Origin of the sequence: Kluyvera genomosp. 1 (genome assembly GCF_001266615.1) — a bacterium.
Classification (GTDB): domain Bacteria; phylum Pseudomonadota; class Gammaproteobacteria; order Enterobacterales; family Enterobacteriaceae; genus Kluyvera; species Kluyvera cryocrescens_A.
Map to the genome: position 1 here is coordinate 1 of NZ_LGHZ01000025.1, position 57,671 is coordinate 57,671.

50 protein-coding genes, 2 tRNA genes and 1 other annotated feature (1 of these 53 running past the window's edge) are annotated in these 57,671 nt (G+C 52.7%); of the genes, 35 read left to right on the forward strand and 17 right to left on the reverse strand.

Annotated features, from left to right (window positions below; translation table 11 throughout):
- Positions 1–76 precede the first annotated feature (76 nt).
- Positions 77–1,177 carry a sodium-potassium/proton antiporter ChaA gene (chaA, locus tag KP80_RS14600; protein WP_052284383.1) on the reverse strand — a complete coding sequence of 367 codons (1,101 nt, stop codon included), beginning with the start codon at positions 1,175–1,177 and terminating at the stop codon, positions 77–79.
- A gap of 364 nt (positions 1,178–1,541) precedes the next feature.
- On the opposite strand from chaA, the gene KP80_RS14605 reads away from it, so the two are divergent.
- Positions 1,542–2,222 (forward strand): gamma-glutamylcyclotransferase, encoded by a 681-nt coding sequence (locus KP80_RS14605; RefSeq protein ID WP_052284384.1) that lies wholly within the window; start codon positions 1,542–1,544, stop codon positions 2,220–2,222.
- 46 nt (positions 2,223–2,268) lie between these two features.
- On the opposite strand, the gene KP80_RS14610 is transcribed toward KP80_RS14605, so the two are convergent.
- Positions 2,269–2,514 (reverse strand): DUF1883 domain-containing protein, encoded by a 246-nt coding sequence (locus KP80_RS14610; protein WP_052284385.1) that lies wholly within the window; start codon positions 2,512–2,514, stop codon positions 2,269–2,271.
- A gap of 273 nt (positions 2,515–2,787) precedes the next feature.
- The gene (locus tag KP80_RS14615) at positions 2,788–3,141 is read right to left on the reverse strand and encodes a DsrE/DsrF/TusD sulfur relay family protein (RefSeq protein ID WP_052284386.1); all 354 of its coding nucleotides are present in this window, start codon (positions 3,139–3,141) and stop codon (positions 2,788–2,790) included.
- A gap of 74 nt (positions 3,142–3,215) precedes the next feature.
- Here KP80_RS14615 and nasR point away from each other — a divergent pair, with 74 nt between their 5' ends.
- The 7 genes from nasR to KP80_RS14650 all read left to right on the forward strand — a co-directional run bounded on the left by nasR (position 3,216) and on the right by KP80_RS14650 (position 15,746).
- Positions 3,216–4,433 carry a nitrate regulatory protein NasR gene (gene nasR / locus KP80_RS14620; protein ID WP_052284387.1) on the forward strand — a complete coding sequence of 406 codons (1,218 nt, stop codon included), beginning with the start codon at positions 3,216–3,218 and terminating at the stop codon, positions 4,431–4,433.
- Positions 4,434–4,625: 192 nt separating this feature from the next.
- On the forward strand, positions 4,626–5,882 hold the full coding sequence (locus KP80_RS14625; RefSeq protein ID WP_052284388.1) for a CmpA/NrtA family ABC transporter substrate-binding protein: 1,257 nt from the start codon (positions 4,626–4,628) through the stop codon (positions 5,880–5,882).
- Position 5,883: 1 nt separating this feature from the next.
- Positions 5,884–6,759, forward strand: a complete 876-nt coding sequence (gene ntrB / locus KP80_RS14630) for a nitrate ABC transporter permease (protein ID WP_052284389.1) — start codon at positions 5,884–5,886, stop codon at positions 6,757–6,759.
- Positions 6,760–6,769: 10 nt separating this feature from the next.
- Complete coding sequence (locus KP80_RS14635) at positions 6,770–7,558, forward strand: ABC transporter ATP-binding protein (protein ID WP_052284390.1); 789 nt, start codon at positions 6,770–6,772, stop codon at positions 7,556–7,558.
- A gap of 11 nt (positions 7,559–7,569) precedes the next feature.
- Positions 7,570–11,634 (forward strand): nitrite reductase large subunit NirB, encoded by a 4,065-nt coding sequence (nirB, locus tag KP80_RS14640; protein WP_072129128.1) that lies wholly within the window; start codon positions 7,570–7,572, stop codon positions 11,632–11,634.
- Entirely contained in the window at positions 11,631–14,237 is a 2,607-nt protein-coding gene (locus KP80_RS14645) for a nitrate reductase (RefSeq protein ID WP_052284391.1), read from the forward strand. Before nirB ends, KP80_RS14645 begins: the two co-directional genes overlap by 4 nt.
- Positions 14,238–14,360: 123 nt before the next feature.
- Positions 14,361–15,746, forward strand: coding sequence for a YchO/YchP family invasin (locus KP80_RS14650; protein WP_419772958.1), 1,386 nt, complete (start codon positions 14,361–14,363; stop codon positions 15,744–15,746).
- A 46-nt stretch (positions 15,747–15,792) separates the two neighbouring features.
- Here the strand turns inward: KP80_RS14650 and narL are convergent, their stop codons facing one another.
- On the reverse strand, positions 15,793–16,443 hold the full coding sequence (gene narL, locus KP80_RS14655; RefSeq protein ID WP_052284392.1) for a two-component system response regulator NarL: 651 nt from the start codon (positions 16,441–16,443) through the stop codon (positions 15,793–15,795).
- Complete coding sequence (narX, locus tag KP80_RS14660; protein WP_052284393.1) at positions 16,436–18,235, reverse strand: nitrate/nitrite two-component system sensor histidine kinase NarX; 1,800 nt, start codon at positions 18,233–18,235, stop codon at positions 16,436–16,438. The genes narL and narX overlap by 8 nt, the downstream gene beginning before the upstream one ends.
- A 311-nt stretch (positions 18,236–18,546) precedes the next feature.
- On the opposite strand from narX, the gene KP80_RS14665 reads away from it, so the two are divergent.
- The 6 genes from KP80_RS14665 to KP80_RS14690 all read left to right on the forward strand — a co-directional run bounded on the left by KP80_RS14665 (position 18,547) and on the right by KP80_RS14690 (position 27,427).
- Positions 18,547–19,938 carry a NarK family nitrate/nitrite MFS transporter gene (locus KP80_RS14665; RefSeq protein WP_052284394.1) on the forward strand — a complete coding sequence of 464 codons (1,392 nt, stop codon included), beginning with the start codon at positions 18,547–18,549 and terminating at the stop codon, positions 19,936–19,938.
- A 393-nt stretch (positions 19,939–20,331) separates the two neighbouring features.
- Complete coding sequence (locus tag KP80_RS14670; RefSeq protein ID WP_052284395.1) at positions 20,332–24,075, forward strand: nitrate reductase subunit alpha; 3,744 nt, start codon at positions 20,332–20,334, stop codon at positions 24,073–24,075.
- Entirely contained in the window at positions 24,072–25,610 is a 1,539-nt protein-coding gene (gene narH / locus KP80_RS14675; protein WP_052284396.1) for a nitrate reductase subunit beta, read from the forward strand. Before KP80_RS14670 ends, narH begins: the two co-directional genes overlap by 4 nt.
- On the forward strand, positions 25,607–26,317 hold the full coding sequence (gene narJ, locus KP80_RS14680) for a nitrate reductase molybdenum cofactor assembly chaperone (RefSeq protein WP_052284397.1): 711 nt from the start codon (positions 25,607–25,609) through the stop codon (positions 26,315–26,317). Before narH ends, narJ begins: the two co-directional genes overlap by 4 nt.
- Positions 26,317–26,994 carry a respiratory nitrate reductase subunit gamma gene (gene narI / locus KP80_RS14685; RefSeq protein WP_052284398.1) on the forward strand — a complete coding sequence of 226 codons (678 nt, stop codon included), beginning with the start codon at positions 26,317–26,319 and terminating at the stop codon, positions 26,992–26,994. Before narJ ends, narI begins: the two co-directional genes overlap by 1 nt.
- Before the next feature lie 163 nt (positions 26,995–27,157).
- Complete coding sequence (locus tag KP80_RS14690; protein ID WP_052284399.1) at positions 27,158–27,427, forward strand: hypothetical protein; 270 nt, start codon at positions 27,158–27,160, stop codon at positions 27,425–27,427.
- 85 nt (positions 27,428–27,512) lie between these two features.
- Here the strand turns inward: KP80_RS14690 and KP80_RS14695 are convergent.
- From KP80_RS14695 to KP80_RS14710, 4 genes are all read right to left on the reverse strand, one after another.
- Positions 27,513–27,597, reverse strand: a tRNA-Tyr gene (locus tag KP80_RS14695).
- Between the two features lie 33 nt (positions 27,598–27,630).
- Positions 27,631–27,715: transfer RNA gene (locus KP80_RS14700), tRNA-Tyr, on the reverse strand.
- Positions 27,716–27,878: 163 nt separating this feature from the next.
- The gene (gene purU, locus KP80_RS14705) at positions 27,879–28,721 is read right to left on the reverse strand and encodes a formyltetrahydrofolate deformylase (protein WP_052284400.1); all 843 of its coding nucleotides are present in this window, start codon (positions 28,719–28,721) and stop codon (positions 27,879–27,881) included.
- A gap of 46 nt (positions 28,722–28,767) precedes the next feature.
- Positions 28,768–29,226 carry a YchJ family protein gene (locus tag KP80_RS14710; RefSeq protein ID WP_052284401.1) on the reverse strand — a complete coding sequence of 153 codons (459 nt, stop codon included), beginning with the start codon at positions 29,224–29,226 and terminating at the stop codon, positions 28,768–28,770.
- 113 nt (positions 29,227–29,339) lie between these two features.
- On the opposite strand from KP80_RS14710, the gene rssA reads away from it, so the two are divergent.
- The 3 genes from rssA (at position 29,340) to galU (ending at position 32,586) form a co-directional block, all read left to right on the forward strand.
- Positions 29,340–30,251: a patatin-like phospholipase RssA gene (gene rssA / locus KP80_RS14715; protein WP_052284402.1), complete on the forward strand. Its 912-nt coding sequence runs from the start codon at positions 29,340–29,342 to the stop codon at positions 30,249–30,251.
- A gap of 89 nt (positions 30,252–30,340) precedes the next feature.
- On the forward strand, positions 30,341–31,354 hold the full coding sequence (gene rssB / locus KP80_RS14720; protein ID WP_052284403.1) for a two-component system response regulator RssB: 1,014 nt from the start codon (positions 30,341–30,343) through the stop codon (positions 31,352–31,354).
- Positions 31,355–31,677: 323 nt separating this feature from the next.
- Positions 31,678–32,586 carry a UTP--glucose-1-phosphate uridylyltransferase GalU gene (gene galU, locus KP80_RS14725; protein WP_052284404.1) on the forward strand — a complete coding sequence of 303 codons (909 nt, stop codon included), beginning with the start codon at positions 31,678–31,680 and terminating at the stop codon, positions 32,584–32,586.
- A gap of 162 nt (positions 32,587–32,748) precedes the next feature.
- Here galU and hns read toward each other — a convergent pair whose 3' ends face one another.
- Positions 32,749–33,162 carry a histone-like nucleoid-structuring protein H-NS gene (gene hns, locus KP80_RS14730; protein ID WP_052284405.1) on the reverse strand — a complete coding sequence of 138 codons (414 nt, stop codon included), beginning with the start codon at positions 33,160–33,162 and terminating at the stop codon, positions 32,749–32,751.
- Between the two features lie 909 nt (positions 33,163–34,071).
- Between hns and tdk the strand changes: the two genes are divergently transcribed.
- A complete protein-coding gene (gene tdk / locus KP80_RS14735; protein WP_052284406.1) occupies positions 34,072–34,701 on the forward strand; it encodes a thymidine kinase in 630 nt (209 codons plus the stop codon).
- A 173-nt stretch (positions 34,702–34,874) separates the two neighbouring features.
- Here the strand turns inward: tdk and adhE are convergent, their stop codons facing one another.
- A complete protein-coding gene (adhE, locus tag KP80_RS14740) occupies positions 34,875–37,544 on the reverse strand; it encodes a bifunctional acetaldehyde-CoA/alcohol dehydrogenase (protein ID WP_052284407.1) in 2,670 nt (889 codons plus the stop codon).
- A gap of 496 nt (positions 37,545–38,040) precedes the next feature.
- Between adhE and KP80_RS14745 the strand changes: the two genes are divergently transcribed.
- From KP80_RS14745 to KP80_RS14775, 7 genes are all read left to right on the forward strand, one after another.
- On the forward strand, positions 38,041–38,688 hold the full coding sequence (locus KP80_RS14745) for a YchE family NAAT transporter (RefSeq protein ID WP_052284408.1): 648 nt from the start codon (positions 38,041–38,043) through the stop codon (positions 38,686–38,688).
- A gap of 762 nt (positions 38,689–39,450) precedes the next feature.
- Entirely contained in the window at positions 39,451–41,082 is a 1,632-nt protein-coding gene (oppA, locus tag KP80_RS14750; protein WP_052284409.1) for an oligopeptide ABC transporter substrate-binding protein OppA, read from the forward strand.
- A gap of 121 nt (positions 41,083–41,203) precedes the next feature.
- Positions 41,204–42,124: an oligopeptide ABC transporter permease OppB gene (oppB, locus tag KP80_RS14755; protein WP_052284410.1), complete on the forward strand. Its 921-nt coding sequence runs from the start codon at positions 41,204–41,206 to the stop codon at positions 42,122–42,124.
- Between the two features lie 14 nt (positions 42,125–42,138).
- Complete coding sequence (gene oppC, locus KP80_RS14760) at positions 42,139–43,047, forward strand: oligopeptide ABC transporter permease OppC (protein ID WP_052284411.1); 909 nt, start codon at positions 42,139–42,141, stop codon at positions 43,045–43,047.
- Positions 43,048–43,058: 11 nt separating this feature from the next.
- The gene (locus KP80_RS14765; RefSeq protein WP_052284412.1) at positions 43,059–44,069 is read left to right on the forward strand and encodes an ABC transporter ATP-binding protein; all 1,011 of its coding nucleotides are present in this window, start codon (positions 43,059–43,061) and stop codon (positions 44,067–44,069) included.
- The gene (gene oppF / locus KP80_RS14770; protein ID WP_052284413.1) at positions 44,066–45,070 is read left to right on the forward strand and encodes a murein tripeptide/oligopeptide ABC transporter ATP-binding protein OppF; all 1,005 of its coding nucleotides are present in this window, start codon (positions 44,066–44,068) and stop codon (positions 45,068–45,070) included. The genes KP80_RS14765 and oppF overlap by 4 nt, the downstream gene beginning before the upstream one ends.
- Before the next feature lie 51 nt (positions 45,071–45,121).
- A complete protein-coding gene (locus tag KP80_RS14775) occupies positions 45,122–45,958 on the forward strand; it encodes an ion transporter (RefSeq protein ID WP_052284414.1) in 837 nt (278 codons plus the stop codon).
- A 48-nt stretch (positions 45,959–46,006) separates the two neighbouring features.
- Here KP80_RS14775 and KP80_RS14780 read toward each other — a convergent pair whose 3' ends face one another.
- Both KP80_RS14780 and cls read right to left on the reverse strand, forming a co-directional pair.
- Positions 46,007–46,336, reverse strand: coding sequence for an HI1450 family dsDNA-mimic protein (locus tag KP80_RS14780; protein ID WP_052284415.1), 330 nt, complete (start codon positions 46,334–46,336; stop codon positions 46,007–46,009).
- Positions 46,337–46,369: 33 nt separating this feature from the next.
- The gene (gene cls / locus KP80_RS14785; protein WP_052284416.1) at positions 46,370–47,830 is read right to left on the reverse strand and encodes a cardiolipin synthase; all 1,461 of its coding nucleotides are present in this window, start codon (positions 47,828–47,830) and stop codon (positions 46,370–46,372) included.
- Positions 47,831–47,973: 143 nt separating this feature from the next.
- Here cls and KP80_RS23110 point away from each other — a divergent pair, with 143 nt between their 5' ends.
- Positions 47,974–48,147: a YciY family protein gene (locus KP80_RS23110; protein ID WP_146751533.1), complete on the forward strand. Its 174-nt coding sequence runs from the start codon at positions 47,974–47,976 to the stop codon at positions 48,145–48,147.
- A gap of 65 nt (positions 48,148–48,212) precedes the next feature.
- Here the strand turns inward: KP80_RS23110 and KP80_RS14790 are convergent, their stop codons facing one another.
- Positions 48,213–48,509: a YciI family protein gene (locus KP80_RS14790; RefSeq protein ID WP_052284417.1), complete on the reverse strand. Its 297-nt coding sequence runs from the start codon at positions 48,507–48,509 to the stop codon at positions 48,213–48,215.
- 220 nt (positions 48,510–48,729) lie between these two features.
- On the opposite strand from KP80_RS14790, the gene tonB reads away from it, so the two are divergent.
- Positions 48,730–49,443, forward strand: a complete 714-nt coding sequence (gene tonB, locus KP80_RS14795) for a TonB system transport protein TonB (protein ID WP_052284443.1) — start codon at positions 48,730–48,732, stop codon at positions 49,441–49,443.
- Positions 49,444–49,472: 29 nt separating this feature from the next.
- On the opposite strand, the gene KP80_RS14800 is transcribed toward tonB, so the two are convergent.
- Positions 49,473–50,333, reverse strand: coding sequence for a fructosamine kinase family protein (locus KP80_RS14800; protein WP_052284418.1), 861 nt, complete (start codon positions 50,331–50,333; stop codon positions 49,473–49,475).
- 273 nt (positions 50,334–50,606) lie between these two features.
- Positions 50,607–51,539 carry a 6-phosphofructokinase II gene (gene pfkB, locus KP80_RS14805; RefSeq protein WP_052284419.1) on the reverse strand — a complete coding sequence of 311 codons (933 nt, stop codon included), beginning with the start codon at positions 51,537–51,539 and terminating at the stop codon, positions 50,607–50,609.
- Positions 51,540–51,854: 315 nt separating this feature from the next.
- Here pfkB and KP80_RS14810 point away from each other — a divergent pair, with 315 nt between their 5' ends.
- Both KP80_RS14810 and KP80_RS14815 read left to right on the forward strand, forming a co-directional pair.
- Complete coding sequence (locus tag KP80_RS14810) at positions 51,855–52,613, forward strand: DUF481 domain-containing protein (RefSeq protein ID WP_052284420.1); 759 nt, start codon at positions 51,855–51,857, stop codon at positions 52,611–52,613.
- 268 nt (positions 52,614–52,881) lie between these two features.
- Positions 52,882–53,130 carry a hypothetical protein gene (locus KP80_RS14815; RefSeq protein ID WP_052284421.1) on the forward strand — a complete coding sequence of 83 codons (249 nt, stop codon included), beginning with the start codon at positions 52,882–52,884 and terminating at the stop codon, positions 53,128–53,130.
- Positions 53,131–53,407: 277 nt separating this feature from the next.
- Here KP80_RS14815 and yniD read toward each other — a convergent pair whose 3' ends face one another.
- A complete protein-coding gene (gene yniD, locus KP80_RS23115) occupies positions 53,408–53,515 on the reverse strand; it encodes a small membrane protein YniD (protein ID WP_112203840.1) in 108 nt (35 codons plus the stop codon).
- A gap of 287 nt (positions 53,516–53,802) precedes the next feature.
- On the opposite strand from yniD, the gene thrS reads away from it, so the two are divergent.
- The 6 genes from thrS to pheS all read left to right on the forward strand — a co-directional run.
- On the forward strand, positions 53,803–55,731 hold the full coding sequence (gene thrS / locus KP80_RS14825) for a threonine--tRNA ligase (RefSeq protein ID WP_052284423.1): 1,929 nt from the start codon (positions 53,803–53,805) through the stop codon (positions 55,729–55,731).
- 3 nt (positions 55,732–55,734) lie between these two features.
- Complete coding sequence (infC, locus tag KP80_RS14830; RefSeq protein WP_071830666.1) at positions 55,735–56,277, forward strand: translation initiation factor IF-3; 543 nt, start codon at positions 55,735–55,737, stop codon at positions 56,275–56,277.
- A 96-nt stretch (positions 56,278–56,373) separates the two neighbouring features.
- Positions 56,374–56,571 carry a 50S ribosomal protein L35 gene (gene rpmI / locus KP80_RS14835; RefSeq protein WP_003030583.1) on the forward strand — a complete coding sequence of 66 codons (198 nt, stop codon included), beginning with the start codon at positions 56,374–56,376 and terminating at the stop codon, positions 56,569–56,571.
- A 53-nt stretch (positions 56,572–56,624) separates the two neighbouring features.
- Entirely contained in the window at positions 56,625–56,981 is a 357-nt protein-coding gene (rplT, locus tag KP80_RS14840) for a 50S ribosomal protein L20 (RefSeq protein ID WP_052284424.1), read from the forward strand.
- A 118-nt stretch (positions 56,982–57,099) separates the two neighbouring features.
- Positions 57,100–57,224, forward strand: a sequence feature (Phe leader region).
- Positions 57,105–57,149, forward strand: coding sequence for a pheST operon leader peptide PheM (pheM, locus tag KP80_RS23120; protein ID WP_001386830.1), 45 nt, complete (start codon positions 57,105–57,107; stop codon positions 57,147–57,149). (Overlaps the previous feature by 45 nt.)
- A 124-nt stretch (positions 57,225–57,348) precedes the next feature.
- Positions 57,349–57,671, forward strand: partial view of a phenylalanine--tRNA ligase subunit alpha gene (pheS, locus tag KP80_RS14845; protein ID WP_052284425.1) — the beginning only. The gene runs 661 nt beyond the window's last position; the window shows 323 of its 984 coding nt (coding positions 1–323); its start codon is at positions 57,349–57,351; the stop codon falls past the right edge of the window.

Sequence of the window (57,671 nt, forward strand, 5' to 3'; positions counted from 1 at the left end):
CAGGCCGGCTTTTTTGTGGCCGTAATCGTAGACCGGAGAAGACGGGAAACGTCGTTATCCGGCCTCTAAGCAGCGCTTAGGCAAAAATCGTCATCAGGTAGGCCGCAAACAACGCCAGATGCGCGGCACCGTTCAGTACGTTAGTACGGCCGGTTGAGAACGAGATATGGCACAGGACCAGCGAGGCCACCATCACAATCATCTCCGGCATGCCGAGACCAAACATCAGATCGTTACCGGTCATATAAGCAATCAGCGTTACCACTGGTACGGTCAGTGAAATGGTCGCCAGCACCGAACCGAAGAACAGGTTCATGGCGCGCTGTACCTGGTTATTCAACACCGCTTTCAGCGCACCCAGACCTTCCGGTGACAGGATAAGCAACGCCACCAGGAAACCGGTAAATGCCACCGGCGCGTTCATGCTGGTAAGCAGCGTCTCCAGCGGGTTAGCGTTCATCTTGGTCACCGCAATAACCGCAATCAGGTGAACAATCAGCCATACCGCATGCCACAGGCTGCTGTGCGCTGAGGGTTTACCGTGATGTGGGTCATCGTCGTCGCTATCGTCTTCATGCTCGTAGATAAACAGGCTCTGGTGCGTTTTAGTCTGAATTAACAAGAATACGCCGTACATAGCGGCAGAAATCAGCGCCACCAACAGAGACTGGCCGATGGTAAAGTTAGCGCCTGGCAAGGCGGTCGGGAAGACCAACACAATAATGGCCAGCGGAAACAGCGCAATTAAATACTGTTTGATACCGAAGAGATTCATATATTGCGTGGCGAATTTACGGCCGCCGAGCAATAACGAGAAACCGACTAAACCGCCGGTGACGATCATAATGATGGAATAAAGCGTATCACGCATCAGGGTAGGGGCGGCGTCGCCCGTTGCCATTAATGCGGATATCAGGCTAACCTCAAGGATAACCACGGAAAGACTTAAAATCAGAGAGCCGTACGGCTCGCCAAGGCGGTGTGCTAATACGTCCGCATGGCGTACAACGCTAAATGCGCTGCAGAGAATACCGACGAGTGCCATGGCGTTAATGGCAATGACCACTGGCAATGACTGATTATTTCCCCAGAATACCAGGATTGCCAGCGCCACTATCGGGAAAATAAGCGACGTCTCCTTATGGCGAGTTTTCACCGCCTCATGCGCGTGGGTCATGTTTGTCTCCATCTGTGCAGGTATTTATAATTATAGAAAAAAGCAGTGGTATAAATTAACAAATTTTTCCACTGGCAATGCGATTTTTTACTAAAGTTTACCCATATGGGCATTTTTTCGCATAGACGTCTATAATATGAAGAATCGGTTAAATATTTATTTAATAACAGCATATTGGTGCGTTGGGATTCGCTGTTTTTGTCGCTAAAACACCGGTGAATTAACGCAGATGTCATAGCAGACAAATTGCATCCTGCAGCATAAAGCTGGATAATATTTCATCAATGACAGCTCCGGAGGTCACCATTCGTTCCCTTATGGGCGTATGTGTTGCAGGGAAGAGTAGTGGTGGTGGAGGTTTAAAGTGTTAACGCGTGATTTCTTGATGAAGGCAGATTGTACAACGGCATTTGGTGCCATTGAGGAATCGCTGTTGTGGTCTGCTGAACAACGTGCGGCATCGCTGGCGGCGACGCTGGCTTGTCGTCCGGATAATGGTCCGGTATGGATTTTTGGCTACGGCTCCCTGATGTGGAACCCGGCGCTTAATTTTAGCGAATCGGTGACGGGTACGCTGGTTGGCTGGCATCGGGCTTTTTGCCTGCGCCTGACGGCCGGTCGTGGTAGCGCCTGCCAGCCAGGGCGGATGTTGGCGCTTAAAGAGGGCGGGCGTACCACCGGCGTCGCCTATCGACTACCGGATGATGAAATCGAAAATGAGCTTTCACTGCTGTGGAAGCGCGAGATGATCACCGGCTGCTATCTGCCAACCTGGTGCAAGCTGTGTCTGGATGATGGACGCACGGTGAATGCGCTGGTGTTTATTATGGATCCGCGTCATCCGCTGTATGAGTCTGACACCAGTGTGCAGGTGATTGCGCCGCTGATTGCGCGCGCCAGCGGGCCGCTGGGCACCAACGCGCAGTATCTGTTCTCGCTGGAGCAAGAGCTGCAAAAACTGGGGATGCCGGACGACGGTCTGAATGAACTGATTGGTAAAGTGCGGACGCTGGTCAGTGGTGTGAATCCACCGGGGCTGGCTTAAACCAGACAATAAAAAACCCGGAAGTGCGTGCTTCCGGGTTGAATCATCAGGCTGCTACGTAGCTGATGGAGTGCTCAAGAGACTGGCTGTGGCTGTCGATCAGCACATTCCAGGTCCCGCTATACGGTACGGTCAGATACGCCTTTTCTTCGTTCTGTACGCTCAAAATATCGGTATTATGGCTGCTGGTATTCTTCTGCGTGCTCATTAAATGAATATGGCAACGCTCTGAACAACGCACCACCACCGTATCCCCACCAAACAATGTCAAACTTGCCTTAACCATCACCAATCTACCCCGCTGCCTATGAGTCAACCCGCGTCCTGCGATCGAATCCTCTAATTTCGCCTGTGATATTGTTCACAAATCACTCATGGCATAACACCAAACACGGGGAGGGCTGATGCTGATTTTGATCAAAAAAATCAGCAACGCTTCAACAAAAATGACAATATCCCTGAATCCTTTCAGCCTTCATGACATTTATACGAGTAATGCCGCAGAGATAATATAAAATCCTTTAAATCGTGAAGGTTTTAGCTTGCCCGGCTAAATCACCGTGAATCAGAAGGTCAGCACCTTGTCTGCCGCCAACGTCCACTGCGCCAGTTCTACCAGCGTGCCAATTTCTACGCCATCAATCAGCGGCAGCGCGCTGATACCACGCCCGTCGGTGCAGGTCTTGCACAGTTTAACCGGCACGCCTTGGGCGGTGAGGATCTCCAGCATCTGCTGAATGTTGTAGCCTTCGGCCGGTTTTTGCCCACGCAGACCCGCGGTCACCGCGTCAGACATTAAAAATAACTGCAGCTGCAGGTCATCTTGCTGTTCGCGCAGGGCGATGGCTAAACGCAGGCTGTTAAATAGGGATTCGCTGCCATAAGCAGCACCGTTGGCGATAATGACGATACGTTGCATCTGAACTCCTTTAAGGCACGGTTATTGCTAGACGTTAGGACTATCGGTAAGAAAATCCTATAACGGGAGAGCGCATGATAAACCGTGAAGATGAGACACCCGGCGCTATCGAGTGGTTTCGTTACGCGCGTCAGGTGCAAAAAGAGCAGCTCCATCAGCTCGCACAGCAGGGTCAACTGGTGAGTCAGTTAAGCCACGTGGTGCATATGTTACAGTGTGAGCGGGGCGCATCCAACATCTGGTTGTGCTCACAGGGGGGATTATACGCCGCAGAGCGCCGTGCCAGCGCGGCGCTGGTGGATGAACAGACGCGTTGCCTGCTTGCCCGATTGGTCCCGCAATATTTACCCTCCGCCAGTGGGCTGTGTCAGCGTATTGCCCGCGCGGTGTGGTCGCTGGAGCAGCTTCCCGCGCTGCGGGAGAAAGTGACCGCCCTGCAGATAAGCCCAGAGACTGCCACCGGGCAGTTCAGCCGAACTATTCGCCATTTGTTGAATATCATTCCGCAACTCAACGACAGCATCGATGATCCGACGCTGGCAGGGCGGCTGGTGGCGCTTTACAGCTTTATGCAAGGCAAAGAGCTTGTCGGCCAGGAACGGGCGTTAGGGGCGCAGGGATTTGCGCTGGGCGATTTCAGCGATGAACTACGCCAGCGGCTGGTGGACAGAATTGACGGCCAACAGCCTTGTTTCGACAGTTTTTTGTCGCTTGCCAGCGCGCCGCTGAAAATGCTGTTTTTTACCGAGTGCCAGGCGGGCATTGCCATCGAACAGCTGCGGCGTATCGCCTGCACCCGTAAACCGACGGCGGATGACGGGCAGAGCGCGCTGCACTGGTTTACGCTGCAAACCCAGCGTCTGGAGCAGATGCGCGGGCTAGAAGAGCTGCTGATTGGCGAGCTAATGGCTGCCGTCGATAACCTTCTGCACGAAGATGAATCGATAACACCGACGTTTGACGACCCCGTCAGCGACAGTCTGGTGCTGCATCTTGACCGCCAGCTGCTGCCGCTGGTTCGTCAGCAGGCGCGCGAGCTGGAACAGCTGTCCAGCCAGCTAGCCTCGCTGAAGGATACGCTGGAAGAGCGGCGGCTCATTGATAAAGCCAAAAGCGTACTGATGACCCATCGGCAAATGAGTGAAGAACAGGCCTGGCACTGCCTGCGAAAAATGGCGATGGATAAGAATCAGCGGATGGTGGAAATTGCCCGTGCGCTGCTGGCAGTGAAATCGCTGTGGCAAAACGATGAGGAAGGTACCGTTGCACAATCACCGGGCATGAATGCCTGAATGCGGTGCAAAAACGTGATAGCGCTAGCCGTTTTACCCTGAAAATGCGCGCTTTCATATCTGGCATCTGATTTGCATTAATTTTGAAACACTCGGTTGTGCGCCAATGGCGGCGCGCTAACCACGAGGATAAAGGCGTCCTGCAATGCGTAAGCATTGCCGGGCGCTTTTTTTTTGCATTCGGGAGCGAGTATGGGCGAGATGTTTTCACTATCACGGCGGCGATTACTACAGGCAGGGGCCGCGCTGGGCGGCGCAATGTTGCTACCCGGCGTGATGCAATCGGCCTGGGCGGCAGGGTCAGATAAGCCGGAGCTGCAAACGGTCAAGGTCGGATTTATTCCGTTGACCGACTGTGCGCCGCTGGCTATCGCGTCGCTAAAAGGGTTCGATAAAAAGTACGGCATCACGCTGGTGCCGAGTAAAGAGGCCAGCTGGGCGGCGGTACGCGACAAACTGGTTAACGGCGAACTGGATGCTGCCCATATTCTTTACGGCCTGCTGTACGGGTTGGAGCTGGGCATTGCCGGTAAACCGCAGGCGATGGCCAACCTCATGACCCTCAACCGCAACGGGCAGGGGATCACCTTATCGACCGATTTGCAGGAAAAGGGCGTCACCGATCTTAGCGGGCTGAAAACGCTTGTCGCTAACAGTGAGCCGGGTACCTATACCTTCGCCCATACCTTCCCCACCGGCACGCATGCCATGTGGCTCTATTACTGGCTGGCGAGTGGCGGCATTAACCCGTTTACCGACGTGCGCACGGTGGTGGTGCCGCCACCGCAGATGGTGATGAACATGCGTATTGGCAACATGGTGGGATTTTGCGTCGGCGAGCCGTGGAATGCGCGCGCCATCAATGACCGCATCGGTTTTACCGCCGCCACCAGCCAGGATATCTGGCCGGATCATCCGGAAAAAGTGCTCGGCACCCGCCGGGACTGGGTAGATCAAAATCCGCATACCAGCCGTGCGTTGGTTGCCGCACTGCTGGATGCCGCACGCTGGATTGACGCCTCCGACGACAACAAACGCGAGACCGCCAGGATCCTCGCCCAGCGCGGCTGGCTCAATACCAAAGAGCAATATCTCACTGGCCGCATGCTTGGTGCCTATGACAACGGCATTGGTCGCCGCTGGCAGGACCCGCATCCGATTCGCTTTTTTGACCACGGCGAAGTGAGCTATCCCTGGCTGTCGGACGGCATGTGGTTCTTAACCCAGTTCCGCCGCTGGGGTCTGCTGAAAAGCGATCCGGATTATCTGGCCGTGGCCCAGCGTATTAACCGTATCGATGTGTGGAAAGAGGCGGCGCTGGCAGTGGGTGGGGTAACCGCGCCAACACAAACCTTGCGCAGCAGCACATTGATCGACGGCTCGGTATGGACCGGAGCCGACACTGCCGGGTACGCCCGGAGTTTTAACGTTCAACGCCTGGGGGCATGAGATGAAGACCAAAACCAAAATTGTCGATGCGCCTGCACCCGCAGGTGAAGTGATTACGCTGCCGCCGCTGCAGGTGCGCCGCCAGCCTCCCGCGTTCAGACGTCATCTGCGTGGGCTTGCCGAACGCACGATCCCGGCATTGCTGGGACTAGGCCTGCTGGTATTGGCCTGGCAGATTGCCGCCGTCAATAGCAAGGGGTTCCCGACACCGCTGAGCACGCTGGATTCGGCGTTAACGCTGTTCTCCGATCCGTTCTATATCAACGGCCCGAACGATGTGGGCGTCGGCTGGAATGTGCTGGCCTCCTTGCAGCGCGTGGCGGTGGGCTTTGGTCTGGCGGCGCTGGTAGGCATTCCGCTCGGCTTCCTGATTGGCCGTTTTACCTTCGCCTCACGCATGTTTACGCCGCTGATTGCGCTGCTGCGCCCGGTTAGCCCACTGGCCTGGCTGCCGATTGGGCTGCTGCTGTTCCAGAAGGCGGAACCCGCGTCGAGCTGGACCATTTTCATCTGCTCAATCTGGCCGATGGTGATTAATACCGCCGAAGGGGTAAAGCGCATTCCGCAGGACTACCTCAACGTCGCGCGGGTGTTGCAGCTTTCCGAATGGACGGTGATGCGCAAAATCCTCTTCCCGGCGGTGTTGCCGTCGGTGCTCACCGGTGTACGCCTGTCGATTGGCATTGCCTGGCTGGTGATTGTGGCGGCGGAAATGCTCACCGGCGGGTTAGGGATTGGCTTCTGGATTTGGAACGAGTGGAACAACCTTAACGTCGAAAACATCCTGATCGCCATCGTGATTATCGGCGTGGTGGGGCTGCTGCTGGAGCAAGGGTTGATGCTGATTGCGCGTCGTTTTAGCTGGCAAGAGAAGTGAGGGTAAAGTGATGAAACCATTAATTCAGGTGCAGGCCGTGAGCCAGCGTTTTCATACCGCCAGCGGCGAGTTTCTGGCGCTGCAAAACGTCTCTTTTGATATCCACGAAGGGGAAACCGTGAGCCTTATCGGCCACTCCGGCTGTGGGAAATCCACGCTGCTCAATTTGATTGCCGGCATTACGCTGCCGACCGAAGGCGGCCTTATCTGCGACAACCGTGAAATCGCCGGCCCCGGCCCGGAGCGCGCGGTGGTGTTTCAAAACCATTCGCTGCTGCCGTGGTTGAGCTGTTTCGATAACGTTGCGCTGGCGGTTGATCATGTCTTCCAGCGCACCATGAGTAAAGCCGAGCGCCGGGAGTGGATTGAGCACAACCTCGACCGGGTACAAATGGGCCACGCGATGCATAAACGTCCCGGCGAAATCTCCGGCGGCATGAAGCAGCGCGTGGGCATTGCCCGGGCGCTGGCCATGAAACCCAAAGTTTTGCTGATGGATGAGCCGTTCGGTGCGCTGGATGCGCTGACTCGCGCGCACCTGCAAGATTCGGTGATGCAAATTCAGCAGGCGCTAAACACCACCATTGTGCTGATCACCCACGATGTGGATGAAGCGGTGCTGCTTTCCGACCGGGTGCTGATGATGACCAACGGCCCGGCGGCCACCGTTGGGGAAATTCTCGACGTCAATTTGCCGCGCCCGCGCAATCGGGTGCAGCTGGCGGACGACGGCCGCTATCACCATCTGCGCCAGCAGATTCTCCACTTCCTCTATGAAAAACAGCCGAAAGCGGCGTAAGGGGAAGGCCTATGCGGCAACTGGTGATTATCGGCAATGGTATGGCGGCAACCCGGCTGGCGGAAACGCTGGTGGCAGCCGACGCCTCGGCGTATGCCATCACCCTTATCGGCGATGAGCCGCATCCGGCCTATAACCGCATACAGCTGTCGCCGGTGCTCGGCGGTGAAAAGGACTTTGCGCAGACGCTGCTGCACCCGGCGCAGTGGTACATCGAACACGGGATCACTCTGTGTTGTGGTGAAACTGCGCTGGCGGTGGATACCACAGCGCGCAGAGTGCGTACGAGTCATCGCGAGCTGGCGTGGGATGAGCTGGTGTTTGCCTGCGGTTCTTCGGCCTTTCTACCGCCGCTGCCGGGTATTGAGCTGTCGCACGTTTTTGCCTTCCGCACCATCAAGGATGTCGACGCCATTCTCGCGCAGTCTGGTGATGCGGTGGTGATTGGTGGCGGCGTATTAGGCGTAGAGGCGGCTGCCGCGCTACGGCGAATCGGTGACAACGTCACGTTAATTCATCGCGGCGATCGGTTGATGGAACAGCAGCTGGACGAACAGGCCGCGGCGTTGCTGGCTCAGCGGCTGGCGGAGCGCGGCATCACGTGTGAACTCAACGCCGCGATTCGCCAGGTTACCCCGCAGGCGGTTGTGCTCAGCGATGGGCGAGAAGTTCCCGCCGCGCGGGTGGTGATGGCCACCGGCGTGCGGCCAAACATAGCGTTGGCGCAAAATGCCGGTATAGCCTGTCAACGCGGGATTATGGTGAACCGCCAGTTGGCTACGGCGGTTGCGGGAGTGAGTGCCATCGGCGAGTGCTGCGAAATAGACGGCCAAACATTCGGCCTGGTGGCGCCCTGCATGCAGCAGGCGGAGGTACTGGCGGCAAGACTGATAGGCCGTGCGGGACACGATTTTCACTGGCAGGACAGCGGCACGCGGCTGAAAGTCACCGGTATCGATCTCTTCAGCGCAGGGCAAATTCAGGCTGCCCCGGAGGATGAAAGCTGGTGTTCGCTGGACCCTCTCACCGGCCACTATCGCCGCTTGCTAATCCGCGATGGACAGCTAAACGGCGTTTTGCTGCTGGGGGACTGCGCCAGCGCGGCCACCTTCACCGATTTACTGCATACCACGCAGCCTGCGCAAGCGGGTTGGATCTTCGACCAATTCACGACGCAGCCGACGGCTGCAGGAACGCAAACCATGACAAAATCAACATTAGCGGTGGTGGGACACGGTATGGTCGGCCACCATTTTCTTGAGCAATGCGTCAGTCGCAACCTGCATTTGCAGTATCAGATTGTGGTCTTTGGCGATGAGCGTTACGCCGCCTACGATCGGGTGCATTTATCCGAGTACTTTGCCGGGCGCAGCGCGGATTCGCTGTCGTTGGTCGCCGGGGATTTCTTTGCTGAGCACGGCATTGAACTGCGTCTGTCGCAGGCGGTAATCGATATCGATGTTGATGCCCACCTGATCCGCGATGCCGAGGGGCACGAACTGCACTGGGACAAACTGGTACTGGCAACCGGCTCCTATCCGTTTGTGCCGCCGATTCCCGGTAACGATCTGCCGGGCTGCTTTGTATACCGTACTCTGGATGATTTAGATGCCATCGCCGCGCGGGCGAAAACGGCCACTCGCGGCGTGGTGATTGGCGGCGGGCTGCTGGGGCTAGAGGCGGCGAATGCGCTACGCCAGTTGGGGCTTGCCACGGAAGTGGTTGAGTTTGCCCCTAATCTGATGGCGGTTCAGCTCGATAACGGCGGAGCGGCGATGCTGCGGGAGAAGATTGTTGATTTAGGCGTCGGCGTACACACCAGCAAAGCCACGACCGCCATTACGCCAACAGCCGAAGGGTTGACGCTGAGCTTTGCCGACGGCAGCACTCTGGACACCGACATGGTGGTGTTCTCCGCGGGCATCCGCCCACAGGACGCGCTGGCCCGCAGCGCCGGTATTCGCCTTGGCGAGCGCGGCGGTATCGCGGTGGATAACCAATGTCAGACTTCCGCTGCGGATATTTTCGCTATCGGTGAATGCGCGGTGTGGGATAACAAAATCTACGGTCTGGTGGCTCCGGGTTACCAGATGGCGCGCGTCGTGGCGGCAACACTTGCTGGTGAAGAGAGCGCGTTTACCGGGGCGGACATGAGTACCAAGCTCAAACTGCTGGGCGTCGATGTGGCCTCCTTTGGCGATGCGCAGGGGCGAACCGTCGGCAGCCAGAGCTATCAGTGGATCCATGGTCCAGAGCAGGTTTATAAAAAAATCGTGGTCAGCGCCGATGGAAAAACGCTATTAGGCGGCGTGCTGGTGGGGGATGCGAGCGACTACGCCACGCTGCTGCAAATGATGCTGAACGAGATGGCGCTGCCGTCACGCCCTGAATCGCTCATTCTGCCGGTGATGGAAGGTAGCGCACCGAAAGCATTGGGCGTTGCCGCCTTGCCGGATAGCGCACAGATTTGCTCATGCCATAACGTCAGTAAAGGGGATATTTGCCAGGCCGTGAGCACCGGTGCAACCAGTATTGGCGCGATTAAAAGCTGCACCAAAGCGGCGACCGGCTGCGGTGGCTGTAGCGCACTGGTGAAACAGGTGATGGAGTATCAGTTGGAACAGCAGGGCGTGGAAGTGAAAAAGGATATTTGCGAACACTTCCCGTACTCACGCCAGGAGATTTACCACCTCGTGCGGGTCAACCGCATTCATACCTTTGAACAGCTGATTCAGCGCTATGGCCACGGTGACGGTTGTGAAATCTGTAAACCGCTGGTCGGTTCGGTGCTGGCATCGTGCTGGAATGAATACCTGCTTAAGCCCGCGCACCTGCCGCTCCAGGACACCAACGACCGCTATTTTGCCAATATCCAGAAAGACGGCACCTACTCGATTGTGCCACGGATGCCGGCGGGAGAAGTGACGCCGGACGGGCTGATTGCGATTGGCCATATTGCCAAACGCTACGCGCTGTACAGCAAAATTACCGGCGGTCAGCGCATCGACCTCTTCGGGGCGCGGCTGGAACAGCTGCCGGATATCTGGCGCGAGCTACTGGCGGCGGGATTTGAAACCGGCCATGCGTATGGCAAATCACTGCGGACGGTAAAATCCTGCGTCGGCTCAACCTGGTGCCGCTACGGCGTGCAGGACTCCACCGGGCTGGCGGTTACCCTTGAACACCGTTACAAAGGGCTGCGCGCGCCGCACAAAATCAAAATGGCGGTCTCGGGTTGTACCCGCGAATGTGCTGAAGCGCAGAGTAAAGACGTTGGGGTTATTGCCACCGACAAGGGGTGGAACCTCTATTTGTGCGGTAACGGTGGCATGAAGCCGCGTCATGGCGATTTGTTTGCTAGCGATCTCGACGACGCGGCCTTGCTGCGCACCATCGACCGCTTCCTGATGTTTTATATCCGTACCGCCGATCGCCTCCAGCGCACCAGCACCTGGATGGATAATCTCGAAGGGGGGCTGGAGTATCTGAGAAGCGTGATCCTCGATGATTCACTGGGGATTGGCGAAGAGCTGGAGCAGGAGATGGCGCGGGTTATCGACAGCTATCAGTGTGAATGGCAGACCACGCTTAATGACCCGCAGCGGTTAGCGTTGTTCCGCTCGTTTGTGAATAGCGACAGCCCGGATGAGGCCGTGGTGCGCCAGCCGGTACGGGGGCAATTGCAGCTTGCGCCAGTGGCTGAGCTGCCTGTGCTTGCCGCAAGCAATAAACCGTGGCAAGTCGTCTGCTCCGTCGAAGCAATCCCGCCGCAGGCCGGCATTGGTGCCCGTCTTGGGGAGATGCAAATCGCGCTGTTTCGCTTGAATGACAAAGTCTATGCGCTGGATAACCAGGAGCCGGGTAGCCAGGCCAATGTGCTGTCGCGTGGGCTTTTGGGTGATGCTGGCGGTGAGCCGATGGTTATCTCGCCGCTGTATAAACAGCGTATTCGTCTGCGCGATGGCCGCTCATGCGAGAGCGGCGAGCCAATGGTACGGGCGTGGCCGGTGAAGATTGAAGACGGCAAAGTGTGGGTGGGCAACCAGGCGCTGGTGATGCGCGCGGAGGCATCATGACGCAAACCCGAACCACTTGCCCGTATTGCGGCGTTGGCTGCGGGGTATTGGCAAGCGTGCGTGACGGCGAGGTCAGCGTGCAGGGCGATGACGCGCATCCGGCCAACGTTGGGCGGCTGTGTGTGAAAGGGGCATCACTTGCTGAAACCATCGGTTTGACCGGACGCCTGCTGCATCCGCAGCTTGATGGCCAACCGGTCAGGTGGCCACAGGCGCTTGGTGCAGCGGGTGACCGCCTGCGAGCAATTATCGCTGAACATGGCCCGCAGGCGGTGGCATTTTACGCCTCCGGCCAGCTATTAACGGAAGATTACTACGCGGCCAACAAGCTGATGAAGGGCTTTATCGGCGCGGGGAACATCGATACCAATTCACGGCTGTGCATGTCATCGGCGGTCATCGGCTACAAGCGGGCGTTTGGCGCGGATGTGGTGCCGTGTAGCTATGAAGATGTTGAATGCAGCGATTTGGTGGTGCTGGTGGGATCGAACGCCGCCTGGGCGCATCCGGTACTGTATCAACGGCTGGTACAGGCAAAACAGCGTAATCCGCAGATGAAAGTGGTGGTGATAGACCCACGGCGTACAGCGACCTGCGATATCGCGGACCGCCATTTGGCGATCGCGCCAGGGACGGATGCGGGGCTATTTGTCGGCCTGCTCCAGACAATAGCGGAAACCGGCAACGTGGACACAGGCTTCACTGATGCTGACGCCGCGCTGGAGCTGGCTGCGGGCTGGACGGTGACAAACGTTGCCGATTTTTGCGGTCTATCGGTCGCTGACGTGCAGGCGTTTTACCTGGATTTCATTACCGCACCACGCGCTATTACGCTCTACACCATGGGCATTAATCAGTCGTCCAGCGGCAGCGACAAATGCAACGCTATTATTAACGTTCATCTGGCGAGCGGGAAATTCGGCCGTGCGGGCTGCGGGCCATTTTCGCTGACCGGACAGCCAAATGCCATGGGGGGCCGTGAGGTCGGTGGCCTGGCGACGATGTTGGCGGCACATATGAATTTTGAGCCTGCGGACCTTGCGCGGGTGGCGCGCTTTTGGGGTACCGAACGGCTGGCGCAGACGCCGGGTCTGATGGCGGTGGATCTGTTTAGCGCCATCGGGCGCGGTGAGGTGAAAGCCGTATGGATTATGGGCACCAATCCGGCGGTATCGTTGCCGGACAGTCACGCAGTGAGCCGGGCACTGGCGGCGTGCCCGCTGGTTATCGTCTCCGAGGTGGCGGCAGATACCGATACCTCGCGCTATGCGCACATTCGGTTTCCGGCGCTGGGGTGGGGGGAGAAAAACGGTACCGTCACTAACTCCGAGCGGCGAATCTCGCGGCAACGGGCGTTTCTCCCGGCCCCTGGGGAGGCAAGGGCTGACTGGTGGATCATCGCCCAGGTGGCAAAACAGCTCGGCTTTGCCGCTGCCTTTGACTGGCAGCATCCGCATGAGGTGTTTAGCGAGCATGCGGCGCTTTCCGGCTATGAGAATGATGGCCAGCGGGCATTTGATATCAGCGGATTGTCTGAACTGACACGTCAACAGTGGGATGCCCTGGAACCGATACGTTGGCCGGTCAGCCGAGGTCACAACAAGTGGGACCTGAATCGCGGCTGGCGCGGCGATGGGCAACTGAGGATGGTGCCGGTTGCCCCGCAGGGAATGCAGGCGCACGCCGAGCCGCTTTATCCTCTTATCCTCAACAGCGGACGTATTCGTGACCAGTGGCATACCATGACCCGCACCGGAGATGTGCCGCGTCTGATGCAGCATATTGCCCAGCCCATCGCTGAGATAGCACCTCAGGACGCCGCCCGTTTTGGTCTGCATAGCGATGCATTGGCGCGGATCAGTTCTCCGCGTGGGGTGATGGTCGCACGGGTTGTGGTGAGTGACAGCCAGCGTCCTGGCTCTCTCTTTACACCGATGCACTGGAATGACTGCTTTGCCCGGCAGGGGAAAATCAATAACCTGGTGGATGCGGTAGTTGATCCGCATTCCGGGCAGCCTGAAAGCAAGCAGACGGCGGTACGCATCGCGGCGTGGCAACCACGCTGGCAGGGCGAGCTTTACTCCCGTACGCCAGTAAACTTACCGACGCATCTGCACTGGTGGCGTAAGGCCGTACCGGGGCTGCATCATCTGACGGTGTGCGGCGACAGCCTTATTCAAACGGAGTTGTTGGCCTTATGTCAGCATCACGGCTGGCAGATTCAGGTTGCCAGCCTCGGAGAGACGTGGCACCTGTTAGCGTGGCATCAGGGACAACTGATGTTGGGCTTCTGGAGTAGCCGGGCGCTGCCGGAGGTTGATGCATCGCTTATCGTGCGCGCGTTTAGCGATGCGCCGCAGACGCTGATGGCGCGTCACGCGCTCCTCGGGGGGCGGGATCTGGCGCGGCCCGCGGTCGGAAAAATTGTTTGCAGCTGTTTCAGCGTGGGTGAAAAAACCATCATTGAAGCGATTGAGAAACAGGGCTGTTCGACGCCGGGAGAGCTCGGCAAAATGCTTAAGTGCGGCACCAACTGCGGTTCGTGTATTCCCGAACTCAAAGCGCTGCTGGTCTGCGCTGAACGGAAGGTGATGATTTCATAACCATTCAGTCTATTCCTGGAATGCGGCGCGAAGGCTGAAGGTGGCGGCCAAAAGGGCTAAACTAAGACCGCTAGGGTTGGCGATTTCCGACCCTCTTTTTTAGTTGGCTATGAGGTTGTGGTGGTGGCTTTACGTTTTTACTCGTCATGTTTGGTGTTGGTGATACTGGCTAGCGGCAGCGCACGTGCGCGATCGTCGTTTATCGAAGAGGCGGAGCATCCCTTTGATACGCTGCCGGATCTCAGCATTGCGCCGGAAAATCATGATGCGGAAAAACAGCTGGCGGAAATGGTGAAATCTTTCGGCGAAGCGAGCATGACCGACAATGGCCTTGATACCGGTGAGCAGGCGCGGCTTTTTGCACTCACTCAGCTACAGGAACGTATCAACGGCCAGATGAACCAGCAGCTGGAAAGCTGGTTATCTCCGTGGGGCAATACCAATATTCAGTTATTAGTTGATGAGCAGGGCAAACTGACCGGCAGCCACGGCAGCTGGTTTGTCCCTTTGCAGGATAACAGCCGCTACCTGACCTGGAGCCAGTTTGGCGTCACCCAGCAGGATGATGGCCTGGTGGGTAATCTTGGCGTCGGACAGCGTTGGGTGGCAGGGCACTGGCTGCTGGGTTACAACACGTTCTATGACAGCCTGTTGGATGAAAATCTTAATCGCGGCGGCGTCGGGGCAGAAGCCTGGGGCGAGAATCTGCGCTTTTCCGCGAACTACTACCACCCGCTGCGCGAGTGGCAAAATACCGGCACTACGCTGCAACAGCGTATGGCGCGCGGCTACGACGTGACTGCGCAGGCGTGGATCCCCGCTTATAACCACATTAATACCAGCCTGAGCGTTGAGCAGTATTTCGGCGATAGTGTCGATCTGTTCCGTACCGGCACCGGTTACCACAACCCGGTGGCGGTTTCATTGGGCCTGAACTATACCCCGGTTCCGCTTCTGACCTTTAGCGCTCAGCACAAGCAGGGAGAGAGCGGGGTGAACCAGAACAATCTGGGGATGAAGGTGAACTATCGGTTTGGCGTGCCGCTCAAGAAACAGCTTGCCGCCGATGAAGTTGCGCAGACACGGACGCTGCGCGGCAGCCGCTATGACGCGCCGGAGCGTAATAATCTGCCGGTGATGGAGTATCGTCAGCGTAAGAGCCTGACGGTGTACCTGGCGACGCCGCCGTGGAACCTGACCAGTTATGAAACCGTAGAGCTAAAACTTCAGGTGCGTGACGAATACGGCGTCAAAGCGGTGACCTGGCAGGGTGATACGACCGCGCTGAGCCTGACGCCACCGGCATCGAATAATGGCACCGACGGCTGGAGTATTATTATGCCCGCGTGGGATTACAGTGAAGGGGCCAGTAACACCTGGCATCTGTCGGTTATCGTCGAAGATAAGAAGGGCCAGCGCGTCACCTCCAATGAGATAACGCTGGCATTGACCGAGCCGGTCGTCAGCTTTGCGCCGATGAACTACGGCTGGTCGGGTACCACGCCTTAATTGTGCGTGACGAAGTCCCTGTCACGACAATTATGCGGCGTGCGGTTTAGAAAATACGATCCTGATGGACCCAAACTGCCGCTTCCACGCGGGATTTCAGCTTCATTTTCTTCAACATATGCTTGACGTGAACTTTCACGGTGCTCTCCGTGATGTCGAGACGTCGGGCAATCATCTTGTTTGGCAGACCCTGGGCGATAAGCTTCAGAATATCGCGCTCGCGCGGAGTGAGCTGGTTGATATCACGGTCGGAGGTGGCGCGGTTTGCGCGTAGGCTGGCGGCCAGCACCGGTGTTAACGCTTCGCTCAGCACCATTTCGCCGGCGGCAGCCTGTTGCAGGGCTTTTAGCAGATCTTCCGGCTCCATGTCTTTTAACAGATAGCCGTCCGCGCCGCGTTTCAGGGCGGTGACCACATCTTCTTCATGGTTCGACACGCTAAACACAACCACGCGGCCTGAGAGTGATTTTTCACGCAGCTTATCGAGGGTTTCCAGACCGTTCATGCCGGGCATGTTGAGGTCAAGCAGGATCAGGTCTGGATCGAGCGCTTCTGCCAGCTCAATACCTTGCTCACCGTTGCTGGCTTCGCCCACGACCTGAATATCCGATGCCATACTGACCAGCTGTTTTACGCCGGTACGCAGCATGGGATGATCGTCAATTAGCAGGATAGTAGCCCGTTCCTGATTACTCATGGATTTCTCCTTGGGGAGTTGAAAGCGATTTTTCGGGGACAAACGTAACCGCGACTTCAGTACCGCCGCTTTCACGGCGACGAACCTGGCAATCGCCGCGCAGGCTCTGTGCGCGGTCACGCATAATAATAAGGCCATAATGATTACTGCGCTCGGCGTGCAGCGGGACGCCGCAGCCGTTATCCGTCACCACGATTTTTACCTGGTTGCCTTGCTGGGTAACGCCCACTGTCACTTCTGTCGCCTGCGAGTGTTTTAAGGCGTTACTGAGTGCTTCACGGACAATTTGCAGAACGTGAATCGCCTGATGTGAAGGGACGTAGCGTGGTGGTAGCTGGTAATCGAGTTGAACCGGGAAGCCAAAGTGACCGCTGTACTCTTTGCAGCTGGATTCCAGCGCCGGACGCAGCCCGGACTCGGTCAATTTCAGGCGGAAAGTCGTCAACAGTTCGCGCAGCTGCGCCCAGGATGAATTGAGCTCGTTGCGCACCTGGCCCAACAGCTCGCGACTCTCTGGCGATGACTGCTCGTTTTGCATCATCTGCAGACAGCTCACCTGCATTTTCATGCAGGACAGCGATTGGGCGATAGAATCGTGCAGCTCGCGCGCAATGGTCGCACGCTCTTCCATAACAATCAGCTGCTGCTGGCGTTCGAGCTGCTTATCCAGCGCCAGCGTCGAGGTTAACTGTTCCAGCAGCGTATCGACCAGCTGCTGCTGATCGTGACTCAGCTCGCGACCGTGCGGTAGCGTAGCGAGCAAAATACCGTATTGATTACGTGGGTCGGTGAGACGCCATTTTAGCGTGACGCCATCAGGTGCTGACATATCAACATCGCGCGGGCAGAGATAGCACCCTTTATCGTCGCACTCCCAGCCGGAATGGCAGCTAAATTCCTGATGGTTTTCTTCGTCTTCAATGTCGTAAACCCGCACTTCAATCTCACGTAGCGGGGTCAGTTCTTGCAGGCCGTTGAGCACCGGTGAAATACGTTCGCACAGCGGAATGCTGGAATGCAGGCGGCGGTTGGCCTGCCATAAGAAGGAGAGGATGGCATTTTTCTGCTCAAGCCCGGCGGTTTTCTCCTGGACGCGTTTTTCCAGTGAGGCGTAGCTTTCTGCAAGCTCAGCGGACATGTTATTGAGCGCCATGCCGAGCGTCGCCATCTCATTGCGGCCGCTGATTTGCGCACGGTAGGTAAAATCACGATGGCTGATCGCTTCCGCCATGCGCAGCAGCTGGCGCCAAGGGTGAAGCAGACGCGTCCGTAACCAGAAAACGGTGAAGATAAACAGCAGGCCCATGAACACGGCCATCAGCCGGTGCATCCACACCACGTGGGCGATACGCTCCTCGGTGGTGTGATCGAAGACGGTAACCAATTGGTTGATACGGTCAACGAAGCCGGTTAAATCGTTGACGACAGCGTTTTGTGTCTGCGCATGACGAATATCCGGCGCTAGATAGTTAAGCCAGTATTGTTGCAATGAGGCCAGCTGCTTTACCTGTCCGTCGCGTTCGGCGGCCAGCTGCAATTCAGGGCTGAATACGGTTTGCTGCATTTCATCAAACAGTGCCTGATCGCTCTCTTTCACCGGGATTGCCGCCAACAGGCGGTAGCTCTGCATACGCAGTGAGCCGGCCTGGTTAATGGCGTGCGCGCTACCCTGTACGCCGTTGACCAGGCGTGCGGAAACCATCATGCTCGCCACCCCGATGAGGGTAGACAGCAGGACGATCAGTGCCAGTTGATTCACTAGCGTGAGTGGTGTAAAAAAACGTTTAAACATGCTTCGATGTGGCTCCTGGCGGAAGACTTTCCGGCGAGTGGCGGTATTTTCGTCTATCGCCTGGAGTATACCCATACCCCTAAAGAGTTACTCCCTTATTTCCATATTAGTAAAGTTAGTGGGAAGGATGGGGTAGCAGCATAACAGCCACGTGAAAAAACAGGTTTTTTTCTGCGTAAAAAGCTACCCACAAAGGGTGATGGCGTTTTTTTGCTCAGCATATGGCCAACTTTTCCTTTGATTTATATCAACTTACCGCGCGGTGTAAACCCTAATGTGGCAGGGGTTGATATTAATAATCAGAGGTGTCTATGAGTCACTCCACTGCCCCCGAAAGGGCAACCGGCGCTGTCATTACCGACTGGCGTCCGGAAGATCCGGCGTTCTGGCAAGAGCGCGGTCACCGCGTCGCGAGCCGGAACCTGTGGATTTCAGTACCGTGTTTACTGTTAGCATTTTGCGTATGGATGTTGTTCAGTGCCGTTGCCGTTAATTTACCTAAAGTAGGCTTCCAGTTTACCACCGACCAGCTTTTCATGTTGACGGCACTGCCGGGCTTATCAGGGGCACTTCTGCGAGTTCCTTACGCATTTATGGTGCCAATTTTTGGCGGACGCCGCTGGACGGCATTCAGCACCGGGATCATGATTATTCCGTGCGTATGGCTCGGTTTTGCGGTGCAGGATCCTACCACGCCGTTTAGCGTATTTATGATCATCGCGCTGCTGTGCGGCTTCGCGGGGGCGAACTTTGCGTCCAGCATGGCGAACATTAGCTTCTTCTTCCCGAAAGCGAAGCAGGGCGGCGCGCTCGGTATCAACGGCGGCCTCGGCAACATGGGCGTGAGCGTGATGCAGCTGGTTGCGCCGCTGGTTGTTGGCATGTCCATCTTCGCTATCTTCGGTGGCACCGGCGTTGCTCAACCGGACGGCTCAACGCTGTTCCTCGAAAACGCGGCCTGGATTTGGGTGCCGTTCCTGATCGTCCTCACCTTCGCGGCCTGGTTTGGCATGAACGACCTGTCTGCGTCGAAAGCGTCCCTGAGTGAGCAGCTGCCGGTACTGAAGCGGGGTCATCTGTGGATCATGGCGGTGCTGTACCTGGCGACCTTCGGCTCGTTCATCGGCTTCTCCGCCGGGTTTGCGATGCTGTCCAAAACCCAGTTCCCGGATATCAATATTCTGCACTTTGCCTTCTTCGGCCCGTTCATCGGTGCGCTGGCGCGTTCTCTCGGAGGCGGTATTTCCGACCGTCTGGGCGGGACTCGCGTGACGCTGATAAACTTCATCGCGATGGCTATTTTCTCGGCACTGTTGTTCCTGACTCTACCAACCAACGGCCAGGGCGGAAACTTCGCGGCATTCTTTACGGTGTTCATGGGCCTGTTCGTGACGGCCGGGCTAGGTAGCGCATCCACCTTCCAGATGATCTCCGTTATCTTCCGTAAATTGACCATGGATCGCGTGAAAGCGCAGGGTGGCAGCGAAGAACATGCTCTGCGTGAAGCGGCAACGGATACGGCGGCGGCGTTGGGCTTTATCTCTGCTATTGGCGCGGTTGGCGGTTTCTTCATTCCGAAATCGTTCGGTATTTCGCTGGAAATGACCGGTTCGCCGGCTGGGGCAATGAAAGTGTTCCTCGTGTTCTATATTGTCTGCGTGGTTGTGACGTGGGCCGTTTACGGACGTAAAGCGAAAAAATAACCTGAACCGTTATTTGTGAATAAAGGCGCGAGAGTTCGCGCCTTTATTTTTGTCTACTCTTAGTTACAACATACTCTTGCCGTTTAGCTATTTGTCGGCAGCGTGCCAACCTGGGTCTGGTAGGGGATAAAAAGCCTCTACCCCTTAATACCGAGCGATGCTTTTTCTGTTACCGCCTTTATTTTGTTTTTGATAAAAACGCTTAATTTACAATGCCTTGTAAAATAAAAATATCTACCACTAAGGGGGTATTTGCATTTTCCACGCTCATTATAAAGCCCAGCCATCTTGATCGTTATCAATTCCCTCAATGTTTCAGCGCGTTACCTTCGCTGCAAATTCAGCAATGTCGACTTATCAGAGAGCCGTAAGGTTCCACACAGGAGAGACCCGATGAGTAAATTCCTGGACCGGTTTCGCTACTTTAAACAAAAGGGTGAAACATTTGCCGATGGGCACGGACAGATTCTAGATACCAACCGGGATTGGGAAGATGGATATCGCCAGCGCTGGCAGCACGATAAGGTCGTACGTTCTACGCACGGCGTTAACTGCACCGGTTCCTGCAGCTGGAAAATTTATGTCAAAAATGGTCTGGTCACCTGGGAAACCCAGCAGACAGACTACCCGCGTACCCGCCCCGATCTGCCAAACCATGAACCACGCGGCTGCCCGCGCGGTGCAAGCTATTCCTGGTACCTATACAGCGCCAACCGCCTGAAATATCCGCTGATGCGTAAACGCCTGATGAAAATGTGGCGTGAAGCGAAAAAACTGCATAGCGATCCGGTTGATGCCTGGGCGTCCATTATTGAAGATGCCGATAAAGCCAAAAGCTTTAAACAAGCGCGTGGTCGCGGCGGTTTCGTTCGCTCCTCCTGGCAGGAAGTGAATGAGCTGATTGCAGCATCTAACGTCTATACCGTGAAAACCTACGGCCCGGACCGCGTGGCGGGCTTCTCGCCAATTCCGGCGATGTCGATGGTTTCCTACGCTTCCGGTGCACGCTATCTGTCACTGATCGGCGGTACCTGCCTGAGCTTCTACGACTGGTACTGTGACTTGCCGCCAGCGTCGCCACAGACCTGGGGTGAGCAGACTGACGTACCGGAATCCGCAGACTGGTACAACTCCAGCTACATCATTGCCTGGGGTTCCAACGTTCCGCAGACGCGTACCCCGGATGCGCACTTCTTTACTGAAGTTCGCTATAAAGGTACCAAGACCGTTGCTATCACGCCGGACTACGCTGAAATTGCCAAGCTGTGCGACCTGTGGCTGGCACCGAAACAAGGTACCGATGCAGCCATGGCGCTGGCGATGGGCCACGTTATGCTGCGCGAATTCCACCTCGACAAGCCAAGCCAGTATTTCACTGACTACGTACGTCGTTACACCGACATGCCAATGCTGGTGATGCTTGAAGAGCGTGAAGGCTATTACGCCGCAGGCCGTATGCTGCGCGCCGCTGACCTCGTAGATTCTCTGGGCCAGGAAAATAACCCAGAGTGGAAAACCGTTGCGGTGAATACCGACGGCGACATGGTGGCGCCAAACGGTTCCATCGGCTTCCGCTGGGGCGAAAAAGGTAAGTGGAACCTTGAGCAGCGCGACGGTAAATCCGGTGAAGAGACCGAACTGCAGCTGAGCCTGCTCGGCAGCCAGGATGATATCGCGCAGGTGGGCTTCCCGTACTTTGGCGGCGACGGCACCGAACACTTCACCAGCGTTGAGCTGGAAAATATTCTGCTGCACAAACTGCCGGTGAAACGCCTGCAGCTGGCTGACGGTACCACCGCGCTGGTGACCACCGTTTACGATCTGACCATGGCTAACTACGGTCTGGATCGCGGTCTGAACGATGAAAACTGTGCAACCAGCTACGATGACGTGAAAGCGTACACCCCAGCCTGGGCCGAGAAAATCACCGGCGTTCCGCGTTCACAGATTATTCGTACTGCTCGTGAATTTGCTGATAACGCAGACAAAACGCACGGCCGTTCGATGATTATCGTCGGGGCGGGTCTGAACCACTGGTATCACCTCGATATGAACTATCGTGGCCTTATCAACATGCTGGTGTTCTGCGGCTGCGTCGGTCAAAGCGGCGGCGGCTGGGCACACTATGTGGGTCAGGAAAAACTGCGTCCGCAGACCGGCTGGCAGCCTCTGGCGTTTGCCCTTGACTGGCAGCGTCCGGCACGTCACATGAACAGCACCTCCTACTTCTATAACCACTCCAGCCAATGGCGCTATGAGTCAGTTACCGCGCAGGAACTGCTGTCACCGCTGGCGGATAAATCCCGTTACACCGGCCATCTGCTGGACTTCAACGTCCGTGCAGAACGTATGGGCTGGCTGCCGTCTGCACCGCAGTTAGGCACCAATCCGCTGCGTATCGCCGATGAAGCGAAGAAAGCCGGTATGACGCCGGTGGACTACACCGTGAAGGCACTGAAAGAAGGCACTATCCGCTTTGCCGCTGAGCAGCCGGAAAACGGTAAAAACCACCCGCGCAACCTGTTTATCTGGCGTTCAAACCTGCTGGGTTCTTCCGGTAAAGGCCATGAATACATGCTGAAGTACCTGCTCGGTACCGAGCACGGTATTCAGGGCGTGGATCTGGGCAAGCAGGGCGGTATGAAGCCTGAAGAAGTGGAATGGCAAGATAACGGCCTCGACGGCAAGCTGGATCTGGTGGTAACGCTGGACTTCCGTCTGTCGAGCACCTGTCTCTACTCCGATATCGTGCTGCCAACGGCGACCTGGTATGAAAAAGACGACATGAATACCTCGGATATGCATCCGTTTATTCACCCGCTGTCTGCCGCCGTTGACCCAGCCTGGGAATCGAAAAGCGACTGGGATATCTACAAAGGCATCGCCAAGAAATTCTCCGAAGTGTGCGTTGGCCACCTCGGCAAAGAAACCGACGTGGTGACGCTGCCAATTCAGCATGACTCCGCCGCCGAACTGGCGCAGCCGTTAGACGTGAAGGATTGGAAAAAAGGCGAATGCGACCTGATCCCTGGTAAAACCGCACCGCACATCATTCCGGTTGAACGTGATTATCCGGCGACCTACGAACGCTTTACCTCCATCGGCCCGCTGATGGAAAAAATCGGTAACGGCGGTAAAGGGATTGCCTGGAACACCCAGAGCGAAATGGATCTGCTGCGTAAGCTCAACTACACGAAGGCAGAGGGCCCGGCCAAAGGCCAGCCGATGCTGGATACAGCTATCGATGCTGCAGAAATGATCCTTACCCTGGCGCCGGAAACCAACGGTCAGGTGGCGGTGAAAGCTTGGGCGGCGCTGAGTGAGTTTACCGGCCGTGACCACACGCACCTGGCGCTCAATAAAGAAGACGAAAAAATTCGCTTCCGTGATATTCAAGCGCAACCACGTAAGATTATCTCTAGCCCGACCTGGTCTGGCCTGGAAGACGAACACGTCTCTTACAACGCCGGTTATACCAACGTTCATGAGCTGATCCCATGGCGTACACTGTCTGGCCGTCAGTCCCTGTATCAGGACCACCAGTGGATGCGCGACTTCGGTGAAAGCCTGTTGGTTTACCGTCCGCCGATCGATACCCGCTCGGTGAAAGAGGTGATGGGCAAGAAATCCAACGGCAACCCAGAGAAGGCGCTGAACTTCCTGACGCCGCACCAGAAATGGGGCATTCACTCTACCTACAGTGACAACCTGCTGATGCTGACCTTGGGTCGCGGTGGTCCGGTGGTGTGGATGAGTGAAGAAGATGCCAAAGAGATCGGTATTGAGGACAACGACTGGATTGAAGTCTTCAACAACAACGGTGCGCTGACCGCTCGTGCAGTCGTAAGCCAGCGCGTACCGGCCGGGATGACCATGATGTACCACGCGCAGGAACGTATCGTGAACCTGCCGGGTTCTGAAATTACCGGTCAGCGCGGCGGGATCCATAACTCGGTGACCCGTATTACGCCAAAACCGACCCATATGATCGGTGGCTATGGTCACCTGGCGTACGGCTTTAACTACTACGGCACCGTAGGTTCTAACCGTGATGAGTTCGTGGTGGTTCGTAAGATGAAGAACATTAACTGGCTGGATGGCGAAGGCAACGACCAGGTACAGGAGAGCGTAAAATGAAAATTCGTTCACAAGTCGGCATGGTGCTGAATCTCGATAAATGCATCGGCTGTCATACCTGCTCAGTCACCTGTAAAAACGTCTGGACCAGCCGTGAAGGGACCGAGTACGCGTGGTTCAACAACGTGGAAACCAAGCCGGGTACCGGCTTCCCGACCGACTGGGAAAACCAGGAAAAATGGAAGGGCGGCTGGATCCGTAAGATCAACGGAAAACTAGTGCCGCGCATGGGTAACAAAGCGCTGCTGCTGGGTAAAATCTTCGCCAACCCGCATCTGCCGGGTCTGGATGATTATTACGAGCCGTTCGATTTTGACTACCAGACGCTGCATAACGCCCCGGCTGATAGCAAAGCGCAGCCGATTGCTCGCCCGCGCTCGCTGATTACCGGCAAGCGTATGGACAAGATCACTAAAGGTCCAAACTGGGAAGACGACCTGGGCGGCGAGTTTGAGAAGCTGTCGAAAGACAAAAACTTCGAAAACATGCAGAAGGCAATGTACGGCCAGTTTGAAAACACCTTCATGATGTACATGCCTCGCCTGTGCGAACACTGCCTGAACCCGGCGTGCGTCGCGACTTGCCCGAGCGGTGCTATCTACAAGCGTGAAGAAGACGGTATTGTGCTGATCGACCAGGACAAATGCCGCGGCTGGCGTATGTGTATCACCGGCTGCCCGTACAAGAAAATCTACTTCAACTGGAAGAGCGGCAAGTCTGAGAAATGCATCTTCTGCTACCCGCGTATCGAAGCGGGTCAGCCGACCGTGTGTTCCGAGACCTGCGTAGGCCGTATTCGATACCTTGGCGTGTTGCTGTATGACGCGGATGCGATTGAAACCGCAGCCAGCACCGAGAACGAGAAAGACCTGTACCAGCGTCAGCTGGACGTGTTCCTCGATCCAAACGATCCGAAAGTCATTGAACAGGCGCAGAAAGACGGCATTCCACTGAGCGTTATCGATGCTGCACAGAAATCGCCGGTTTATAAAATGGCGATGGACTGGAAGCTGGCGCTGCCGCTGCACCCGGAATACCGTACGCTGCCAATGGTGTGGTACGTGCCGCCGCTGTCACCGATTCAGTCTGCAGCTGACGCGGGTGAATTGGGCAGTAACGGCATTCTGCCAGACGTAGAAAGCCTGCGTATCCCGGTTCAGTACCTGGCGAACCTGCTCACCGCCGGTGACACTCAGCCGGTACTGCTGGCGCTGAAACGTATGCTGGCAATGCGTCACTTCAAACGTACGGAAACCGTTGATGGCGTTATCGATACCCGTGCGCTGGAAGAGGTCGGTCTGACCGAAGCGCAGGCGCAGGAAATGTATCGCTACCTGGCGATTGCCAACTACGAAGATCGTTTCGTGGTACCAAGCAGCCATCGTGAACAGGCTCGTGAAGCGTTCCCAGAGAAAAATGGCTGCGGCTTTAGCTTCGGTGATGGCTGCCACGGTTCAGACAGCAAGTTCAACCTGTTCAACAGCCGCCGTATTGACTCGGTGGATGTGAGCAGCAAAACGGAGCCACACGCATGATTGAACTCGTGGTTGTGTCTCGTCTGCTCGAGTACCCGGATGCTGCCTTATGGCAGCATCAAGGCGAACTCTTCGACGCTCTGGCCTCGTCAGAGAAACTGGATAAAGCGGATGCCCAGGCGTTGGGCATCTTCCTGCGCGATTTAACCGCGCAGGATCCGCTGGATGCGCAGTCCGCCTACAGTGAACTGTTCGACCGCGGCCGCGCAACGTCGCTGTTACTGTTTGAACATGTGCACGGCGAATCCCGCGACCGTGGCCAGGCGATGGTGGATCTGCTCAATCAGTACGAGCAGCACGGTCTGGAACTCGACAGCCGCGAGCTGCCGGATCACCTGCCGCTGTATCTGGAATATCTGGCGCAGTTGCCGGAGAGTGAGGCGATTGGCGGTTTGCAGGATATCGCGCCAATTCTGGCATTGCTTTGCGCACGTCTGCAGCAGCGCGAAAGTGCCTATGCGGTGTTGTTCGAACAGCTGCTGAAGCTGGCGAATAGCGCGGTCGATGAAGCGAAAGTGGCGGAAAAAATTGCGGACGAAGCCCGTGATGATACGCCACAGGCGCTGGATGCGGTCTGGGAAGAAGAACAGGTCAAATTCTTTGCCGATCAGGGCTGCGGTGAGTCGGAAATCGCCAATCACCAGCGTCGTTTTGCCGGAGCCGTTGCCCCGCAATATTTGAATATCTCTAACGGAGGACAGCAATAATGCACTTCCTGAATATGTTCTTCTTCGACATTTATCCGTACATCGCGGGTTCTGTCTTCCTGATTGGCAGCTGGCTGCGCTACGATTACGGCCAGTACACCTGGCGTGCGGCATCGAGCCAGATGCTGGATCGTAAAGGAATGAACCTGGCATCTAACCTGTTCCACATCGGGATCCTGGGTATTTTCGCCGGTCACTTCCTGGGAATGCTGACACCACACTGGATGTATGAAGCGTGGCTGCCGCTGGAAGTGAAACAGAAGATGGCGATGTTTGCGGGTGGTGCGTCCGGCGTGATGTGCCTCGTCGGTGGCGTACTGTTGCTGAAACGCCGTCTGTTAAGCCCGCGCGTGCGTGCAACGACCACCGGTGCTGATATTCTGGTACTGTCGATTCTGGTTATCCAGTGTGCGCTGGGGCTGTTGACCATTCCGTTCTCTGCCCAGCATATGGACGGTAGCGAAATGATGAAACTGGTGAATTGGGCTCAGTCCGTGGTGACCTTCCACGGTGGCGCATCGCAGTATCTGGACGGCGTAGCGTTTATCTTCCGTATGCACCTGGTGCTTGGGATGACGCTGTTCCTGCTGTTCCCGTTCTCGCGTCTGGTTCACATCTGGAGCGTGCCGGTCGAATATCTGACCCGTAAATACCAGATTGTTCGCGCGCGTCACTAATAGCTCGCTGTTATCGACAAAACCCTGCTTAGGCAGGGTTTTTTTATGGATGAGAGAAATGATTGTGTCCCATCAAAACACGAGGAGACGGTGTTGTATTTAATACGGGTCTTCATTTCGGTTTTCAGGGCATGCTGTAGTGTTAAGAAAGGTATTTATTGTTATGTGCGCGCTGCTGGGATTTTCTCTCACCGTGAGCAGTCAGGCAAAAAGCACGGCTGTTTCGGATAACCAAATTAAGCAGCGTATCATTGAAGAGTCGATTGCGGCATATCCCGGAAATTGCCCGTGCCCCTTTAACGCGATGCGTAATGGTCGCGCCTGCGGTGGCCGAAGTGCCTGGAGCCGGAAAGGGGGATATGCACCTATTTGCTACAGCCGTGAGGTGACAACCGAAATGGTGAAGCAGTGGCGTGAGGCTAATGCGACCTGATTGAGCTCAAAGCGAACTGTAGTCGACGCATGGACAGAACATGAGTGATTCGTATTGATTGGAATGACGTGCTTTCTGGAAGTGATGGTGGTGGGGGAAGGATTCGAACCTTCGAAGTCGATGACGGCAGATTTACAGTCTGCTCCCTTTGGCCGCTCGGGAACCCCACCAGGGGCAATTCAAATTGTGATAAATCTTAGAGATGGTGGTGGGGGAAGGATTCGAACCTTCGAAGTCGATGACGGCAGATTTACAGTCTGCTCCCTTTGGCCGCTCGGGAACCCCACCACGGGGTATTGCTAGGTTTTACTGGCCTGCTCCCTTACTCGGGAAGCGGGGCGCATCATATCAAATGACGCGCCGCTGTAAAGTATTCCTTTATCGAAAACGAACTGTTTGCGTACTTTTCATCCGTAACGGATTAAAGCTAATCAATTCATTTCGCTAGCGATTAAAGAATAATCGTCCGGTTGCCGTAAACGAAGACACGTTGGGCAAGCACCTGATAAAGCGCACGGCTCAGTACGTTTTTCTCGACGTCACGCCCTGCACGCATCATATCTTCCGCAGTATAGGTGTGATCGACGTGAATAACGTCCTGCATAATGATTGGACCTTCATCCAGATTATCGTTCACGTAGTGGGCGGTAGCACCGACAATCTTCACACCGCGCTCGTAAGCCTGATGGTAAGGACGCGCGCCAATAAATGCAGGCAGGAACGAGTGATGAATGTTGATAATTTTGTTCGGGAAGCGGCTGACAAATTCTGGCGTCAGGACGCGCATATATTTAGCCAACACGACATAATCAGGATCATGTGCTTCGATAGCATCGGCCATCAGCTTATCGTGATCTTCACGTGCCAGGCCTTCGTGGCTGACCAGTTGGAAAGGAATGTCAAAGCGTTCAACCAGCGTGCGCAGGGTTTCATGGTTGCCGATCACTGCAGCGATTTCCACGTCCAGGCCGCCATAGTTGGCTTTCATCAGCAGGTCGCCCAGGCAGTGGGCTTCCTTGGTTACCAGAATCACGATGCGGCGACGGCCGGCTGGGTTCAGTTCACGAACGGAACCTTCCGGCAGGGCGCTGTCTAAATCCGCAAGCAGGGTTGTGTCGTTGAAGATCCCTTCAAGCTCGGTACGCATAAAGAAGCGACCGGTGCGGTGATCGACAAATTCATTGTTCTGCACGATGTTAAGTTCATGCTTGTAGCAAATGTTGGTAATACGCGCGATCAGACCTTTTTGGTCAGGACAGATAGTGCGCAGAACTTTTCGTTGAATGGAGTGCATTGCCGGGTAAATCCTGTTGATGATGTTTGCGAAGCTGTTATCGGGTCTATTGCCCGCAGCATTTTTTAAATTTCTTACCTGAGCCGCATGGGCAGGCATCGTTTCTGCCAATGACTGGCCGTGTACCGTCTATATAGTACCATTGCCCGTTTTCTTTTAAGAATCGTGAACGCTCAATGATGGCGCCGTTCTTGTTATTTTCACTAAAGCGGGCAACAAAACTGACGAAGCCTTCATCAGGATTGCGGCCTTCCTCGGCGGCGAAAACGGTCAGTCCAAGCCATTGGGTATGGGCAAAACCCTTTTGAATATCGTCGCGGAAAGCACCAGCCTGACAGGATGCATGCCAGGTTCTGACCAGATAATCTGCATCTTTCATGACGAAGGCGCAATAGCGGGAACGCATAAGGTGTGACGGGTCTGGAGCACATTCGTTACCGGACAGATAACGCTGACAACATAGGCTATACTCGAGAGCGCTGCCACATGGGCAAAGTTCTGACAAAGATGTCTCCCTGAATCGACAGAGTAATGGCGAAATCACGCCTGATAGCACTATGGTAACCGAGCGCTGGCAATGATGCCACGCCAGAAGCAAGAGGACGTTCATCGGGAATAATGAGAAAAATCAAAATTGGCCTGGCGTTAGGTTCAGGGGCAGCGCGAGGCTGGTCGCATATTGGCGTCATTAAAGCGCTACAAAAGATGGGCATTGAGATTGATATTGTCGCGGGGTGTTCTATCGGTTCACTGGTTGGCGCGGCCTATGCCAGTAATCGTCTTCCCGAGCTGGAGCAGTGGGTCTGCTCCTTTAGCTATTGGGATGTTCTGCGGTTAATGGATCTTTCCTGGCGTCGCGGCGGGCTGCTGCGCGGTGAGCGGGTGTTTAATCACTATCGGCAGATTATGCCAAACGAGATGATTGAACACTGTGAGCGGCGTTTTGCGGCGGTCGCAACGAATCTCAGTACTGGCCGTGAACTGTGGTTTACCGAAGGCGATCTGCATATGGCGGTGCGAGCCTCTTGCAGCATTCCTGGTTTAATGGCACCGGTTCAGCATAATGGTTATTGGCTAGTGGATGGTGCGGTGGTCAATCCGGTACCGGTCTCGCTAACACGTGCGCTGGGAGCCGACATTGTGATTGCTGTCGATTTGCAACATGACGCACATCTTATGCAGCAGGATCTCCTGTCCGCCAATATTCAGCCTGATGTTGGAATAAATGAGTCCGAGGATGAGCTATCATGGCGTGAGCGTCTGCGTTCTCGCCTGGGGCGAGTGGCTGCCCGTCGTTCGGTCGTTGCACCGACGGCGATGGAAATTATGACGACCTCGATTCAGGTGCTGGAAAATCGGCTTAAGCGTAACCGTATGGCGGGCGATCCGCCGGATATCCTCTTACAACCGTTTTGCCCCCAGATATCTACTCTGGATTTTCATCGAGCTTCGTCTGCGATAGCCGCCGGTCAACAAGCGGTTGAAAAAAAGACAGATGAGCTTTTACCTTTAGTGAGAAGTTCCACTTAAGGTTTTTTTCGACTACTTCAGCAAATTCTGAAAGGCGATTATCACAATAGCATGCCACTATTTACTTATCGTCGGGCAGGGGAGACATCATGACGCAGCCGTTGGCGGGAAAACAGATTTTAATTGTTGAAGACGAACCCGTTTTCCGCTCACTTATGGATTCATGGCTTTCGTCACTTGGCGCGAGCACCCTTCTGGCCCAGGACGGCGTCGATGCGTTAACGCAGATGGCGAGCCAGAAACCCGATCTGATGATTTGCGACCTGGCGATGCCGCGTATGAACGGGTTGCAGCTGGTTGAGCATCTGCGTAATGCTGGTGATACGTTGCCTATCCTTATCATTTCTGCGACGGAAAATATGGCTGATATTGCCAAAGCGCTGCGTCTTGGCGTTCAGGACGTATTATTAAAACCTGTCAAAGATTTGAATCGTCTGCGTGAAACCGTGCTGGCCTGCCTTTATCCTAATATGTTTAATTCCCGCGTCGAAGAAGAAGAGCGGCTATTTGAAGATTGGGATGCGCTGGTTAACAATCCCGCAGCAGCAGCCAAGTTGCTGCAAGAGTTACAGCCGCCGGTACAGCAACAAATATCACATTGTCGGATAAATTATCGCCAGCTTATGGCCGTTGATGCGCCAGGACTGGTTTTGGATATTGCCCCATTATCAGAACACGATTTAGCATTTTATTGTCTTGATGTTACCCGGGCGGGAGATAATGGGGTATTAGCCGCTCTATTACTGCGGGTACTATTTAATGGTTTGCTGCAAGAGCAACTTTCGCATCAAGGCCAACGACTACCAGAATTAGGGAGTCTGTTAAAACAGGTTAATCAGTTGCTGCGGCAAGCTAACCTTCCCGGGCAGTTCCCGTTACTTGTCGGTTATTATCACAGCGGTTTAAAAAACCTCATTTTGGTATCTGCTGGGCTGAACGGGACATTAAATACCGGTGACCATCAAATTCAAATAAGTAATGGCGTGCCGCTCGGTACGTTAGGAAACGCTTATCTCAACCAAATAAGTCAGCGCTGTACTTCATGGCAGTGTCAGGTTTGGGGAAATGGTGGCCGTTTACGCCTAATGTTGTCTGCGGAATGAGCAAACGCATTTTTTTATAGGGATAGCTTTAACGGCTTATCTGCCGTGGTGATACTATCTGCAAATTGATGTGGATATACTCGTCATGCTTCAGCTTGCTGGTGTGTTGACCCGAGCCATTATCATCGTTGGCATGTTAAACGAGGTATTCGGTGAATTGGGAAGCGCTCCTCCTTCAGCTCAATGTCTTCGACTACGAGTATAAATCTTAATTCGAGGTCAACGTGTCCTTTTCAGAGCAGCCTCATGAGGTTGTAATGATATACTCGATGCGTACTTAATTAACGAGCAAGTTCAAAGTTTGAACAGTTCAGGAGATTTGAATGGCTGCCCTAAATTCGAAAGTAACAAAGGCTGTAATCCCGGTTGCGGGATTAGGGACGAGGATGTTACCGGCGACAAAAGCAATTCCTAAGGAAATGCTGCCGCTGGTAGATAAGCCTTTAATTCAGTATGTCGTGAACGAGTGTATTGCCGCTGGTATCACTGAAATTGTACTGGTTACCCATTCTTCCAAGAATTCCATCGAAAACCACTTTGATACCAGCTTTGAGCTTGAAGCCATGCTGGAGAAGCGCGTTAAACGTCAGCTTCTGGAAGAAGTACAGTCTATCTGTCCGCCGCACGTCACCATCATGCAGGTACGTCAGGGGCTGGCTAAAGGGCTGGGACATGCAGTCCTGTGTGCGCATCCGGTTGTTGGCGATGAGCCAGTCGCAGTCATCCTGCCAGACGTGATTCTTGATGAATATGAATCCGATCTGAGCCGTGATAACCTGGCTGAAATGATCGCGCGATATGATGAAACGGGCGCCAGCCAGATCATGGTTGAGCCGGTTGCTGATGTGACCGCATATGGGGTTGTTGATTGCAAGGGCGCCACCCTGAACCCAGGCGACAGCGTACCGATGGTTGGCGTGGTTGAGAAACCAAAGGCTGACGCGGCGCCATCGAATCTCGCCGTTGTGGGTCGCTATGTACTGAGTGCAGAAATTTGGCCTCTGCTGGCCAAAACTCCTCCGGGTGCCGGTGATGAAATCCAGTTGACTGACGCTATCGATATGCTCATCGAAAAAGAGACTGTTGAAGCGTACCACATGAAAGGCAAGAGCCATGACTGCGGTAATAAGCTGGGGTATATGCAGGCGTTTGTGGAATACGGTATCCGCCACAATACGCTGGGTGAAGATTTCAAAGCCTGGCTGCAAGATACTCTGGGCATCGCAAAGTAATTTTGTGATGGCGACTAAAACCGGGGAAACCCGGTTTTTTTATATCTTAATAACGGCTATGGATAAAAAATGTACTCGCCAGGGTGGGGGCGTTATCACGAGACAGGGATCGTTCAGATATAAAAAATCCCGCCGAAGCGGGACTTTCGCGAAGCGTTAGGATTAATCCTTGATCAGGAAATCGTCCAGAGATTTACCCTGTTCGTCCATCGCTTTTTTGATTACTGCTGGGGTACGGCCCTGGCCGGTCCAGGTTTTGGTTTCGCCGTTTTCGTCAACGTAGCTATATTTAGCCGGACGTGCAGCGCGTTTAGCTTTGGTGCCAGTTTTAGCAGCAGCCATGCTATTCAGCAGTTCGTTCGGATCAATACCGTCAGCAATCAGCATTTCGCGATATTGTTGCAGTTTACGAGTGCGTTCTTCGATTTCTGCAGCTGCAGCGTTATCTTCTTCGCGGCGTTCGTTAACAACAACTTCTAATTTTTCCAGCATTTCTTCAAGCGTTTCAAGGGTGCATTCTCTTGCCTGCGCACGAAGAGTACGGATGTTGTTCAAAATTTTAAGTGCTTCGCTCATTGTAGTAATCTCAAACTTATATTGTGGGGTGGTTTGTTGCTGTAATAATAGAGCGATAAAATCAGTTGTGCAATAGGGAAGAATGTAAGGAATTCAAAATAACGTGTTATTTGGTGCTGTTATTTATATTTATAAGTTAAATTGTCCGCAATGATACAGAATCAGCTCGTCCTTATTGTCGCAGTGGCGAAACGGGATAACATGCGGGCCGCCGGAGGACCCCTGCACATAAATATACTCCGTATGGATAAATATCAACCTTATGTATTACCCGACAGGTGTTCATTTTGTGCATCGTTTTATCGGTTGCGAATCGTTACGCACCTCAACCACTTTGCACGCCGGCTGGCTTTGTGTATCGATTTTCTTAACCATCACTTATCTATTTACCTTCTTTCCTGTACGGGTAAATTTCTGCGATATGATAACAATGTCCAATGTCTGGGTTGGCAATACAGCACAAGCCATGAAGGGCTCAGCTTTAAGGCCATAGTTATGACGATGTTATTTCAGGCGGAAACTGTTTAATTTACAGATAACAAAGGCGGGTATATCGCTACACAAATTGGTACTGGTCACATTTTTTATGTCGGATTCATTAAATTTTTCAACTATTCATCGTGCTAGCTATTTTATCGCATTGCTCGGAGAATCCGCGCAGTTGTGCTGGCAGGAAAAACTAAATAATCCAGCTATATGATGGTGTTAACTGTAATTAGCGTTAAATATAGTCGGTACGCAATTAACGTGCCGGTTATTAACGGTAACGCTAAATGCTTCCCCTGCGAAAGGGGCAGCGGTTGATGTGTTGGCTCATACGCAATGAAGAGATGACGCAGAGAGCGTGGGCGTAAAATATGTTACACTGCGAGCCGTTTAAAAAACGCATCGATTAGGATCTCTCAGCCAATGGCACAACTTTATTTCTACTACTCAGCGATGAATGCAGGGAAGTCGACGGCCCTTTTGCAGTCGTCATACAATTACCAGGAGCGCGGTATGCGCACCATCGTTTATACCGCTGAAATAGACGATCGTTTTGGTGCAGGCAAAGTCAGCTCCCGCATCGGTTTGTCATCGCCGGCGAAGCTGTTTAACCATACCAGTAATTTGTTTGATGAAATTAATGCAGAGAACGCTCGTGAGCCGGTCAACTGCGTGCTGGTGGATGAATGCCAGTTTCTCACGCGTGAGCAGGTCTACGCGCTTTCTGACGTGGTTGATAACCTTGATATCCCGGTATTGTGCTACGGGCTGAGAACGGATTTCCGCGGTGAGCTATTCGGCGGCAGTCAGTATTTATTAGCGCTGTCAGACAAGCTGGTGGAATTAAAAACGATCTGTTTCTGTGGCCGTAAGGCTAGCATGGTTTTACGTCTTGACCAGGAGGGGCGCCCGTATAACGAAGGGGAGCAGGTGGTTATCGGCGGAAATGAACGTTATGTATCCGTATGTCGTAAACACTATAAAGAAGCGCTGGAGAAGGGCTCACTGACGCTCATCCAGGAAAACCATCGCCAAGCCTGTCGTTCATGCTAATCGCCGTCTGATGCTTCTCCTGCCTCTTCAATGCGATGCTAACTAAGGGGCAGGGAAGTTGTCCCGCCGTTTTACCCAAGTTACTCTGATTTTTCTCTTTGAATCTGACCCATAAAAAAAGCCCCATCGACGATGGGGCTTGATATTTACCTGTTCAGCAGAGATGGAGCGAATTATTTCTTCGCTTTTTTCTCTGCTTTGGCTGGCGCTGCTTCTTTCTTCTCTTCTGCGGCACCTTCAACGAATTCACGTCCGTAGAAAGTATCCAGCAGGATCTGTTTCAGTTCAGCAATCAGCGGATAGCGTGGGTTCGCACCGGTACACTGGTCATCAAACGCATCTTCAGACAGTTTGTCGACATGCGCCAGGAAGTCAGATTCCTGCACGCCAGCTTCGCGGATTGACTTAGGAATACCCAGGTCAGCTTTAATTTCGTCCAACCAGCCCAGCAGTTTCTCGATCTTAGCTGCAGTACGGTCGCCCGGTGCAGTCAGACCCAGATGGTCTGCGATTTCAGCATAGCGACGACGAGCCTGTGGGCGGTCATACTGGCTGAATGCGGTCTGTTTGGTTGGGTTGTCGTTCGCGTTATAGCGAATAACGTTGCTGATCAGCAGGGCGTTCGCCAGACCGTGAGGAATGTGGAACTGAGAGCCCAACTTGTGCGCCATGGAGTGACATACACCCAGGAAGGCGTTAGCAAACGCGATGCCCGCGATGGTTGCTGCACTGTGAACACGTTCACGAGCTACCGGGTTCTTAGAACCTTCATGGTAAGACGCTGGCAGGTTTTCTTTCAGCAGTTTCAGAGCTTGCAGTGCCTGACCGTCAGAGAACTCAGAAGCCAGTACGGAAACGTAAGCTTCCAGGGCGTGAGTTACAGCATCCAGACCACCGAATGCACACAGGGATTTAGGCATATCCATCACCAGGTTGGCATCAACAATCGCCATGTCTGGGGTCAGCGCGTAGTCTGCCAGAGGATATTTCTGACCTGTTGCATCGTCGGTTACAACCGCAAACGGAGTCACTTCAGAACCGGTACCGGAAGTGGTGGTGATAGCAACCATTTTGGCTTTCACACCCATTTTCGGGAACTTGTAGATACGTTTACGGATGTCCATAAAGCGCAGCGCCAATTCTTCGAAGTGAGTTTCTGGGTGCTCGTACATAACCCACATGATTTTAGCAGCATCCATTGGGGAACCGCCGCCCAGCGCGATAATCACGTCTGGTTTGAAGGAGTTCGCCAGTTCTGCACCTTTACGTACGATAGTCAGCGTTGGGTCAGCTTCAACTTCGAAGAACACGTCAACTTCAACGCCAGCTGCTTTCAGCACAGAGGTGATCTGGTCTGCATAGCCGTTGTTGAACAGGAAGCGGTCAGTCACGATGAGCGCACGTTTGTGGCCATCAGTAATCAATTCATCCAACGCAATAGGCAGTGAGCCACGGCGGAAGTAGATAGATTTCGGAAGTTTGTGCCACAACATGTTTTCAGCTCGCTTAGCAACGGTTTTCTTGTTGATCAGGTGCTTAGGACCAACGTTTTCAGAGATGGAGTTACCACCCCATGAACCACAACCCAGAGTCAGGGAAGGTGCGAGTTTGAAGTTATACAGGTCACCGATACCACCCTGAGAAGCAGGGGTGTTAATCAGGATACGCGCGGTTTTCATCATCTGGCCGAAGTGAGCAACACGTTCTGGCTGGTTGTCCTGGTCGGTGTACAGGCAAGAGGTATGACCGATACCGCCCATCGCAACCAGTTTTTCTGCTTTAACTACAGCATCTTCAAAGTCTTTCGCGCGGTACATTGCCAGCGTCGGAGACAGTTTTTCGTGTGCAAACGGTTCGCTTTCGTCAACAACCTTCACTTCACCAATCAGGATCTTGGTGGTTGCTGGAACGGTGAAGCCTGCCAGTTCAGCGATCTTATGCGCTGGCTGACCTACGATAGCGGCGTTCAGACCGCCATTTTTCAGGATGATGTCCTGAACGGCTTTCAGCTCTTTGCCCTGCAGCATGTAGCCACCGTGGCTAGCGAAACGTTCGCGAACGGCGTCGTATACCGAGTCAACAACAACAACGGACTGTTCTGAAGCACAGATTACGCCGTTATCGAAGGTTTTAGACATCAATACAGAAGCGACAGCACGTTTGATATCAGCGGTTTCGTCGATAACAACAGGGGTGTTACCTGCGCCAACGCCGATTGCTGGTTTACCGGAGCTGTATGCTGCTTTAACCATGCCTGGACCGCCGGTCGCGAGAATCAGGTTAATGTCAGGGTGGTGCATCAGCGCGTTAGACAGCTCAACGGACGGTTGATCAATCCAGCCGATCAGATCTTTCGGTGCACCCGCAGCAATAGCAGCTTGCAGAACGATGTCAGCGGCTTTGTTAGTGGCATCTTTCGCACGTGGGTGCGGGGAGAAGATGATGGCGTTACGCGTCTTCAGGCTGATCAGCGATTTGAAGATAGCAGTAGAAGTTGGGTTAGTAGTCGGTACGATACCGCAGATAATACCGATAGGTTCGGCGATGGTGATGGTACCGAAAGTGTCGTCTTCAGACAGAACACCGCAGGTTTTTTCATCTTTATAGGCGTTGTAGATATATTCAGACGCGAAGTGGTTTTTGATCACTTTGTCTTCAACGATACCCATGCCGGATTCGGCAACGGCCATTTTTGCGAGAGGGATTCGAGCATCTGCAGCGGCCAGGGCGGCGGCGCGGAAGATTTTGTCAACTTGCTCTTGAGTGAAACTGGCATATTCACGCTGGGCTTTTTTTACGCGCTCTACGAGTGCGTTAAGTTCAGCGACATTAGTAACAGCCATAATGCTCTCCTGATAATGTTAAACTTTTTTAGTGAATCATCTGCTCGACAAGTCAGTATAGACAAATCACCTGCAGCTGGGGAAAAAGTTAAGAAAACAAAGCGTTATTCACAAACTGATCCACTGATTTACTAAAAGAGCTTCGATTTAGCCAAGGAGCCTACCGTCAGAGATACACCTGATTTTTCAGGCTGATTCCCTTTCGGTGTAAGCAGATTACCCACTTCTGAGTACGAATTACGTGATCTAAATCAAATTTAGGCTAAGCTGACACCTTTCAGCATGGTGCTTTTAGTAAAACGCGGAGTCTGTTAATCATTCGTGAGTATCGGTGGAGGAAACATTAGCATAGTTTACACAAATCTATAACACTCTGTTTTACCCCTCTTTTTATGGATAATTCAGATGAAGACTGCTAATAAAAAGGGTATTGTCAGCGCATTTCACGGTTTGTTGTTCGTCAACTACAACTTTTAATGGTTTCTTCGGGGTTCATGTGATTCAAACGCTGTTTGATTTTCCTATCTTCTTTAAGTTCTTTATCGGGCTTTTTGCGTTGGTTAACCCGGTGGGGATCATTCCCGTCTTTATTAGTCTGACGAGCTATCAGACGGCGGTAGTGCGTAACAAAACCAACCTGACCGCCGCCCTATCGGTGGCGATCATTTTGCTGACTTCACTATTCCTGGGTGACTTCATTCTGCAACTGTTCGGTATCTCCATCGATTCATTCCGTATTGCCGGCGGGATTCTGGTGGTGACTATCGCCATGTCGATGATCAGCGGGAAGCTGGGGGAAGATAAGCAGAATAAGCAGGAAAAATCAGAGACAGCGGTGCGTGAAAGCCTCGGTGTGGTTCCGCTAGCGTTACCTTTGATGGCGGGGCCGGGTGCCATCAGCTCGACCATCGTCTGGGGAACGCGCTATCACTCTTTCTCTTATTTGATCGGTTTTTCTATCTCTATTGCGCTGTTTGCGGCTTGCTGTTGGGGAATCTTCCGTATTTCTCCTTGGCTGGTTCGCATGCTGGGGCAAACGGGAATTAACGTGGTCACCCGTATTATGGGGTTGTTATTGATGGCATTGGGCATCGAATTTATTGTCACCGGCATCAAATCTATCTTCCCAGGCCTTGTGGGTTAATTATTTCAGGGCGCGCATAAGAGCCCTTGCTCTTCTGTGCGCCCGTTAATATCAGAAAAACCTATCCTTCCCTCTCTGTCTCAGTGCAGAGATAACCAATTTGAATATTTTAAAAAATCATTTTCTATCAATAGAATGCGCTAATTTAGTGATTCTTAGCCACGCAACCTAAATGTTATTTCCGTCACACGATACTCTGGGGCTTGCTGTTAGATAATTGAAATGATATTAGTAATTTTACTTTCTATGCAGAGTTATGTGCTAAAAAATGAACAACTGTTAATTTTTTGTGCAAAAAACAAACATCTCGCAAAGCAAGAGCGTTGTTGCAGACGATTTTTACATATCTATTTGATAAATAGTGATTTAGGGTATGTGATTTTGACGGCTAACCTGTTGGTTAAATCGTAATTTTCTGAACAAAAGAGAATTGGTTAACAAATTTGCAAATTATATTGGCGACGGTGAGAGTCATTTGGTACTTTCCGGCCTGAGTAATTCGCAACATAAAAATGTGTAAATGATAATTATTCCTAGTTGTAAGCAGGAATGAAACGAATAAGAGAAGTCTCCCGACAGGGGGGAGGCTTTATATGAGTCGACGTCAGGTTGCCATAAGAGCGACCGTAATAAAAAAGTCGGTGATAGCAGGCAGTAAATGACCCAGTAGACGCAAAAATCTCCTGCGCTGCATGGGAACCCGCAAGGGGACTAAACAGGCTGACAAACGTCAGTAATAATAATGAACGGAGTATCAACACAATGACCATCATCACAAAAAAAAGCCTCATTGCAGCAGGCGTTTTCGCTGCACTTATCGCAGGAAGTGCCGCGGCCGCAGATGTTCCTGCGGGCGTTAAGCTGGCAGATAAGCAGACTATGATCCGTAACAATGGTGCAGAGCCACAGTCGCTGGATCCAAATAAAATTGAAGGTGTACCGGAAGCCAACGTGAGCCGTGACCTGTTTGAAGGTCTGCTGATCACTTCGACCAAAGACGGTCACCCAATCCCGGGCGTTGCCGAAAGCTGGGATAACAAAGATTTTAAAGTGTGGACCTTCCATCTGCGTAAAGACGCAAAGTGGTCCAACGGTGAGCCGGTAACGGCACAAGATTTCGTGTATAGCTGGCAGCGCCTGGTGGACCCAAAAACCGCGTCCCCTTATGCAAGCTATCCGCAGTACGGCCATATTCTGAACGTTGATGAGATCATCGACGGTAAAAAACCGACCTCCGATCTCGGTGTGAAAGCCATCGATGACCATACTCTGGAAGTCACTCTGAGCGAGCCGGTACCGTATTTCTACAAACTGCTGGTCAACCCGGCGATGTCCCCGGTTAACAAAACCGCCATCGATAAATTTGGTGAGAAGTGGACTCAGCCTGCCAACATCGTCACCAACGGTGCATATAAACTGAAAGACTGGGTGGTGAACGAGCGCATCGTAATGGAGCGCAACCCGAATTACTGGGATAACAAAGACACGGTTATCGACCAAATCACCTACCTGCCAATCTCTTCTGAAGTGACGGACGTCAACCGTTACCGCAGCGGTGAGATCGACATGACTTATAATAATCTGCCGATCGAACTGTTCCAGAAACTGAAAAAAGAGATCCCGACCGAAGTACACGTTGATCCGTATCTGTGTACCTACTATTACGAAATTAATAACCAAAAAGCACCGTTCAACGATGTGCGCGTACGTACTGCACTGAAGCTGGGCCTGGATCGCGACATTATCACCAATAAAGTCAAAGCGCAGGGCGATTTACCGGCTTATGGCTATACCCCTCCTTATACTGACGGCGCGAAGCTGACCGAACCAGACTGGTTCAAACTGACTCAAGAACAGCGTAATGCCGAAGCGAAAAAACTGCTGGCCGAAGCGGGTTATACCGCAGATAAACCACTGAGCTTCAGCTTGCTGTACAACACTTCCGATCTGCACAAAAAACTGGCTATCGCTGCGGCTTCCATCTGGAAGAAAAACCTCGGCGTTGATGTGAAGCTGGTGAACCAGGAGTGGAAAACCTTCCTCGATACCCGTCATCAGGGGACTTACGATGTAGCTCGTGCAGGTTGGTGTGCGGACTACAACGAGCCGACTTCCTTCCTGAACACCATGCTGTCCGACAGCTCAATGAATACCGCGCACTATAAGAGCCCGGCATTTGATGCGATCATGAAAGACACGTTGAAAGTGACCGACGAAGCGCAACGTACTGCACTGTACGACAAGGCTGAGCAGCAGCTGGGCAAAGATTCCGCTATCGTTCCTGTTTATTACTATGTGAACGCCCGTCTGGTGAAACCATGGGTTGGTGGTTACACCGGTAAAGATCCGATGGACAATATCTATACCAAAGATCTGTACATCATTAAGCATTAATGGCAATCCGTGGGGCGGCAATATGCCGCCTCACTGTGTCTTATTCCATCGCACTATCACATGACTGCGTAAGCCAGGCTTACAAAGATATGTAAAAGGCACACGCCAGAAGGTACGGGCAATGTTGAAATTTATATTACGTCGCTGTCTGGAAGCGATTCCGACACTTTTTATTCTTATAACGATCTCCTTCTTTATGATGCGTCTTGCACCGGGCAGTCCATTTACCGGTGAGCGTACTCTACCGCCTGAAGTTATGGCGAACATTGAAGCTAAATATCACCTGAACGATCCTATCGGCGTCCAGTATTTCAATTATTTGAAACAACTGGCACACGGCGATTTTGGCCCGTCATTTAAATACAAAGACTATTCCGTGAATGACCTGGTAGCCTCAAGCTTCCCTGTGTCAGCGAAATTGGGTTTTGCGGCCTTTTTCCTTGCGGTAATTCTCGGCGTGAGTGCTGGCGTTATTGCAGCGCTTAACCAAAACACGAAATGGGATTACGCCGTCATGGGGGTGGCAATGACCGGGGTGGTCATACCGAGCTTTGTTGTTGCGCCGCTGCTGGTGATGATCTTTGCGATAACGCTGCACTGGCTGCCCGGTGGTGGGTGGAACGGCGGGGCGCTTAAGTTCATGATCCTACCAATGGTGGCGCTCTCTCTGGCCTATATCGCCAGCATTGCCCGTATCACCCGTGGATCAATGATTGAAGTTTTGCACTCTAACTTTATTCGTACTGCGCGCGCTAAAGGGCTGCCGATGCGACGGATTATTTTCCGTCATGCGTTAAAGCCTGCGCTGCTGCCGGTGCTTTCTTATATGGGCCCTGCCTTCGTCGGTATTATTACCGGTTCGATGGTTATCGAGACGATCTACGGCTTGCCGGGCATTGGACAGCTGTTCGTCAACGGGGCGCTTAACCGCGATTATTCCCTGGTGCTGAGCCTGACTATTCTGGTTGGCGCATTGACGATCCTGTTTAACGCGGTTGTAGACGTCCTTTACGCCGTGATTGACCCGAAAATCCGTTACTAAGGCTGGAGCTCGCCATGATTTTAAGTAAAAAGAACAGCGAGGCACTGGAAAATTTCAGTGAGAAGCTGGAAGTGGAAGGACGCAGCCTTTGGCAGGACGCCCGTCGACGCTTTATGCATAACCGCGCGGCGGTCGCCAGCTTAGTGGTACTGGTGCTGATAGCGCTGTTTGTGACGCTTGCACCGATGTTGTCACAGTTTTCCTATTTCGATACCGACTGGGGCATGATGTCCAACGCGCCAGATTTGGCTTCTGGACACTATTTTGGTACCGACTCATCCGGTCGTGACCTGTTAGTGCGCGTGGCTATCGGTGGTCGTATTTCGTTAATGGTTGGTATCGCTGCTGCGTTGGTAGCGGTTGTGTTGGGCACGCTCTACGGTTCGCTTTCCGGCTATCTGGGTGGCAAAGTAGACTCCGTGATGATGCGTTTGCTGGAAATTCTCAACTCTTTCCCGTTCATGTTCTTTGTTATCTTGCTCGTAACCTTCTTCGGGCAAAATATCCTGCTGATCTTCGTGGCCATTGGGATGGTTTCCTGGCTGGATATGGCGCGTATCGTACGCGGCCAGACCCTCAGTCTGAAACGTAAAGAGTTTATTGAAGCGGCACAGGTCGGTGGGGTTTCAACCCTCAACATCGTGGTTCGCCATATTGTCCCCAACGTACTGGGTGTGGTGGTGGTATACGCCTCGCTGTTAGTGCCTAGCATGATCCTGTTTGAATCATTCCTAAGCTTCCTCGGTCTGGGTACCCAGGAGCCGCTCAGCAGCTGGGGCGCCTTATTAAGTGATGGCGCCAACTCCATGGAGGTTTCTCCATGGCTGCTGCTGTTCCCAGCGGGTTTCCTGGTAGTAACCCTGTTTTGTTTCAACTTTATCGGCGATGGCTTGCGTGATGCCCTCGACCCGAAAGACCGCTAAGGAGTGATGCCATGAGTACGATTGAAATGGTGAACGCCCCGCAGCAGCAAAAATCTGGCCTGCTGTTGGATGTGAAAGATTTACGCGTCACCTTCAGCACGCCTGACGGCGATGTGACGGCGGTGAACGATCTTAATTTCAGCCTGAAAGCGGGTGAAACGCTAGGTATTGTCGGGGAATCTGGTTCTGGAAAATCCCAGACGGCATTTGCCCTGATGGGATTGTTGGCAGCGAACGGGCGCATTGGTGGCGTGGCGAGCTTTAACGGACGCCAGATCCTCAATCTGCCGGAAAAAGAGCTGAACAAACTGCGCGCTGAGCAGATCTCGATGATCTTCCAGGACCCGATGACATCGCTGAACCCATACATGCGCGTCGGCGAACAGCTGATGGAAGTGCTGATGCTACATAAAGGCATGGGCAAAGCGGAAGCGTTTGAAGAGTCTGTCAAAATGCTGGACGCGGTGAAAATGCCGGAAGCGCGTAAGCGCATGCGCATGTTCCCGCACGAGTTTTCCGGTGGTATGCGTCAGCGTGTGATGATCGCCATGGCGTTGCTGTGCCGGCCAAAGCTGCTGATTGCCGATGAACCAACCACCGCGCTGGACGTCACCGTTCAGGCACAGATCATGACGCTGCTGAATGAGCTTAAGCGCGAATTTAACACCGCCATTATCATGATCACCCACGACCTTGGTGTCGTTGCCGGGATCTGCGACAAAGTGCTGGTCATGTATGCCGGACGCACCATGGAGTACGGTAACGCGCGCGATGTGTTCTACCATCCGGCGCATCCGTATTCGATGGGACTGCTCAATGCGGTACCACGTCTGGATGCCGAAGGTGAAGCGCTTCTGACGATCCCGGGCAACCCACCAAACCTGATGCGTCTGCCGAAAGGCTGCCCATTCCAGCCGCGCTGCCCGCACGCGATGGAAATCTGTAACAGCGCTCCGCCTCTGGAGGAGTTTGCGCCTGGCCGTTTACGCGCCTGCTTTAAGCCGGTGGGGGATCTGGTATGAATGCCGTAACCGAAGAACGAAAAGTCCTGCTCGAAATTGCCGACCTGAAAGTGCATTTTGATATAAAAGACGGCAAGCAGTGGTTCTGGCAGCCGTCCAAAACTCTGAAAGCCGTCGATGGCGTGACACTGCGTCTGTACGAAGGTGAAACCCTCGGCGTAGTCGGTGAGTCTGGCTGCGGTAAATCCACGTTTGCGCGTGCGATTATTGGCCTGGTGAAAGCCACCGAAGGCAAAGTGGCGTGGCTGGGCAAAGATTTGCTGGGCATGAAACCGGATGAATGGCGTGCTGTGCGCAGCGATATTCAGATGATATTCCAGGATCCACTGGCCTCCCTGAATCCGCGCATGAACATTGGTGATATTATCGCCGAGCCGCTGCGCACCTATTATCCCAACATGCCGCGTCAGGAAGTCCGTGACCGCGTGAAGACGATGATGATGAAAGTAGGTCTGCTGCCAAACCTCATCAACCGTTATCCGCATGAGTTTTCCGGTGGCCAGTGCCAACGTATTGGCATTGCTCGTGCGCTGATCCTTGAGCCGAAACTGATTATCTGCGATGAGCCAGTATCTGCGCTGGATGTTTCCATTCAGGCACAGGTGGTCAACTTGCTGCAGCAGTTGCAGCGTGAGATGGGGCTGTCACTTATTTTTATCGCTCACGATCTGGCGGTAGTGAAGCACATCTCTGACCGTGTGCTGGTGATGTATCTGGGACATGCGGTTGAGCTTGGTACCTACGATGAGGTGTACAATAATCCGCTTCATCCATACACCAAGGCGTTGATGTCGGCGGTACCGATTCCAGATCCGGACCTCGAAAAAACGAAAACGATCCAACTGCTGGAAGGGGAACTGCCTTCGCCGATCAACCCGCCATCAGGCTGTGTGTTCCGAACTCGCTGCCCGCTGGCAGGACCAGAATGTGCGAAAACCCGTCCGCTTCTGGAGGGAAGTTTCCGCCATGCGGTTTCCTGTCTGAAGGTTGACCCGTTATAATCGACAGGGCTGGCAAGTTGCCAGCCCTTTTTTATACGAGGTTACAACGTGATGGCTATCAGCGCTTTGCGCCATCGTCTTTATCATTTTCTCTTCGATCAGCGTACTCATTCCAGCCGACGCTTTGAAGCATTGTGCGGACTGTTTGCTTTATTAAGCGTCATCGCCATCTTTATTGAGTCGGGTATCGGCACGACCTATCACTTGACCTTCGATGAATGGCACGCTTTCGTTTGGCTGGAAATCGCGTTTACCCTGGTCTTCACCCTGGAATATTTCCTGCGGCTTTTTTGTTGGCCTAATCCTGCACGCTATGTGTTTAGCTTCTGGGGATTTATTGACCTGGCGACCATTCTGCCGTTTTACGTCATTATGTTGTGGCCTGAAATTGGCGTGGAATATCTTTTTGCCTGGCGGGCGATGCGCGTCATCCGCGTTCTGCGCATATTAAAATTATTGCGGCTTATGCCAGCGCTGAATAGTTTGTGGGGAGCCATCGTTAACTCTCGACATCAGTTGATCCTGTTCTATGCCTTTATTGGTATTGTTATGATCGTTGCCGGGGCGCTGATGTACGGTATTGAAGGGCCGGTAAATGGTTTTACTACGCTCAGTACCTCGGTCTATTGGGCGATTGTGACGGTGACGACGGTTGGCTATGGCGATATTACGCCGCATACGCCAGCGGGCAGAATGGTGGCATCGATTCTGATCCTGATTGGCTATTCCGTCATAGCGATTCCGACAGGCATTATCAGTGCGCAACTGACTAGCGAATTTCAGAAGCGTCGCGAGGAGCGCGTTTGTCCACATTGCAAACAGCGCGATCACGAGCCTCGAGCTCATTACTGCAATTCTTGCGGTACCGCGCTGCCGAATAAACTATAACGGTATCAATACGGATATAAAAAAGGGCAGCGCCGCTGCCCTTACTTTTTACTCGCGCCAGAGAATATGGCAGAGCTTGTGATCTTTCTCGCGACACAGCAGAACGCGCGCGAAGATGTCGTTGAGTTCACCGCCATCCGTTTCAGCCAGACCAATCACCACTTCCGCAAAGAAATCAGGGTTCAGATCGTAATCAACGTGTTCTTTCCAGTCTTCAGATGGGTCAAACAGCTCAGCACCGCCGCGCTCTTCAAACTGCAGGTTGAAGAGAATGATATCTGCCGGGTCAAGATTATCGCCCGCCAGTTCAAGGAAAATATCGTAAGCCTGTTCGAGCGTTTCGTCTTCGGTCAGGCGATTGTTTAAATCCATATCCATAATGACTACCTGTTAAGTTCTGATGGGCACGTTTTACAGCAACGGACTGAAGAAGTAAAACAGCCGCTCGGCAATACGATGCCAGAACGGACGTTTCACCCACAGCCGTGCGTCCAGCAAGCGTGAGCGTGAAATATAATCGTCCTGTACCGCAGCCAAATCGGCACCGAATCCGGCATCGTCGATGACGAGCGTTATCTCAAAGTTGAGCCACAGGCTACGCATATCAAGGTTAACCGTGCCGACAAGACTGAGCTCGCCATCGACCAGCACGCTCTTAGTGTGCAACAGGCCACCTTCAAACTGATAAATTTTGACGCCCGCTGCCAGAAGCTCGGTAAAGAATGCGCGGCTGGCCCAGCCGACCAGAACCGAATCATTTTTGCGCGGCATGATAATGCTGACGTCAACACCGCGCTGTGCGGCGGTACAGATGGCGTGAAGCAAATCATCGCTGGGAACGAAATAGGGGGTGGTCATTATCAGGTATTCCCGTGCGGAATAGGCTGCAGTTAGTAATGCCTGATGGATTAAGTCCTCTGGGAAGCCCGGGCCCGAAGCGATAGTCTGAATGGTATGACCGCTGGCTTCCTCAAACGGCATGATATTGAGGTCTGGTGTCGGAGGTAAAATACGCTTACCGGTTTCTATTTCCCAATCACACGAGTAGACAATTCCCATTCCAGTGGCGATAGGGCCTTCCATACGCGCCATTAGATCGATCCATTGCCCGACGCCGGAATCCTGTTTAAAGAAGCGCGGGTCGACCATATTCATACTGCCAGTATAGGCAATATAGTTGTCGATCATGATCATTTTACGATGTTGGCGTAAATCCATACGTCGTAAAAATACACGCATCAGATTGACCTTAAGCGCCTCGACAACATCAATGCCGGCATTACGCATCATGGCTGCCCACGGGCTGCGGAAAAAGGCGACGCTGCCTGCGGAATCTAACATCAGGCGGCAATGAACGCCACGGCGTGCGGCGGCCATCAGCGATTCTGCGACCTGATCGGCCATTCCACCGGGCTGCCAGATATAGAAAACCATCTCGATGTTATGGCGCGCGAGCTGAATATCGCGAATGATCGCCTGCATCACGTCATCGGTTTCGGTTAATAACTGTAGCTGATTGCCTTTCAGGCCAGCGATCCCCTGGCGACGCTCGCAGAGCTTGAACAGTGAAGAGGCCACCTGGCTGTTGTCTTCGGCAAAAATATGTTTGCAGGCTTTAAGATCGTTGAGCCATTTAGCCGTAGAAGGCCACATTGCGCGTGCGCGTTCGGCGCGGCGTTTACCGAGATGCAATTCACCCAATGACAGATAGGCAATAATCCCAACCAACGGCAGGATATAAATGATAAGCAGCCAGGCCATTGCTGATGGCACTGCGCGACGTTTCATTAGAATACGTAAAGTCACCCCGGCGATTAACAACCAGTACCCCAGAATAGCCATCCAACTCACTACGGTGTAGACGGTTGTCATATTTCGAAAATCCTTTTGAAAGCCAGTTGTTAAGAGTTTACGCATCACAAGACATCTGGCAAATAAAAACGCGATGAGAAAGCACTGGTCAGCGATTAGCAAGGGGCTATAATGAGCCGTCTTTATTGGAAAGAGCGTTAGAAATGAAGCGTAGTAGACCCGAAGTGGGGCGCTGGCGGATGCTAAGACAAGCAAGCCGTCGTAAATCGCGTTGGCTGGAATCTCAGTCGCGTCGCAACATGCGCATCCACGCTATCAGAAAATGCATTGTCGGCCGGCAGCGCAATTGCCTGCTTTACGCCATTTACGAACTCTGATAGTAAAAAAGGGCACCGTTACGGTGCCCTCTGTCTTTTCCGGCTGGCGCTACGCCAGCGGCATATCAAAATACTTTCTTATATGGCTTAACTGAAACCTGCTGGTAGACGCCTGCCGCAACATATGGGTCGTCCTGCGCCCAGGATTGGGCCGCTTCCAGAGATTCGAATTCCGCAATCACCGTTGAGCCGCTAAATCCTGCAGCACCGGGATCGTTGCTGTCGACGGCTGGCATTGGGCCAGCGGTCAACAAGCGGCCTTCATCGTGCAACAACTGCAGTCGCGCCAGATGAGCGGGGCGGACGGACAAACGTTTTTCAAGAGAGTCGGCGATATCCAGGGCATAGATGACATAAAGCACGGGCGGAACTCCTGTTTAAATAATTTGCGGATTACGTTAAGGGAAAGCGCCATTGACTGCAATGCAAAGTTTTGTAACGGATAAAAGTCGTGATTCTGCGTGGTTTTTTTAGGCAACCCCGGTAGAAAGTTGACCGAAGATAAGATGTCTTATTGAATATGATTGCTATTTGCATTTAAAATCGAGTTCTCATTTTTCAACTGTAACGACTATGACCGCAATGACCCTTGATTTACCTCGCCGCTTTCCATGGCCGACGCTCCTCTCTGTTGGTATCCACGGTGCCGTCGTGGCGGGTCTGCTATATACCTCGGTACATCAGGTTATTGAACTGCCGGCACCCGCTCAGCCGATTACCATCACAATGGTCGCGCCCGCAGACTTGGAACCGCCTCAGGCAGTAGAACAACCGCAACCGGTTGTTGAGCCTGAACCGGAACCCGAGCCAGAACCGATTCCAGAGGTACCGCAGGCGCCGGTCGTTATTCATAAACCAAAGCCGAAGCCTAAACCAAAACCGAAACCGGTGAAAAAAGTGGAACAGCCTAAACCGGAAGTGAAGCCGGTTGAGCAGCGACCGCTATCAACGGTTAATAAAGATGCGCCGCCAGCGCGCTCCGTTGCGAATAATCTGCCGGGTGCGAGTGCGCCGACAACGAGCGCGCCTACCGGTCCTCGTGCGCTGAATCGCCAGCAGCCAGGCTACCCAACGCGCGCACAAGCGCTGCGTATTGAGGGTAAAGTGCGGGTGAAATTTGATGTGACCGCCGATGGTCGTGTTGATAATGTTGAAATTCTGTCTGCTCAGCCGTCCAACATGTTTGAACGCGATGTCAAAACCGCCATGCGCAAATGGCGTTATGAGGCGGGCAAGCCGGGTACCGGACTGATTATGAATATTGAGTTCCGCCTGAAAGGCGTGCAGATGAACTGATTGAAAAGCCCCCGAAAGGGGGCTTTGTGTTATGCGGCCAATACGTTATCCAGCGCTTTTTGCGCGACAACCAGATGCTGCCCACCAAACAGAATTGCTCGGTTAATCAGGGTATACAACTGATAGATTGGCTGCCTATCGAGAAAATCAGCGGGAAGCGGAGAGACGGATTGATACCCATCGTAAATTTGCGGTGGTTGATCCGGATGCAGCGGTAACATCGCCAGGTCGCATTCACGATCGCCCCAGTAGCAGGCAGGGTCAAACAGATATGGACCATTCGGCCCCAGTGCGCAGTTATTTGACCACAAATCGCCATGCAGCAGAGATGGCTGTGGTTGATGTGAGCTTAGTCGTTGCTGAATATGTTCGACAATGGCGTCGATATCACCAAACTTCATCCCTTTTTCAGCCGCCAGTTCAAGCTGCCAGCCAATACGCTGTTCAGCGAAGAAGTTAGACCAGCGGCGCTGCCAGGCATTGGGCTGCGGTGTGGTGGAAAGATCGTTATCGAAGTCGAGCCCGAACTGAGGCTGATCGCTCCATTGATGCAGATGGGCAAGCTGCTGCCCGAGTAAAAAAGCGTTGTGCGCATCGAGTGGACGGGGTGGCAGATATTCCATGACCAGAAAACTGTAGTCACGGTCGGAACCGACAACAAAGACTTCCGGGACGGTCACGGTTTTACTGCGGGAGAGCAGCTCAAGCTGGTCGGCTTCCGCGGTAAAAATGGGCAGTAATTCACGTTCATCGCATTTTACGAAAAAATCCCGGCCAGCATATTTTAGATGCCACGCGGCATGAATTTCTCCGCCTGGCAGTTCATTGCGCTGTTCGATTTCGCCACTTCCAAGTTGCTCGCCTAACAGGCTACCGATCGCTTGCCACATGATGTCTCTCCCCATGTTTTCTGCCATATCATAAGGTTAGCGCATAAGTACAGGGTAAAATTCGAGCTATACCGCACAACGGATAAAAAAACTGCTGGAAGCGCAGGGCAAATGCTTCCGTTTCTGCTACGAACGTGTGGTGTGTCACTCAATGTGACGATGGGGCAACCACCATGATGCACTCCATTGTTAACAATGGAGTTTTGTTAGCATAGTCGATTACGGGTATTTCGCGACCCACGGGTGAACCCGTGAGTCCGTTTTACTGTACATTTAGTGCTGTTGCAGATAGTCGAAGATCTTTTGCGTATTATCGTGGGAGCATAAGCGCGTCCCTTGGTTAATCGTGGCGGCGCTGCCGGCAGCAACGCCATAGCGCACCATGGTTTTCAGGTCGGTATTTTCTGCAAGCTTCAGGGTCATGGCTCCCACCATGCTATCTCCGGCGCCGACGGTGCTTTGACTTTTAATTGGCGGGGGAACAACCTGCACACAGCAATTGGCATCTACGGCCAATGCCCCTTGCGCGCCTAAGGAAACGACTACGCGATGCGCTTTACCGCTGCGGACAATTTCCTGGGCCGCTGTACGGACATCATCTGGCTGTATTAATTCCCGTTGTACAAGCGCGCTGAGTTCTTTCTGATTGGGTTTCACCAGCTCGATATGACCAATATTCAGCGCGGCAGCTAAAGCTTCTCCAGAACTATCGATAATGCAGCGTAAGCCCTGCTGTTGGGCGGTTTTTATCAACGTAACAAATGCCTCAAGTGAAACGCCCGGCGGCAGACTACCGCTGATAACCAGCAACGAACCTGTGGGTATTTGTTGAACCTTTGCCCGTAGTTTTTCTAACTCATCCGCGTGGAGCGTAGCTCCGGGCATGACAAAACGATACTGCTCGCCGCTAGCATCAACGTGAACATGGAGGTTTTGCCGCGTCCATTCCTGAGTCTCGATACTTTCGACGCAGACGTTTTCTGCCAGAAGCAACTCCGACAGGTGTTGGCCGGTGGCACCGCCTACGGGAAAAATCGCCGTGGCGTTGCCACCAAGGAAAGTGATGGCGCGTGCAACGTTGATGCCTCCACCGCCCGGCTCAAAAATGGGAGAGGTACAGCGAAGTTTGCCCTCTGGATATATTTGTGGCGTTTGGGTGGCGCTGTCGAGTGAAGGGGCAAGCGTCAGGGTGTAGATTTTTACCATTGCGATAACCTCCCTTTATGTACCGTTAGGTTGTGATAAACCCTATCGCATTTCAGTCTGGCACCAGGCGGGCGATAAAGAAAGAATCAACAGCATGATTTTTATAGAGAATGGTAAATGACACTCATTTTTTAATATAAAATAAAATATGTTTTAAGGTGTTTCTTATTCAAAAAATGACAGAAGAATAAGATTGCTATGTTATACGTGCCTTTTTATAATTTGTTGCCTTTCTATGGACCACCCCGTCGTTGATCCTCGCGAAAGTTTCCGGGACGAAATCGTCTCCTTTTTTGTTGTACGGACTCTTAATAAATGAAGCTTTTGAAGACAGTACCGGTAGCGGTTGTGCTGCTGGGGGGCGTGTTTGCGTCTGCGTATGCAACCGCCAGTGATACCGTTTTTACTGTCATGGATGACCCAAGTACCGCTAAAAAGCCTTTTGAAGGCGATATTAATGCGGGTTACCTCGCACAATCAGGCAACACCAAAAGTTCATCGGCTACCGCTGATACTACGCTGACCTGGTATGGCGAATCGACGGCATGGTCCCTGTGGGGCGCTGCCAGCAATACCTCCGCTAACGATGAACGTTCTTCCGAAAAGTATTCGGCGGGCGGCCGTAGTCGTTACAATATGACCAGCGTGGACTATCTGTTTGGCCAGGCAAGTTGGCTGACCGACCGCTACAACGGTTACCATGAACGTGACGTGTTTACCACCGGTTACGGTCATCAGTTCCTGACTGGTCCTATCCACAGCTTGCGTTTCGAATTTGGTCCTGGTGTACGTTACGATGAATACACTGATGGCAATACGGAAACTCAGCCACTGGGATATGCTTCCGGCGCCTACGCCTGGCAGATGACGGATACCACCAAGTTTACCCAGGGTGTATCTGTGCTTGGGGCGGACGATACCACGGTCAACTCCGAAACTGCGCTGAGCGTTGCGATTAACGAGCACTTCGGTTTGAAGGTTGCGTATAACGTGACATGGAACTCTGAGCCACCGGCAACGGCGCCGAATCATACCGACCGCCGTACATCGCTGACCTTGGGTTACACCATGTAATAATTTTCAGGCCGGGAATACCCGGCCTGTGTTCTGATATTTATCGTTTAGTGTTATTATTAAATACAACCACTGTTTTATTTTAATAAAAATACAAGTTCTCCATAATATCTCCACATTCGACTTTTCAGACATATATTCAGTAAATTTGACACGAATAGCTAAATATTTTGACTAGCCAAAAGTGTGATCTGGATCTAGACTATGTTCAAGGGCAATATGATGCCTTAGCATTTCAAAGTCTTAATCAAGTCAGAGAATAAACATTATGAAAAATATCAAAATCGCATCTGCAGCAATTCTGCTGTCGGCAATTTCTTTCGGCGTATTTGCTGCTGAACCTGCATCACAGCCTGCCAGTTCTACTTCTACCGTAACAACGGCTCAGCACGTTGGTATTTCCAGCGCCTATGACGTTGAAGCAGGTTCTAACATCGCTCCGGGCTCTCAGTCTACCGGTCAGTCTATGGATGATGCATTTAACGTGCACACCCTGGTTGCTGGTGGTTGGTCCTAATAATTCTGTGCTGTAATAATTTGATTTTCTATTGATTATTAATACCGGCAGAGAAAACCGGGTAGAGTTGTACCGGTTTTTCTGACTGCTATTATTCTTTTTTAAAATAAGAATCTTCAGTTTTTGTCATTAAATTTTCAGTCTAAATAAAACTTCCCGCACATATTGTCAATAAACGCACGCGAAAAGCATTTTTTGTATATATTTTAATACTAAGACATTAACGTGAGTGTTCGTTTAATTACGTTCCAGTCGTCCCGAGATATCATTTCCATTATTAACCCCAAATCATGGCCGCCCATCTGAGCAACAACATGGCACCGCAGATGGCTATTAGCACCAGCACCATTTTCCAGTGTTTCTTGGCAAATCGGTCTGTAGGCATAATCTGATCCTTTCAATCAAACGTTGACTTAGTGTACCAGAATCGCTGGCAAAAATAGCAACGTGCACGGGGAAGGGCAATTGCGACTTTTATCATGTCCTTATGATGTGTAAACTAACCTACGGTGTTATCAACAGGCGGATGTAGGAGGGCAAGAGTACGCGGTACTCGTTCCCCATTTTTCGCAGAGTGAAGCGGAAATCAATCCATAACGTGTTGATAAATTTAATCATATAGTTTTGTATGTGCTCTTTCGTGTGGGGCACCACTGCAAATAAGGACATGAAATGCCTGTAATTACTCTTCCTGATGGCAGCCAACGCCATTACGACCATTCCGTTAGCCCAATGGATGTTGCTCTGGACATCGGCCCTGGTCTGGCAAAAGCCACCATCGCTGGCCGTGTTAACGGTGAATTGGTTGATGCTTCCGATCTGATTGAAAATGACTCAACGCTGTCTCTCATCACCGCAAAAGATGAAGCCGGTCTTGAGATTATTCGTCACTCGTGTGCGCACCTGCTTGGTCATGCGATCAAACAGCTGTGGCCAAACACCAAAATGGCGATCGGCCCGGTTATTGACAATGGTTTCTATTATGACGTTGATCTTGACCACACGCTGACCCAGGAAGACATCGACGCGCTCGAAAAACGTATGCACGAGCTCGCCGAGAAAAACTATGATGTCATCAAGAAGAAAGTGAGCTGGCATGAAGCCCGCGATACTTTCGTCTCGCGTGGTGAAACCTATAAAGTTTCTATTCTTGATGAAAACATTTCGCATGATGACAAGCCTGGCTTGTATCATCACGAAGAATATGTCGACATGTGCCGCGGTCCGCACGTGCCGAATATGCGTTTTTGTCACTACTTCAAGCTGATGAAAACAGCAGGCGCCTACTGGCGTGGCGACAGCAACAATAAGATGTTGCAGCGTATCTATGGTACTGCATGGACGGATAAGAAAGCCCTCAATGCTTACCTGCTGCGTCTGGAAGAAGCGGCGAAGCGCGATCACCGTAAAATCGGTAAGCAGCTTGACCTGTACCACATGCAGGAAGAAGCGCCGGGCATGGTGTTCTGGCATAACGATGGCTGGACTATCTTCCGTGAGCTGGAAACTTTTGTACGCTCCAAGCTCAAAGAATACCAGTACCAGGAAGTGAAAGGCCCGTTCATGATGGACCGCGTGCTGTGGGAAAAAACCGGGCACTGGGACAACTACAAAGATGCCATGTTCACCACCTCTTCAGAGAACCGTGAATATTGCATCAAGCCAATGAACTGCCCAGGCCATGTTCAGATCTTCAACCAGGGTCTGAAATCCTACCGCGACCTGCCGCTGCGTATGGCTGAGTTCGGTAGCTGCCACCGTAATGAACCATCAGGTGCACTGCATGGCTTAATGCGCGTACGTGGATTTACTCAGGATGACGCCCACATCTTCTGTACTGAAGAGCAGGTGCGTGATGAAGTTAACGCGTGCATTCGTTTAGTCTATGATATGTACAGTACTTTTGGCTTCGAGAAAATCGTCGTCAAACTTTCAACGCGTCCGGAAAAACGTATCGGTAGCGATGAAACCTGGGATCGTGCAGAAGCCGATTTGGCTGTTGCGCTGGAAGAAAACGGCATCCCGTTTGAGTATCAACTGGGTGAAGGTGCCTTCTACGGTCCGAAAATTGAATTTACCCTTTATGACTGCCTCGATCGTGCATGGCAGTGCGGTACCGTTCAGTTAGACTTCTCTCTGCCGTCTCGTCTGAGCGCCTCTTATATTGGCGAAAACAACGAACGTCAGGTACCGGTGATGATCCACCGTGCAATTCTTGGTTCACTGGAGCGCTTTATTGGCATCCTGACCGAAGAGTTTGCCGGCTTCTTCCCAACCTGGATTGCACCAGTGCAGGTTGTGGTGATGAATATCACTGATTCTCAGTCTGAATATGTCAACGAATTGACTCGTAAACTGCAAAATGCGGGCATTCGTGTAAAAGCAGACTTGAGAAATGAGAAGATTGGCTTTAAAATCCGCGAGCACACTTTACGTCGTGTCCCTTACATGTTGGTCTGTGGCGACAAAGAGGTAGAAGCAGGCAAAGTAGCCGTGCGTACCCGTCGTGGCAAAGACTTGGGCAGCCTGGACGTAAATGAAGTTATCGAGAAGCTGCAACAAGAGATTCGCAGCCGCAGTCTAAAACAACTGGAGGAATAAGGTATTAAAGGCGGAAAACGAGTTCAAACGGCACGTCCGAATCGTATCAATGGCGAGATTCGCGCCCTGGAAGTTCGCTTAACAGGTCTGGAAGGCGAAGCTTTGGGTATTGTGAGTCTGAGAGAAGCTATCGAAAAAGCTGAAGAAGCTGGAGTAGATTTAGTTGAAATCAGCCCTAACGCCGAACCGCCAGTTTGTCGTATCATGGACTACGGCAAGTTCCTTTATGAAAAAAGTAAGTCTTCTAAGGAACAGAAGAAAAAGCAAAAAGTTATCCAGGTTAAGGAAATCAAATTCCGTCCTGGGACCGATGATGGCGACTACCAGGTAAAACTCCGCAGCCTGGTACGCTTTCTCGAAGAGGGCGATAAGGCCAAGATCACGCTGCGTTTCCGCGGTCGTGAAATGGCCCACCAACAGATTGGTATGGAAGTGCTTACGCGCGTCCGTGACGATCTGAGTGAACTGGCAGTAGTCGAATCCTTCCCTACGAAGATCGAAGGCCGCCAGATGATCATGGTGCTCGCTCCTAAGAAGAAACAGTAAGGCCTTCAAGTAGCAATGTCTGTGGAGCCCTTGGGCTTCACAGGTACTGTTCGCCTACGTTTCGTTTATTAACAATGCGAAGTGGAAGTTATTAAAATGCCAAAAATTAAGACCGTACGCGGTGCTGCTAAGCGCTTCAAAAAAACCGGTGGTGGTGGATTTAAGCGTAAGCACGCAAACCTGCGTCATATTCTGACCAAAAAATCTACTAAACGTAAACGTCACCTGCGTCCAAAAGGCCTTGTTTCTAAAGGCGATCTGGGTCTGGTAATCGCGTGCCTGCCGTACGCATAAGCCGTTAACGTTTAACTTTTTTTCACTAAGAATATAGATACAGGAGAGCACATATGGCTCGCGTAAAACGTGGTGTAGTTGCCCGTGCACGTCACAAGAAAATTTTGAAACAAGCTAAAGGCTACTACGGTGCGCGTTCTCGCGTATACCGCGTTGCCTTCCAGGCTGTTATCAAAGCAGGTCAGTACGCTTATCGTGACCGTCGTCAGAAAAAGCGTCAGTTCCGTCAACTGTGGATTGCGCGTATCAACGCAGCAGCACGTCAGAACGGTATTTCTTACAGCAAATTCATCAACGGCCTGAAAAAAGCCTCTGTTGAAATCGACCGTAAGATCCTGGCTGACATCGCAGTATTCGACAAAATCGCGTTCACCGCGTTAGTTGAAAAAGCGAAAGCAGCACTGGCGTAAGCCAGTTGGAAGAGGGAGCTAGTCTCCCTCTTTTCATTTTAACTGTATCAATGCATTGACATTTATTCCCGTAGCCCTTTCAATAAAGGTTCTACGATCCTTACCACACAAGGTAACGCAAGCATGAATGCTGCTATTTTCCGCTTCTTTTTTTACTTTAGCACCTGAATCCAGGAGGCTTGCGCGTGAAAGAAGAAACGGAAAACAGCGCCTAAAAGCCTCCCTGATGGAGGCTTTTTTTATACGCGTCATCCTTCACGTTGTCTCTGTATTGGCTGCATTCGCTCTTTTGCCGCCTTGATACAACGTGAATGATTTAGCGTATATACGAGCGACTAGAGAATATCGCCACATAACGAGGAAAACCATGTCACATCTCGCAGAGCTGGTTGCCAGTGCAACAGCCGCCATTAACCAGGCTTCAGATGTTGCCGCGTTAGACAACGTCCGCGTCGAATACTTGGGCAAGAAAGGGCATCTGACCCTTCAAATGACCACCCTGCGTGAGCTGCCGCCGGAAGAGCGTCCAGCCGCGGGTGCAGTGATTAACGAAGCGAAAGAGCAGGTTCAGCAGGCACTTAACGCGCGTAAAGCCAGCCTGGAAAGCGCCGCGCTAAATGCTCGTCTCGCCGCGGAGACTATCGATATCTCCCTGCCAGGTCGTCGTATTGAAAACGGTGGTTTGCACCC

What these genes read in the sequence shown, in the direction of transcription:
- chaA (WP_052284383.1), bottom strand. Translation starts at nt 1,177, where the DNA reads ATGACCCACGCGCATGAGGCGGTGAAAACTCGCCATAAGGAGACGTCG.
- KP80_RS14615 (WP_052284386.1), bottom strand. Translation starts at nt 3,141, where the DNA reads ATGCAACGTATCGTCATTATCGCCAACGGTGCTGCTTATGGCAGCGAA.
- nasR (WP_052284387.1), top strand. Translation starts at nt 3,216, where the DNA reads ATGATAAACCGTGAAGATGAGACACCCGGCGCTATCGAGTGGTTTCGT.
- KP80_RS14625 (WP_052284388.1), top strand. Translation starts at nt 4,626, where the DNA reads ATGGGCGAGATGTTTTCACTATCACGGCGGCGATTACTACAGGCAGGG.
- ntrB (WP_052284389.1), top strand. Translation starts at nt 5,884, where the DNA reads ATGAAGACCAAAACCAAAATTGTCGATGCGCCTGCACCCGCAGGTGAA.
- KP80_RS14635 (WP_052284390.1), top strand. Translation starts at nt 6,770, where the DNA reads ATGAAACCATTAATTCAGGTGCAGGCCGTGAGCCAGCGTTTTCATACC.
- nirB (WP_072129128.1), top strand. Translation starts at nt 7,570, where the DNA reads ATGCGGCAACTGGTGATTATCGGCAATGGTATGGCGGCAACCCGGCTG.
- KP80_RS14645 (WP_052284391.1), top strand. Translation starts at nt 11,631, where the DNA reads ATGACGCAAACCCGAACCACTTGCCCGTATTGCGGCGTTGGCTGCGGG.
- narL (WP_052284392.1), bottom strand. Translation starts at nt 16,443, where the DNA reads ATGAGTAATCAGGAACGGGCTACTATCCTGCTAATTGACGATCATCCC.
- narX (WP_052284393.1), bottom strand. Translation starts at nt 18,235, where the DNA reads ATGTTTAAACGTTTTTTTACACCACTCACGCTAGTGAATCAACTGGCA.
- KP80_RS14665 (WP_052284394.1), top strand. Translation starts at nt 18,547, where the DNA reads ATGAGTCACTCCACTGCCCCCGAAAGGGCAACCGGCGCTGTCATTACC.
- KP80_RS14670 (WP_052284395.1), top strand. Translation starts at nt 20,332, where the DNA reads ATGAGTAAATTCCTGGACCGGTTTCGCTACTTTAAACAAAAGGGTGAA.
- narH (WP_052284396.1), top strand. Translation starts at nt 24,072, where the DNA reads ATGAAAATTCGTTCACAAGTCGGCATGGTGCTGAATCTCGATAAATGC.
- narJ (WP_052284397.1), top strand. Translation starts at nt 25,607, where the DNA reads ATGATTGAACTCGTGGTTGTGTCTCGTCTGCTCGAGTACCCGGATGCT.
- narI (WP_052284398.1), top strand. Translation starts at nt 26,317, where the DNA reads ATGCACTTCCTGAATATGTTCTTCTTCGACATTTATCCGTACATCGCG.
- KP80_RS14690 (WP_052284399.1), top strand. Translation starts at nt 27,158, where the DNA reads ATGTGCGCGCTGCTGGGATTTTCTCTCACCGTGAGCAGTCAGGCAAAA.
- purU (WP_052284400.1), bottom strand. Translation starts at nt 28,721, where the DNA reads ATGCACTCCATTCAACGAAAAGTTCTGCGCACTATCTGTCCTGACCAA.
- rssA (WP_052284402.1), top strand. Translation starts at nt 29,340, where the DNA reads ATGAGAAAAATCAAAATTGGCCTGGCGTTAGGTTCAGGGGCAGCGCGA.
- rssB (WP_052284403.1), top strand. Translation starts at nt 30,341, where the DNA reads ATGACGCAGCCGTTGGCGGGAAAACAGATTTTAATTGTTGAAGACGAA.
- galU (WP_052284404.1), top strand. Translation starts at nt 31,678, where the DNA reads ATGGCTGCCCTAAATTCGAAAGTAACAAAGGCTGTAATCCCGGTTGCG.
- hns (WP_052284405.1), bottom strand. Translation starts at nt 33,162, where the DNA reads ATGAGCGAAGCACTTAAAATTTTGAACAACATCCGTACTCTTCGTGCG.
- tdk (WP_052284406.1), top strand. Translation starts at nt 34,072, where the DNA reads ATGGCACAACTTTATTTCTACTACTCAGCGATGAATGCAGGGAAGTCG.
- adhE (WP_052284407.1), bottom strand. Translation starts at nt 37,544, where the DNA reads ATGGCTGTTACTAATGTCGCTGAACTTAACGCACTCGTAGAGCGCGTA.
- oppA (WP_052284409.1), top strand. Translation starts at nt 39,451, where the DNA reads ATGACCATCATCACAAAAAAAAGCCTCATTGCAGCAGGCGTTTTCGCT.
- oppB (WP_052284410.1), top strand. Translation starts at nt 41,204, where the DNA reads ATGTTGAAATTTATATTACGTCGCTGTCTGGAAGCGATTCCGACACTT.
- oppC (WP_052284411.1), top strand. Translation starts at nt 42,139, where the DNA reads ATGATTTTAAGTAAAAAGAACAGCGAGGCACTGGAAAATTTCAGTGAG.
- KP80_RS14765 (WP_052284412.1), top strand. Translation starts at nt 43,059, where the DNA reads ATGAGTACGATTGAAATGGTGAACGCCCCGCAGCAGCAAAAATCTGGC.
- oppF (WP_052284413.1), top strand. Translation starts at nt 44,066, where the DNA reads ATGAATGCCGTAACCGAAGAACGAAAAGTCCTGCTCGAAATTGCCGAC.
- KP80_RS14775 (WP_052284414.1), top strand. Translation starts at nt 45,122, where the DNA reads ATGGCTATCAGCGCTTTGCGCCATCGTCTTTATCATTTTCTCTTCGAT.
- KP80_RS14780 (WP_052284415.1), bottom strand. Translation starts at nt 46,336, where the DNA reads ATGGATATGGATTTAAACAATCGCCTGACCGAAGACGAAACGCTCGAA.
- cls (WP_052284416.1), bottom strand. Translation starts at nt 47,830, where the DNA reads ATGACAACCGTCTACACCGTAGTGAGTTGGATGGCTATTCTGGGGTAC.
- KP80_RS23110 (WP_146751533.1), top strand. Translation starts at nt 47,974, where the DNA reads ATGAAGCGTAGTAGACCCGAAGTGGGGCGCTGGCGGATGCTAAGACAA.
- tonB (WP_052284443.1), top strand. Translation starts at nt 48,730, where the DNA reads ATGACCCTTGATTTACCTCGCCGCTTTCCATGGCCGACGCTCCTCTCT.
- KP80_RS14800 (WP_052284418.1), bottom strand. Translation starts at nt 50,333, where the DNA reads ATGTGGCAAGCGATCGGTAGCCTGTTAGGCGAGCAACTTGGAAGTGGC.
- pfkB (WP_052284419.1), bottom strand. Translation starts at nt 51,539, where the DNA reads ATGGTAAAAATCTACACCCTGACGCTTGCCCCTTCACTCGACAGCGCC.
- KP80_RS14810 (WP_052284420.1), top strand. Translation starts at nt 51,855, where the DNA reads ATGAAGCTTTTGAAGACAGTACCGGTAGCGGTTGTGCTGCTGGGGGGC.
- KP80_RS14815 (WP_052284421.1), top strand. Translation starts at nt 52,882, where the DNA reads ATGAAAAATATCAAAATCGCATCTGCAGCAATTCTGCTGTCGGCAATT.
- yniD (WP_112203840.1), bottom strand. Translation starts at nt 53,515, where the DNA reads ATGCCTACAGACCGATTTGCCAAGAAACACTGGAAAATGGTGCTGGTG.
- thrS (WP_052284423.1), top strand. Translation starts at nt 53,803, where the DNA reads ATGCCTGTAATTACTCTTCCTGATGGCAGCCAACGCCATTACGACCAT.
- rpmI (WP_003030583.1), top strand. Translation starts at nt 56,374, where the DNA reads ATGCCAAAAATTAAGACCGTACGCGGTGCTGCTAAGCGCTTCAAAAAA.
- rplT (WP_052284424.1), top strand. Translation starts at nt 56,625, where the DNA reads ATGGCTCGCGTAAAACGTGGTGTAGTTGCCCGTGCACGTCACAAGAAA.